The 55,584-nt window shown below is 64.2% G+C and carries 57 protein-coding genes, 1 tRNA gene and 1 riboswitch (1 of these 59 running past the window's edge); of the genes, 23 read left to right on the forward strand and 35 right to left on the reverse strand.

Going from position 1 to position 55,584, the window contains the following annotated elements:
* Positions 1-41 precede the first annotated feature (41 nt).
* Entirely contained in the window at positions 42-1,709 is a 1,668-nt protein-coding gene (recN, locus tag OKW29_RS38100) for a DNA repair protein RecN (protein WP_429294522.1), read from the reverse strand.
* 66 nt (positions 1,710-1,775) lie between these two features.
* A complete protein-coding gene (locus tag OKW29_RS38105) occupies positions 1,776-2,678 on the reverse strand; it encodes an NAD kinase (protein WP_184055543.1) in 903 nt (300 codons plus the stop codon).
* Between the two features lie 210 nt (positions 2,679-2,888).
* Between OKW29_RS38105 and hrcA the strand changes: the two genes are divergently transcribed.
* From hrcA to OKW29_RS38120, 3 genes are all read left to right on the forward strand, one after another.
* Positions 2,889-3,908: a heat-inducible transcriptional repressor HrcA gene (hrcA, locus tag OKW29_RS38110; protein WP_090803113.1), complete on the forward strand. Its 1,020-nt coding sequence runs from the start codon at positions 2,889-2,891 to the stop codon at positions 3,906-3,908.
* A gap of 181 nt (positions 3,909-4,089) precedes the next feature.
* Complete coding sequence (gene hemH / locus OKW29_RS38115) at positions 4,090-5,160, forward strand: ferrochelatase (RefSeq protein ID WP_429294523.1); 1,071 nt, start codon at positions 4,090-4,092, stop codon at positions 5,158-5,160.
* Between the two features lie 8 nt (positions 5,161-5,168).
* The gene (locus OKW29_RS38120) at positions 5,169-5,576 is read left to right on the forward strand and encodes an RNA-binding S4 domain-containing protein (RefSeq protein WP_018419480.1); all 408 of its coding nucleotides are present in this window, start codon (positions 5,169-5,171) and stop codon (positions 5,574-5,576) included.
* Here the strand turns inward: OKW29_RS38120 and OKW29_RS38125 are convergent.
* Positions 5,548-5,709: a hypothetical protein gene (locus OKW29_RS38125; protein WP_167368620.1), complete on the reverse strand. Its 162-nt coding sequence runs from the start codon at positions 5,707-5,709 to the stop codon at positions 5,548-5,550. The genes OKW29_RS38120 and OKW29_RS38125 overlap by 29 nt on opposite strands.
* A 365-nt stretch (positions 5,710-6,074) precedes the next feature.
* Between OKW29_RS38125 and grpE the strand changes: the two genes are divergently transcribed.
* The 4 genes from grpE to pabB all read left to right on the forward strand — a co-directional run bounded on the left by grpE (position 6,075) and on the right by pabB (position 12,258).
* Positions 6,075-6,662 carry a nucleotide exchange factor GrpE gene (grpE, locus tag OKW29_RS38130; protein WP_090803117.1) on the forward strand — a complete coding sequence of 196 codons (588 nt, stop codon included), beginning with the start codon at positions 6,075-6,077 and terminating at the stop codon, positions 6,660-6,662.
* 332 nt (positions 6,663-6,994) lie between these two features.
* Positions 6,995-8,944: a molecular chaperone DnaK gene (gene dnaK / locus OKW29_RS38135; protein ID WP_184067307.1), complete on the forward strand. Its 1,950-nt coding sequence runs from the start codon at positions 6,995-6,997 to the stop codon at positions 8,942-8,944.
* 269 nt (positions 8,945-9,213) lie between these two features.
* The gene (gene dnaJ / locus OKW29_RS38140; RefSeq protein ID WP_018419484.1) at positions 9,214-10,353 is read left to right on the forward strand and encodes a molecular chaperone DnaJ; all 1,140 of its coding nucleotides are present in this window, start codon (positions 9,214-9,216) and stop codon (positions 10,351-10,353) included.
* A gap of 18 nt (positions 10,354-10,371) precedes the next feature.
* Entirely contained in the window at positions 10,372-12,258 is a 1,887-nt protein-coding gene (pabB, locus tag OKW29_RS38145) for an aminodeoxychorismate synthase component I (RefSeq protein ID WP_429294524.1), read from the forward strand.
* Positions 12,259-12,306: 48 nt separating this feature from the next.
* On the opposite strand, the gene panB is transcribed toward pabB, so the two are convergent.
* The 7 genes from panB to OKW29_RS38180 form a co-directional block, all read right to left on the reverse strand.
* Complete coding sequence (gene panB / locus OKW29_RS38150) at positions 12,307-13,122, reverse strand: 3-methyl-2-oxobutanoate hydroxymethyltransferase (protein ID WP_184034424.1); 816 nt, start codon at positions 13,120-13,122, stop codon at positions 12,307-12,309.
* 37 nt (positions 13,123-13,159) lie between these two features.
* Entirely contained in the window at positions 13,160-13,840 is a 681-nt protein-coding gene (locus OKW29_RS38155; RefSeq protein WP_090803123.1) for a deoxynucleoside kinase, read from the reverse strand.
* On the reverse strand, positions 13,837-14,379 hold the full coding sequence (folK, locus tag OKW29_RS38160; RefSeq protein ID WP_090803125.1) for a 2-amino-4-hydroxy-6-hydroxymethyldihydropteridine diphosphokinase: 543 nt from the start codon (positions 14,377-14,379) through the stop codon (positions 13,837-13,839). Before folK ends, OKW29_RS38155 begins: the two co-directional genes overlap by 4 nt.
* A 51-nt stretch (positions 14,380-14,430) precedes the next feature.
* Positions 14,431-16,062: a polynucleotide adenylyltransferase PcnB gene (pcnB, locus tag OKW29_RS38165; protein WP_429294525.1), complete on the reverse strand. Its 1,632-nt coding sequence runs from the start codon at positions 16,060-16,062 to the stop codon at positions 14,431-14,433.
* Positions 16,059-16,745, reverse strand: coding sequence for an HAD family hydrolase (locus OKW29_RS38170; RefSeq protein WP_429294526.1), 687 nt, complete (start codon positions 16,743-16,745; stop codon positions 16,059-16,061). Before OKW29_RS38170 ends, pcnB begins: the two co-directional genes overlap by 4 nt.
* On the reverse strand, positions 16,738-17,490 hold the full coding sequence (gene hda, locus OKW29_RS38175) for a DnaA regulatory inactivator Hda (protein WP_090803130.1): 753 nt from the start codon (positions 17,488-17,490) through the stop codon (positions 16,738-16,740). The genes OKW29_RS38170 and hda overlap by 8 nt, the downstream gene beginning before the upstream one ends.
* Before the next feature lie 74 nt (positions 17,491-17,564).
* Entirely contained in the window at positions 17,565-17,726 is a 162-nt protein-coding gene (locus OKW29_RS38180) for a hypothetical protein (protein ID WP_429294527.1), read from the reverse strand.
* 40 nt (positions 17,727-17,766) lie between these two features.
* On the opposite strand from OKW29_RS38180, the gene purM reads away from it, so the two are divergent.
* Positions 17,767-18,834 (forward strand): phosphoribosylformylglycinamidine cyclo-ligase, encoded by a 1,068-nt coding sequence (purM, locus tag OKW29_RS38185; RefSeq protein ID WP_090803131.1) that lies wholly within the window; start codon positions 17,767-17,769, stop codon positions 18,832-18,834.
* 139 nt (positions 18,835-18,973) lie between these two features.
* Here the strand turns inward: purM and miaA are convergent, their stop codons facing one another.
* Positions 18,974-19,915: a tRNA (adenosine(37)-N6)-dimethylallyltransferase MiaA gene (gene miaA / locus OKW29_RS38190; protein ID WP_429294528.1), complete on the reverse strand. Its 942-nt coding sequence runs from the start codon at positions 19,913-19,915 to the stop codon at positions 18,974-18,976.
* A 47-nt stretch (positions 19,916-19,962) separates the two neighbouring features.
* The gene (mutL, locus tag OKW29_RS38195; RefSeq protein WP_429294529.1) at positions 19,963-22,068 is read right to left on the reverse strand and encodes a DNA mismatch repair endonuclease MutL; all 2,106 of its coding nucleotides are present in this window, start codon (positions 22,066-22,068) and stop codon (positions 19,963-19,965) included.
* 194 nt (positions 22,069-22,262) lie between these two features.
* Here mutL and OKW29_RS38200 point away from each other — a divergent pair, with 194 nt between their 5' ends.
* The gene (locus OKW29_RS38200; protein WP_176078921.1) at positions 22,263-22,934 is read left to right on the forward strand and encodes a VTT domain-containing protein; all 672 of its coding nucleotides are present in this window, start codon (positions 22,263-22,265) and stop codon (positions 22,932-22,934) included.
* A 123-nt stretch (positions 22,935-23,057) separates the two neighbouring features.
* Here the strand turns inward: OKW29_RS38200 and OKW29_RS38205 are convergent, their stop codons facing one another.
* The 3 genes from OKW29_RS38205 to OKW29_RS38215 all read right to left on the reverse strand — a co-directional run bounded on the left by OKW29_RS38205 (position 23,058) and on the right by OKW29_RS38215 (position 25,339).
* Positions 23,058-23,876: a mechanosensitive ion channel family protein gene (locus OKW29_RS38205; RefSeq protein WP_184067338.1), complete on the reverse strand. Its 819-nt coding sequence runs from the start codon at positions 23,874-23,876 to the stop codon at positions 23,058-23,060.
* A 193-nt stretch (positions 23,877-24,069) separates the two neighbouring features.
* Positions 24,070-24,444 carry a hypothetical protein gene (locus tag OKW29_RS38210; RefSeq protein ID WP_429294530.1) on the reverse strand — a complete coding sequence of 125 codons (375 nt, stop codon included), beginning with the start codon at positions 24,442-24,444 and terminating at the stop codon, positions 24,070-24,072.
* A 235-nt stretch (positions 24,445-24,679) separates the two neighbouring features.
* Positions 24,680-25,339 carry a hypothetical protein gene (locus OKW29_RS38215; RefSeq protein WP_429294531.1) on the reverse strand — a complete coding sequence of 220 codons (660 nt, stop codon included), beginning with the start codon at positions 25,337-25,339 and terminating at the stop codon, positions 24,680-24,682.
* Positions 25,340-26,069: 730 nt separating this feature from the next.
* On the opposite strand from OKW29_RS38215, the gene OKW29_RS38220 reads away from it, so the two are divergent.
* Positions 26,070-26,393: a hypothetical protein gene (locus OKW29_RS38220; protein ID WP_429294532.1), complete on the forward strand. Its 324-nt coding sequence runs from the start codon at positions 26,070-26,072 to the stop codon at positions 26,391-26,393.
* A gap of 60 nt (positions 26,394-26,453) precedes the next feature.
* On the opposite strand, the gene OKW29_RS38225 is transcribed toward OKW29_RS38220, so the two are convergent.
* From OKW29_RS38225 to OKW29_RS38245, 5 genes are all read right to left on the reverse strand, one after another.
* Positions 26,454-27,518: a hypothetical protein gene (locus tag OKW29_RS38225; RefSeq protein ID WP_429294533.1), complete on the reverse strand. Its 1,065-nt coding sequence runs from the start codon at positions 27,516-27,518 to the stop codon at positions 26,454-26,456.
* Positions 27,519-27,618: 100 nt separating this feature from the next.
* Positions 27,619-28,347 (reverse strand): TonB family protein, encoded by a 729-nt coding sequence (locus OKW29_RS38230; RefSeq protein WP_429294534.1) that lies wholly within the window; start codon positions 28,345-28,347, stop codon positions 27,619-27,621.
* A 1-nt stretch (position 28,348) separates the two neighbouring features.
* Positions 28,349-28,747, reverse strand: coding sequence for an ExbD/TolR family protein (locus OKW29_RS38235; RefSeq protein ID WP_090803146.1), 399 nt, complete (start codon positions 28,745-28,747; stop codon positions 28,349-28,351).
* Positions 28,748-28,749: 2 nt separating this feature from the next.
* A complete protein-coding gene (locus OKW29_RS38240; protein ID WP_184034384.1) occupies positions 28,750-29,439 on the reverse strand; it encodes a MotA/TolQ/ExbB proton channel family protein in 690 nt (229 codons plus the stop codon).
* Between the two features lie 14 nt (positions 29,440-29,453).
* Positions 29,454-31,625, reverse strand: a complete 2,172-nt coding sequence (locus OKW29_RS38245) for a TonB-dependent receptor (RefSeq protein ID WP_187627329.1) — start codon at positions 31,623-31,625, stop codon at positions 29,454-29,456.
* A gap of 318 nt (positions 31,626-31,943) precedes the next feature.
* Here OKW29_RS38245 and OKW29_RS38250 point away from each other — a divergent pair, with 318 nt between their 5' ends.
* The 3 genes from OKW29_RS38250 (at position 31,944) to OKW29_RS38260 (ending at position 34,884) form a co-directional block, all read left to right on the forward strand.
* Positions 31,944-32,651, forward strand: coding sequence for an acid phosphatase (locus tag OKW29_RS38250; protein WP_429294535.1), 708 nt, complete (start codon positions 31,944-31,946; stop codon positions 32,649-32,651).
* 150 nt (positions 32,652-32,801) lie between these two features.
* Positions 32,802-33,524, forward strand: coding sequence for a response regulator transcription factor (locus tag OKW29_RS38255; protein WP_429294536.1), 723 nt, complete (start codon positions 32,802-32,804; stop codon positions 33,522-33,524).
* On the forward strand, positions 33,502-34,884 hold the full coding sequence (locus OKW29_RS38260) for a sensor histidine kinase (RefSeq protein WP_429294537.1): 1,383 nt from the start codon (positions 33,502-33,504) through the stop codon (positions 34,882-34,884). The genes OKW29_RS38255 and OKW29_RS38260 overlap by 23 nt, the downstream gene beginning before the upstream one ends.
* A gap of 100 nt (positions 34,885-34,984) precedes the next feature.
* Here OKW29_RS38260 and OKW29_RS38265 read toward each other — a convergent pair whose 3' ends face one another.
* From OKW29_RS38265 to ydfG, 10 genes are all read right to left on the reverse strand, one after another.
* Entirely contained in the window at positions 34,985-36,706 is a 1,722-nt protein-coding gene (locus OKW29_RS38265; protein WP_429294538.1) for a hypothetical protein, read from the reverse strand.
* Positions 36,707-37,033: 327 nt separating this feature from the next.
* A tRNA-Lys gene (locus tag OKW29_RS38270) sits at positions 37,034-37,109 on the reverse strand.
* Positions 37,110-37,292: 183 nt separating this feature from the next.
* Complete coding sequence (gene ybgF / locus OKW29_RS38275; RefSeq protein WP_429294539.1) at positions 37,293-38,042, reverse strand: tol-pal system protein YbgF; 750 nt, start codon at positions 38,040-38,042, stop codon at positions 37,293-37,295.
* Positions 38,043-38,062: 20 nt separating this feature from the next.
* Positions 38,063-38,569 carry a peptidoglycan-associated lipoprotein Pal gene (gene pal / locus OKW29_RS38280; RefSeq protein ID WP_018419502.1) on the reverse strand — a complete coding sequence of 169 codons (507 nt, stop codon included), beginning with the start codon at positions 38,567-38,569 and terminating at the stop codon, positions 38,063-38,065.
* Between the two features lie 32 nt (positions 38,570-38,601).
* Positions 38,602-39,894: a Tol-Pal system beta propeller repeat protein TolB gene (gene tolB / locus OKW29_RS38285; RefSeq protein WP_184034369.1), complete on the reverse strand. Its 1,293-nt coding sequence runs from the start codon at positions 39,892-39,894 to the stop codon at positions 38,602-38,604.
* 139 nt (positions 39,895-40,033) lie between these two features.
* Positions 40,034-41,071 (reverse strand): cell envelope integrity protein TolA, encoded by a 1,038-nt coding sequence (tolA, locus tag OKW29_RS38290; protein WP_429294540.1) that lies wholly within the window; start codon positions 41,069-41,071, stop codon positions 40,034-40,036.
* Positions 41,068-41,514: a protein TolR gene (tolR, locus tag OKW29_RS38295; RefSeq protein WP_090803169.1), complete on the reverse strand. Its 447-nt coding sequence runs from the start codon at positions 41,512-41,514 to the stop codon at positions 41,068-41,070. Before tolR ends, tolA begins: the two co-directional genes overlap by 4 nt.
* 10 nt (positions 41,515-41,524) lie before the next feature.
* Complete coding sequence (tolQ, locus tag OKW29_RS38300; RefSeq protein ID WP_090803171.1) at positions 41,525-42,202, reverse strand: protein TolQ; 678 nt, start codon at positions 42,200-42,202, stop codon at positions 41,525-41,527.
* Positions 42,203-42,389: 187 nt separating this feature from the next.
* Complete coding sequence (gene ybgC / locus OKW29_RS38305; protein ID WP_184055415.1) at positions 42,390-42,854, reverse strand: tol-pal system-associated acyl-CoA thioesterase; 465 nt, start codon at positions 42,852-42,854, stop codon at positions 42,390-42,392.
* 199 nt (positions 42,855-43,053) lie between these two features.
* A complete protein-coding gene (ydfG, locus tag OKW29_RS38310; RefSeq protein WP_429294541.1) occupies positions 43,054-43,800 on the reverse strand; it encodes a bifunctional NADP-dependent 3-hydroxy acid dehydrogenase/3-hydroxypropionate dehydrogenase YdfG in 747 nt (248 codons plus the stop codon).
* A gap of 247 nt (positions 43,801-44,047) precedes the next feature.
* Positions 44,048-44,174: riboswitch (ZMP/ZTP riboswitch) on the forward strand.
* 178 nt (positions 44,175-44,352) lie between these two features.
* Between ydfG and glyA the strand changes: the two genes are divergently transcribed.
* The 7 genes from glyA (at position 44,353) to OKW29_RS38345 (ending at position 49,168) form a co-directional block, all read left to right on the forward strand.
* Positions 44,353-45,600, forward strand: coding sequence for a serine hydroxymethyltransferase (gene glyA, locus OKW29_RS38315; RefSeq protein WP_090803175.1), 1,248 nt, complete (start codon positions 44,353-44,355; stop codon positions 45,598-45,600).
* Between the two features lie 3 nt (positions 45,601-45,603).
* On the forward strand, positions 45,604-46,086 hold the full coding sequence (gene nrdR, locus OKW29_RS38320) for a transcriptional regulator NrdR (protein ID WP_008919734.1): 483 nt from the start codon (positions 45,604-45,606) through the stop codon (positions 46,084-46,086).
* A gap of 213 nt (positions 46,087-46,299) precedes the next feature.
* Positions 46,300-46,866 (forward strand): GspH/FimT family pseudopilin, encoded by a 567-nt coding sequence (locus OKW29_RS38325; protein WP_429294542.1) that lies wholly within the window; start codon positions 46,300-46,302, stop codon positions 46,864-46,866.
* Positions 46,863-47,312, forward strand: coding sequence for a type IV pilus modification PilV family protein (locus OKW29_RS38330; protein WP_429294543.1), 450 nt, complete (start codon positions 46,863-46,865; stop codon positions 47,310-47,312). Before OKW29_RS38325 ends, OKW29_RS38330 begins: the two co-directional genes overlap by 4 nt.
* On the forward strand, positions 47,309-48,115 hold the full coding sequence (locus OKW29_RS38335; RefSeq protein WP_429294544.1) for a PilW family protein: 807 nt from the start codon (positions 47,309-47,311) through the stop codon (positions 48,113-48,115). Before OKW29_RS38330 ends, OKW29_RS38335 begins: the two co-directional genes overlap by 4 nt.
* Positions 48,116-48,243: 128 nt before the next feature.
* Positions 48,244-48,714, forward strand: coding sequence for a pilus assembly PilX family protein (locus OKW29_RS38340; RefSeq protein ID WP_429294545.1), 471 nt, complete (start codon positions 48,244-48,246; stop codon positions 48,712-48,714).
* 22 nt (positions 48,715-48,736) lie between these two features.
* Positions 48,737-49,168 (forward strand): type IV pilin protein, encoded by a 432-nt coding sequence (locus OKW29_RS38345; RefSeq protein WP_184034346.1) that lies wholly within the window; start codon positions 48,737-48,739, stop codon positions 49,166-49,168.
* A gap of 79 nt (positions 49,169-49,247) precedes the next feature.
* Here the strand turns inward: OKW29_RS38345 and OKW29_RS38350 are convergent, their stop codons facing one another.
* From OKW29_RS38350 to OKW29_RS38360, 3 genes are all read right to left on the reverse strand, one after another.
* Positions 49,248-49,763, reverse strand: coding sequence for a DUF3318 domain-containing protein (locus OKW29_RS38350; protein ID WP_184067397.1), 516 nt, complete (start codon positions 49,761-49,763; stop codon positions 49,248-49,250).
* A 57-nt stretch (positions 49,764-49,820) separates the two neighbouring features.
* Positions 49,821-50,210: a phage holin family protein gene (locus tag OKW29_RS38355; RefSeq protein WP_018419515.1), complete on the reverse strand. Its 390-nt coding sequence runs from the start codon at positions 50,208-50,210 to the stop codon at positions 49,821-49,823.
* A 131-nt stretch (positions 50,211-50,341) separates the two neighbouring features.
* On the reverse strand, positions 50,342-50,644 hold the full coding sequence (locus tag OKW29_RS38360) for a DUF883 family protein (protein WP_026225611.1): 303 nt from the start codon (positions 50,642-50,644) through the stop codon (positions 50,342-50,344).
* A gap of 348 nt (positions 50,645-50,992) precedes the next feature.
* Here OKW29_RS38360 and OKW29_RS38365 point away from each other — a divergent pair, with 348 nt between their 5' ends.
* On the forward strand, positions 50,993-51,631 hold the full coding sequence (locus OKW29_RS38365) for a peroxiredoxin (protein ID WP_184055435.1): 639 nt from the start codon (positions 50,993-50,995) through the stop codon (positions 51,629-51,631).
* 74 nt (positions 51,632-51,705) lie between these two features.
* On the opposite strand, the gene OKW29_RS38370 is transcribed toward OKW29_RS38365, so the two are convergent.
* Positions 51,706-52,896 (reverse strand): acyl-CoA dehydrogenase, encoded by a 1,191-nt coding sequence (locus tag OKW29_RS38370; RefSeq protein WP_184055437.1) that lies wholly within the window; start codon positions 52,894-52,896, stop codon positions 51,706-51,708.
* Between the two features lie 94 nt (positions 52,897-52,990).
* On the opposite strand from OKW29_RS38370, the gene OKW29_RS38375 reads away from it, so the two are divergent.
* Positions 52,991-53,776, forward strand: a complete 786-nt coding sequence (locus OKW29_RS38375; protein WP_429294546.1) for an IclR family transcriptional regulator — start codon at positions 52,991-52,993, stop codon at positions 53,774-53,776.
* 41 nt (positions 53,777-53,817) lie between these two features.
* Here OKW29_RS38375 and OKW29_RS38380 read toward each other — a convergent pair whose 3' ends face one another.
* Positions 53,818-54,651, reverse strand: a complete 834-nt coding sequence (locus tag OKW29_RS38380) for an EAL domain-containing protein (RefSeq protein WP_429294547.1) — start codon at positions 54,649-54,651, stop codon at positions 53,818-53,820.
* A 271-nt stretch (positions 54,652-54,922) separates the two neighbouring features.
* Here OKW29_RS38380 and OKW29_RS38385 point away from each other — a divergent pair, with 271 nt between their 5' ends.
* On the forward strand, positions 54,923-55,584 hold the 5' portion of the coding sequence (locus tag OKW29_RS38385; protein ID WP_429294548.1) for an MFS transporter. The gene runs 445 nt beyond the window's last position; only the first 662 of its 1,107 coding nucleotides appear in the window; it begins with the start codon at positions 54,923-54,925; its stop codon lies off the right edge, out of view.

Consider the following 55,584-nt stretch of genomic DNA (forward strand, 5'->3'; position numbering starts at 1 on the left):
GCCGACTCAGCCGTGTGCGGCCGCCTATGCGCGGCGCAATTTCAGGCGGCCAGCATTTCCTTCGCGTGCTTGCGCGTGGTCGCCGTGATTTCGAGGCCGCCGAGCATGCGCGCGACTTCCTCGATGCGGCTCGCCTTGTCGAGCGAGTTCACGCTGCTGAGCGTGCCGCCGGTGCCGTTGCTCATCTTTGCGACCTGGAAATGATGATCGCCGCGCGCGGCGACCTGCGGCAGATGGGTCACGCACAGCACCTGGCGCGCCTCGCCGAGCTGATGCAATAGCCGTCCGACCACTTCGGCCACGCCGCCGCCGATGCCCGTATCCACTTCGTCGAAGATCAGGGTCGGTGTCGGGCTGGCCGCGCTCGCGATCACTGCGAGCGCGAGACTGATACGCGCGAGTTCGCCGCCTGACGCAACCTTCGCGAGCGGCCGCAGCGGCACGCCGGCATGACCGGCGACTCGAAACTCGATCTGCTCGAGCCCGTGCGCGCCGCCTTCGGGCAGCGGCACCAGCGCGACCTCGAAGCTGCCGCCTTTCATCGACAGTTCCTGCATGCCGGTCGTGACCGCCTCGCCGAGCGCCTTGCCTGCTTTCGCGCGTGCCTTCGAGAGCTTTTTCGCCTCGGCGACGAACACTTCCTTCGCTTGCGCTTCGGCGGCGCGCAGGCCGTCGAGGTCGGCGGCGGCGTCGAGCGCGGCCAGTTGCTTGCGCCGCTCGGCGTGTTCTTCCGGCAGCGTCTCAGGCCGCAGGCGGAACTTGCGCGCGGCCGAGTGCAGCGCGTCGAGGCGCTTTTCGACCTGCGCGAGCCGCTCCGGATCGAGCTCGAGCTTCTGCGCGTAGTGGCTCAGCGAATACGCGGCTTCCTGCAACTGGATTTCGGCCGGTTCGAGCGCGGCGAGCACGTCGTTCAGCGCGGGGTCGATCTCCGCGAGGTCGCGCACCTTCGACACGATCGAGCCGAGATGCGTGATCATCGCGTCGTCCGATTCGGACAGCGCGCCGAGCGCTCCCTGCACGCCGTCGATCAGATTCGCGGAATGCGACAGCCGCCGATGCTCGGTGCTGACTTCTTCCCATTCGCCCGGCTGTGGCGCGAGCTTGTCGAGTTCGGTGAGTTGCCACGCGAGTCGCTCGCGTTCGAGTTGCAGCTCGCGATCGCGCGTTTGCGCGTGCTCGACGACCTGCGCCTTGTCGCGCCACGTGCGCCACGCGCGCGTGACGGCGGCGGCCAGGTCGGACAGGCCCGCGTGCGTGTCGAACAGCTCGCGCTGCGCGTCCGGGCGCATCAGCAACTGGTGCGCGTGCTGGCCGTGAATATCGACGAGCATCTCGCCGACCTCGCGCAGCTGCGCGAGCGTGGCCGCCGTACCGTTGATGAACGCGCGCGAGCGGCCGTTCGCGTCGACCACCCGTCGCAGCATCACGGTGCCGCCGTGCTGGCCGTCGTCGGCCGCGCCGAGCGCCTGCGTGTCGAGCCATTGATCGACCTGTGCGTGCGTCTCGAACTCCGCGGTGATGTCGGCGCGGCTCTCGCCGGTGCGCACGACGCTCGCCTCGGCGCGCGCGCCTAGTGCCAGCGCGAGCGCGTCGATCAGGATCGATTTGCCGGCGCCGGTTTCGCCCGAGAAAACGGTAAAGCCGCTGTCGAATTCGAGGTCGAGCGCGGCGACGATGACGAAGTCGCGTATCGAGAGGTGGCGAAGCATGGAGGTGGTCGGGTGAGCTTGGGATTCGGGTGGCGGCCGCGGCGGCGTGCGAAATCAAAGTGCCGCTTACGGCCTCGGGTCTTCTTCGTGCGACGGGTACTCGTGCCAGTGCAGCTTCTTGCGTAGCGTCGCATAGTAGCTGTAGCCGACCGGATGCAGCATCGGCACCGTGTGACGCGAACGGCGCACCTCGATCGTGTCACCGAGCTCCAGCGACGTGAACGACTGCATGTCGAAATTGACGTTCACCTCGCGCCCGGAAACGATCTGGATGCTGACCTTCGATTCGTCCGGCAGCACGATCGGCCGGTTCGACAGCGCGTGCGGCGCGATCGGCACGAGCACGATGCCCTGTAGTTGCGGATGCAGGATCGGCCCCTGCGAGGACAGCGCGTACGCGGTCGAGCCGGTCGGCGTCGCGACGATCAGGCCGTCCGAGCGCTGGTTGTACATGAAGCGGCCGTCGACCGACACGCGCAACTCCGCCATGCCCGAGAAGCCGCTGCGGTTGACCACCACGTCGTTGAACGCGAGCGCGTGGTAGATCGGCGTGCCGTCGCGCACGATGCGCGCTTCGAGCAGCACGCGCTCCTCGCGCTCGAAATTGCCGGACAGCATCTGCGGCACGATCTCGCGCATGTCGGAGATCGGAATGTCCGTGATGAAGCCGAGCCGCCCGTGGTTGATGCCGATCAAGGGCGTGCGATACGGCGCGAGCTGGCGGCCGATGCCGAGCATCGTGCCGTCGCCGCCGAGCACCACGGCGACGTCGGCGCGCGCGCCGATCTCGGCGAGACGCAGCGCCGGATAGTCGGTCACGCCGATTTCGGCGGCGGTGTCGGCTTCGAACACGACTTCGAGGCCGAGCTTCGCGATGCAGGCGGCGAGCGCGGTCAGCGGCTCGCCGATGCCTGGCGTATTGCTGCGCCCGACGAGCGCGACGGTCTTGAACTGGCTGGTCACTTGCATGCCGGCATTACACCATAGGTAGGGCCTGAAAAGAACCGCAGACCAACCCGGTTGTGGGGCGGCGCACGCAGGGCGTCTGCGTATGTCGCGATTATCGTTAGAATGGTGAAGACCCGATGACATGCGAGCCCGCCGACGGCGGTGCATTCGCCGGGAGCGGGCGCCGCGGGCGCTCTCGGCTGCGATGCCAATGAGCTAAAATTTTTCGTCATGCTAGATCCTCGCGCACAAACCCTCCTCAAAACGCTGATTGAGCGCTACATCGCCGAAGGTCAGCCGGTCGGCTCGCGCACGCTGTCACGTTATTCGGGCCTCGAACTGAGTCCGGCCACGATCCGCAACGTGATGTCGGACCTCGAGGATCTGGGGCTCGTGATCAGTCCGCATACGTCGGCAGGGCGCATTCCGACGCCACGCGGCTACCGCCTGTTCGTCGACACGATGCTGACCGTCGAATCCGCCGCCGACGAGGAGGCGGTGACGCGCACCGTCAAGACCACGCTGCAGGTGGGCGAGCCGCAGAAGATCGTCGCCGCGGCGGCGAGCGTGCTCTCAAATCTGTCGCAGTTCGCCGGCGTCGTGCTCACGCCGCGTCGCAGCCACGTGTTCAAGCAGATCGAATTCATGCGCCTGTCCGACCAGCGCATTCTGCTGATCATCGTGACGCCCGAAGGCGACGTGCAAAACCGCATCCTCGCCACCCAGCGCGACTTTTCGCCTTCGCAGCTGGTGGAAGCCTCCAATTACATCAACGCGCACTTCGCGGGCCTCTCGTTCGACGAGGTGCGCCGCCGCCTGCGGGAGGAAATCGACGAGCTGCGTGGCGACATGACCTCGCTGATGCACGCGGCCGTCACCGCCAGCACCGACGAATCCGACACCGGCGAGACCGTGTTGATCTCGGGCGAGCGCAATCTGCTCGAAGTCGCCGATCTTTCGTCGGACATGGCGCGCCTGCGCAAGCTGTTCGATGTGTTCGACCAGAAGACCAGCCTCCTTCAGTTGCTCGACGTGTCGAGTCACGCGGCGGGCGTGCAAATATTCATTGGCGGCGAATCGAATCTGGTACCGATCGAGGAAATGAGCGTCGTCACCGCGCCGTACGAGGTGAACGGCAAGATCGTCGGCACGCTCGGTGTGATCGGACCGACCCGCATGGCCTACAACCGCGTGATTCCGATCGTGGACATCACCGCGCGGCTGTTGTCCATGACGCTCAGCCAGCAGTAGTCCTCGGGCTCCGCGGAACTGTCGTCATCGCAGTGCGTGGCGATCATGATGCGCGAACGCGCGGTGTCTGCCAATCGTCCGAATGGCCAGGGGTCTCTGGCGGCGCCGGGCAGAACCCGCGCCGCTATAATGAATCTCCATTGAATCGACTCGCCGCAAAATGCGGTGATTTCTGCTACCTATGCGCTTCGACCTCGAGCGGCCTTCACAGAACGCCACGTCGCATCGCGTCGCCGTGTTGCTGATCAATCTCGGCACGCCCGACGCGCCGACGCCGCGCGCGGTGCGCCGCTACCTTGCGCAGTTCCTGTCCGATCCTCGCGTGGTCGAAATTCCGGCGCTGCTGTGGCAGCTCATTCTGCGTCTGCTGATTCTGCCGTTTCGCGGCCGCAGCTCTGCGAAGAAGTATGCGGCGGTGTGGATGCCCGAGGGCTCACCGCTGCGCGTCCACACCGAAAAGCAGGTCGAGGGCCTGCGCCATCTGCTGCAACTGAACGACTACACGGTGCTGGTCGACTACGCGATGCGCTACGGCACGCCCGGCATTCCGGCAATGCTGAACCAGCTGAAGCTCGCGGGCGCCGAGCGCGTGTTGCTGATGCCGATGTATCCGCAGTATTCGGCGTCGACCACTGCGACCGCGTTCGACGAAGCCTTTTCCGCTCTCAAGCGCATGCGCAACCAGCCGGAAGTCCGCACCGTGCGCCAGTACGCCGATCACCCGGCGTACATCGCGGCGCTCGCCGCACAGGTGCACCACTACTGGCATCTGCACGGCCGCCCCGATTTCGCGGCGGGCGACAAGCTCGTGCTCAGTTTCCACGGCGTGCCCAAGCGCACGCTCGACCTCGGCGACCCGTACCACGAGCAATGCCAGCAGACCGGCGCGCTGCTGATGCAGGCGCTCGATTTGACGTCGGTCGAATGCCGCATCACATTCCAGTCGCGCTTCGGCAAGGCCGAATGGCTGCAGCCCTACACGGCGCCGACGTTGAAGGAACTCGGCGCGGCAGGCGTGCGGCGTGCTGACGTGTTTTGCCCGGGTTTCACCGCCGACTGCCTCGAAACGATCGAGGAAATCGGCATGGAAGTGCGCGGCGAATTTCTGCAGGCGGGTGGCAAGGAGTTTCACCGGATCGCCTGTCTGAACGCGTCGCAGCCGTGGGTTGCCGCGCTTGGCGAAATCGTTGCGCAGCATCTGCAGGGCTGGCCCGTGCAGGCGGTGCCGGTGCCGCACACGACAGGAGCTTGAATACGCAGATGAACTACCGCATTTCAACCGAACCGGGCGCGAAACTGCGCATCGACAAATGGCTGTGGGCCGCGCGCTTCTTCAAGACGCGTTCGCTGGCCGCGGAGGCGGTCGACAAGGGGCGGGTGCGTATCGGCGGCGTCGCCGTGAAGCCGGCGAAGGACGTGCGTGTTGGCGATCTGGTCGAAATCGAGATCGAGCGCTACGTGTGGCAGGTGGAGGTGCTGGGCGTATGCGACGTACGCGGTCCGGCGAGCGTCGCGCAGACGCTTTATGTGGAAACCGCGCAGAGCAAGGCGAAGCGGCAGGTCGAGCAGGAACGGCGCAAGGTCTACCACGAGCCGGCCGCCGCGCTGCACGGCCGACCGACCAAACGCGACCGGCGCACTATCGACAGATTTTCAGGTGGGGATTGAGAAACTGCTCCACGGTGGCGTGTGCGCCGCCGTACTCGGTGGTGTGGTCGTTGACCGCACCGGACATGCAGATGGTCGTGGTGCCCGCGATCAGTACCAGTGCGACCACCCCGATTGCAAAGGTCAGTTTCACGGTACTCCCCTTGATGGGCTGAAACAGGCTATCGGAACGACTGTCAGGTGTCGGTAACGCTTACGTCAGATTAGGGTTAACGTGGCGTTGCCGCTCCATGACTGGAGAATAGGTCAGTTGCGGGCTGCACTCAATCTCTATCTGATTGCGCCACGTTGAGGCTTGTTACGGCGCATTTCGCCTGCACGTCGGTGGTGCGAAAAAACCCTCGACCGGCTTGAAACGGCTTTTTCAGGCCCCATCTGGGGTCCGGTCTGGCGGATCGGCGCGAAGACGCGTGTCGCGATTTTGCAAAGCATGAATCGTACTGTGTCGGAACGGCTTGCACCGCCTTTGGCTTTTACTTTTTAACGACTTTCAGCGACATGGAAAACACGCAAGAGAACCCGACGAGCCAGAATCCCACGCCCGCCGACGAAGCCGCGCGCCAGGCCGCCGAGGCGGCCGGGGCCGCTGCTCAACAGCCGGACACCGGCGCCCCCGCGGAACCGGCCCAGGGTGCCGCCGAGCAGGCGCTGGCCGACGCTCAGGCGAAGATCGCCGAGTTGCAGGAAAGCTTCCTGCGCGCGAAGGCCGAAACCGAAAACGTGCGCCGTCGCGCTCAGGAAGACGTCGCCAAGGCGCACAAGTTTGCGATCGAGAGCTTCGCCGAGCATCTGCTGCCGGTGGTCGACAGTCTCGAGGCGGCCGTCGCCCATTCGTCCGACGACTTGCAGAAGGTCCGCGAAGGCGTCGAGCTCACGCTGCGGCAGTTGAGCGGCGCGCTCGAGAAGGGTCGCGTCGTGGCGATCAATCCGGTCGGCGAAAAGTTCGATCCGCATCGCCATCAGGCCATTTCGATGGTGCCGGCCGACCAGGAGCCGAACACCGTCGTCGCGGTGCTGCAAAAGGGCTTTGTGATCGCGGATCGCGTGCTGCGTCCCGCGCTCGTGACCGTCGCGGCGCCGAAGTAATCACGTCGACACTCGCTCCGGGCGTTTGCGCCGGTGGCGTCTGCTGCGTCGCTTCGCATCGCTACGTGCCGCAAAGGTCCCATCGATTCAGGCACTTCCGGCGAACCACGCCGGGGGCGCCGCACAGACTGACGGAGCGGGCTCGCGGCGAAGATTCAGGCGCCTCACCCCGTGATTGAAAAAAATTAAAGACCGCATAGCAAAAGAGGTCTTGAAAACGATGTGGCCGCACTTATTTTGAGTGCAGGTATGAATTGAGAGCGGATCGTCCCGCCGCCAGATGGGTCAACCGGGCGCTTTCCGCAGCGATCAAAGTCAGGAGATTTGTAAAAATGGGCAAAATCATCGGTATCGACCTCGGCACGACCAACTCGTGCGTGGCGATCATGGAAGGCAACTCGGTCAAGGTCATCGAGAATTCGGAAGGCGCGCGCACCACGCCGTCGATCATCGCTTACATGGATGACAGCGAGATCCTGGTCGGCGCGCCGGCCAAGCGTCAGTCGGTCACGAACCCGAAGAACACGCTGTTCGCGGTCAAGCGCCTGATCGGCCGCCGCTTCGAAGAGAAGGAAGTGCAGAAGGACATCGGCCTGATGCCCTACAAGATCATCAAGGCCGATAACGGTGACGCATGGGTCGAAGTGCGCGACCAGAAGCTCGCGCCGCCGCAAATCTCCGCCGAAGTCCTGCGCAAGATGAAGAAGACCGCTGAGGACTACCTTGGCGAGACCGTCACGGAAGCCGTGATCACGGTGCCGGCGTACTTCAACGACAGCCAGCGTCAGGCAACCAAGGACGCCGGCCGCATCGCCGGTCTGGAAGTCAAGCGGATCATCAACGAACCGACCGCCGCGGCTCTCGCGTTCGGTCTGGACAAGGCCGAAAAGGGCGATCGCAAGATCGCGGTGTACGACCTGGGCGGCGGTACGTTCGACGTGTCGATCATCGAAATCGCGGACGTCGACGGTGAAATGCAGTTCGAAGTGCTGTCCACGAACGGCGATACGTTCCTCGGCGGCGAAGACTTCGACCAGCGCATCATCGACTACATCATCGGCGAGTTCAAGAAGGAGCAGGGCGTCGATCTGTCGAAAGACGTGCTCGCGCTGCAGCGCCTGAAGGAATCGGCTGAAAAGGCGAAGATCGAACTGTCGTCGAGCCAGCAGACCGAAATCAACCTGCCGTACATCACGGCGGACGCATCGGGTCCGAAGCACCTGAACCTGAAGATCACGCGCGCCAAGCTGGAAGCGCTGGTCGAAGACCTGATCGAACGCACCATCGAGCCGTGCCGCGTCGCGATCAAGGATGCGGGCGTGAAGGTCGGCGAAGTCGACGACGTGATCCTGGTCGGCGGTATGACCCGTATGCCGAAGGTGCAGGAAAAGGTGAAGGAGTTCTTCGGCAAGGATCCGCGCCGTGACGTGAACCCGGACGAAGCCGTGGCCGTTGGTGCCGCGATCCAGGGCCAGGTTCTGTCGGGCGACCGCAAGGACGTGCTGCTGCTCGACGTGACCCCGTTGTCGCTCGGCATCGAAACGCTCGGCGGCGTGATGACGAAGATGATCAACAAGAACACGACGATCCCGACCAAGCACGCGCAGGTCTACTCGACGGCTGATGATAATCAAGGCGCCGTGACGATCAAGGTGTTCCAGGGCGAACGCGAAATGGCAGCGGGCAACAAGCTGCTCGGCGAGTTCAACCTCGAAGGCATTCCGCCGGCACCGCGCGGCGTGCCGCAGATCGAAGTGAGCTTCGACATCGACGCGAACGGCATTCTGCACGTCGGCGCGAAGGACAAGGCGACCGGCAAGGAGAACCGCATCACGATCAAGGCGAACTCGGGTCTGTCCGAAGCCGAAATCGAGAAGATGGTGAAGGACGCCGAAGCGAACGCGGAAGAAGATCACAAGCTGCGTGAGCTGGCCGACGCCCGCAACCAGGGTGACGCCCTCGTCCACAGCACGAAGAAGGCGCTGACCGAGTACGGCGACAAGCTCGAAGCTGGCGAGAAGGACAAGATCGAAGCCGCGTTGAAGGACCTCGAAGACGCGCTGAAGAGCAACTCGAGCGACAAAGCCGCGATCGAAGCGAAGATCGAAGCGGTGGCCACGGCCTCGCAGAAGATGGGCGAGAAGATGTACGCCGACATGCAGGCTGCGCAAGGTGCCGAAGCGGCGGCGGGCGCGGCGGGCGGTGCCGGTGCATCGGCGGGTGCGAGCCAGCAGGCCGACGATGTGGTCGACGCTGACTTCAAGGAAGTGAAGAAAGACTAAAGCCAGGTCGGCATCCGACCGTAAAGCCGTGCACAGCAATGTGCGCGGCCCGGCTGCACGAGAACGGCGCCCCCGGGGCGCCCAAAGTGCAAGAGCGGTTTTCGCGCCTGGCGAGCCTTTTTGGGGCTCTCCGGGCACGTTCGTTTTATGGAGGGCGTTGTTTTGAACCGTGCCCTGGCGCGGCGCAGACAGCGGCCGGACGAGTCGTGAGACTCCACAGCATTCACAAGGAGCTACCGCGTCGCTTTGCGCGGCGGCGTTGAACCGATATGGCGAAACGGGATTACTACGAGGTTCTGGGCGTCGCAAAGAACGCGAGCGACGACGAAATCAAGAAGGCTTATCGCAAGCTCGCGATGAAGCACCACCCCGACCGCAATCCGGGTCACAAGGATGCGGAAGAGCATTTCAAGGAAGTGAAGGAAGCCTATGAAATGCTGTCGGATTCGCAAAAGCGCGCCGCGTACGATCAGTACGGTCACGCGGGCGTCGATCCGAACATGGGTGGGGCCGGCGCGCAAGGTTTCGGCGGCTTTGCCGATGCATTCGGCGACATCTTCGGCGACATCTTCGGCCAGGCGGCCGGCGGCGGCGCACGCGGAGGCGGCCGCGCGGGCCCGCAGGTGTATCGCGGCGCCGATCTGCGCTACAGCATGGAAATCACGCTCGAGCAGGCCGCACACGGCTACGACACGCAGATTCGCGTGCCGAGCTGGGTTTCGTGCGAAGTCTGCCATGGCTCGGGCGCGAAGCCGGGCACCAAGCCGGAAACCTGCCCGACCTGTAGCGGCTCGGGTTCGGTGCGCATGTCGCAGGGCTTCTTCAGCATCCAGCAGACTTGCCCGAAGTGCCACGGCACCGGTACCTACATCCCCGAGCCGTGCAATCACTGCCACGGCGCGGGTAAGGTGAAGGAAACCAAGACGCTCGAAGTGAAGATCCCGGCCGGTATCGACGACGGCATGCGCATCCGCTCGGCCGGCAACGGCGAACCGGGCATCAACGGCGGTCCGTCGGGCGATCTGTACGTCGAGATTCATATCAAGCAGCACTCGGTGTTCGAGCGTGACGGCGACGATCTGCATTGCCAGATGCCGATCCCGTTCACTACCGCGGCGCTCGGCGGCGATATCGAGGTGCCGACGCTCGCCGGTCGCGCCAGCTTCACGGTGCCGGAAGGCACGCAGTCCGGCAAGACGTTCCGTTTGCGCGGCAAGGGCATCAAGGGGCTGCGTTCGAGCATCGCCGGCGATCTGTACGTACACGTGCAGGTTGAAACGCCGGTCAAGCTCACCGAAGCGCAGCGCGATCTGCTCAAGCAGTTCGAAAAGGCGCTCGTGGAAGGCGGTTCGCGGCATAGTCCGCAAAGCAAGAGCTGGTTCGATCGCGTAAAGAGCTTTTTCGATTGATTTGATTCGGCGGTCAGTATGACGGTGGTCAGTCGCGGCGCGGCGTTCGCGCTGCTCGACGATTGCGGTGCAACGGCGGCGCTTCCGTCGAGCCGCTTGTACACGGGTTTCGTGCGCGAGCGGGTCTGCACGGAGGCGGCGCAGCTCGAAGCCGTGTGCGACAGCGTCGCGGCGGATACCCGGAGCGGTTTGCACGCTGTTGTGCTCGCCGATTATGAATTTGGCCGCGCGCTGATGGGTTTCGATGCGCGCCGGTCTTCTGGAACGCAGCGTGGCAATGCCACGCTGCGTTTTTTATTGTTCGAACGTTGTGCGAAGCTTTCGCGCGACGAGGTCGACGCGTGGCTGACGGCGCGGGACAACGGCGCTCTCGAGCCGTCGGTCGCGGGCACCGCGAACGTGCGCGAGAGCGTCGATCGCGCCGAGTTCGACGCGGCGATCGACGCGATTCACGCCGCCCTGCGCGCGGGCGATTCCTATCAGGTCAACTACACGTACCGCCTCGGCTTCGACGTGTTCGGCTCGCCGCTCGCGTTCTATCGGCGGTTGCGCGCGCGCCAGCCCGTGTCGTTCGGCGCGCTGATCGCGTTGCCGGACGATGCGTGGGTGCTGTCGTGTTCGCCCGAACTATTCGTCGAAAAGCACGGCCCGACGTTGCGCGCGCGGCCGATGAAGGGCACGGCGCCGCGCTCGCAAGATCCTGCCGTCGACCGGGGTAACGCCGAGTTCCTCGCGACCGATCCGAAGAACCGCGCCGAGAACGTCATGATCGTCGATCTGTTGCGCAACGATCTGTCGCGAGTCGCGCGGATCGGCTCGGTCAGCGTGCCGGCGTTGTTTTCGGTCGAGCCGTATGCGTCGGTGTGGCAGATGACGTCGACTGTCGAGGCGACGTTGCTCGATGGCACCTCGTTCGCGACGATCCTGCGCGCGCTGTTTCCCTGCGGCTCGATTACCGGTGCGCCGAAGCATCGCACGATGCAGTTGATCGACGAACTGGAAAGCACGCCGCGCGGGCTCTATACCGGCGCGATCGGCTGGCTCGATGCGCCGGGCGATGATCACGATTGCGGCGACTTTTGCATGTCGGTCGCGATTCGCACGTTGACGTTGACTGCGTCATCGGCGTCAGACGGTGGCACGAACGGTCTGCGCGGCAGCATGGGCATCGGCGCGGGCATCGTGCTCGACAGCGTGGCCGCCGACGAGCACGAGGAGTGTCGATTGAAAGCACGTTTTCTGATGGGCGCCGAGCCGGGTTTCGAACTGTTCGAAACGATGTACGCGACGCGGGAAGACGGCGTGCGGCACGTCGAGCGGCATCTGCGGCGCTTGTCGTCGAGCGCCGCGACGCTTGGCTTCGGGTTCGACGAAGCGCGCATTCGTGGGGAGATTTCAGCGCGGTGCGCCACGCTCCCGGCGCAGATGCCGCATCGAATGCGGCTTGCTTTGAGCAAGAGCGGGGTGACCCAGATCTCGGCCGCGATACTTGCGCCGTTGGCGGATGCGATCGTTGGTGTTCTGCTCGGCCCCGAAGCTCAGTTCGCGCCGACCCACGCCGCCGATCCGCTGCTGCGCCACAAGACCACGCGCCGGGCAGACTACGACCGCGGCTGGCGCGAAGCCGAAGCGAAGGGCGCCTTCGATACGCTGTTTTTCAACGAACGGGGCGAACTGACCGAAGGCGGCAGGTCGAACGTGTTCGTGAAGCTCGCGGGACAATGGTGGACGCCGCCGCTCGCGTCAGGCGTGCTGCCGGGTGTATTGCGAAGCGTGTTGCTCGACGACGCGTCGGGCTTGCGGGCAGGTGAAAAAGTGCTGACGCGGGCGGATGTGCTGAACGCCGAAGCGCTGCTCGTGTGCAACGCGTTGCGCGGCGCGGTGCCGGCACGGCTTGTTGGTTAAAGCACTGAAAAATACGGGAATGCCGCGCGCTCGCGCGGCAATGAAGCATCAGAACGTGTGCTCGGCGCCGGGAAACGTGCCGTCCTTTACCGCCCGCACATACGCCTCGACGGCCGCCTGAATATTTGGCTGCCCCTGCATGAAATCCTTCACGAAGCGCGGTCGCTTGCCAGGAAAAATCCCGAGCATGTCGTGCAGCACCAGCACCTGACCCGAGCAGCCGAGGCCCGCGCCGATACCAATCGTCGGAATGCGCAGCTGCTGCGTGACCTCGCCCGCGAGTTGCGACGGGATCGCTTCCATCACGATCAATTGCGCGCCGGCTTCCTGCACGGCGAGCGAATCGCGCAGCAGCTGGCTCGCGCCCGCTTCGGTCTTGGCCTGCACCTTGAAGCCGCCGAACGCATGCACCGACTGCGGCGTGAGACCCACATGCGCGCACACCGGAATCGAGCGCTCGACCAGAAACCGCACCGTGTCGGCGAGCCATTCGCCACCTTCGAGCTTGACCATCTGCGCGCCCGCGCGCATCAGTTCGACCGAGCTCCTGAATGCGTCTTCGCGCGTGCCGTAGGTGCCGAACGGCAGGTCCGCGACGATCAGCGCCGACGGCCGCGCGCGCGCGACGCTCGCCGTGTGATACGCGATGTCGGCAAGCGACACCGGCAGCGTGGTCGCCTGGCCTTGCAGGACGTTGCCGAGCGAGTCGCCGATCAGCAGCACGTCGACGCCCGCGCGATCGAGCAGCGCGGCGAAGCTCGCGTCGTAACAGGTGAGCATGGCGATCTTTTCGCCAGCGTCGCGCATTGCCTGCAGTTTCGGCACGGTGATCGCGCTCCGGCTCGCTTCCTGCAAATAAGTCATGGTCAATCCAGTGAAAAAAATGAACTAGCCGCGCCGCTTACAGCGACGTGGCTTTGACAAAGAATTCCTTGCGGCCGCGCATCGTCTCGATGCGTTCGGCGAGCAGCGCAAGGTCCGCGTCGGAGTCGAGCGGATTCAGGTGTTCGGCGTTGACCGTCAGCACGGGCGTGCGGTCGTAGTGGTAGAAGAATTCGTTGTACGCGTCGCACAGCGCGCGCAGATAGGCATCGGAAATCTGCAGCTCCATCGGCACCGCGCGCTTCTGGATGCGCGCGAACAGCACCTCTGGGCTCGCCTGCAGATAAACGACGAAGTCCGGCTCCGGCGCGCTGACGTCGAGCCGCACGGCAAGCGCGCGGTACAACTGCCACTCGTCTTCCTGCAAGGTCAGACGCGCGAAGATGTCGTTTCGCTGCGTGATGAAGTCGGCGATCAACGGCGTGCCGCTCGCCTGCGCGGCGCTGACTTCCTGCGCCTGCTGCGCGCGTTGCAGTGCGAAGTGCAACTGCACCGGTAGCGCATAGCGCGTGGTGTCGCGATAGAAGCGTTCAAGAAACGGATTGTCTTGCGAGCGTTCGAACAGTTCGTGCATGGACCAGCGTTGCGCGAGGCGCCGCGCGAGTGAGGTTTTGCCGACGCCGATCGGCCCTTCGATCGCGATATAGCCGAACGGCGGGCGCAGCTGCGGCGCGGTGACCGTGAGCGGCGGCGAACTCATTCGCAACGGCCTTTTTCGGCGGAATTGCCGGTCAGCGCATTGAGCATCGGGCACTGGCAGGGCGACTTTACTTTCTCGATGCGCTGATCGCTCACGCTGTCGAGCAGCGCGGCGGCCCGGCCATGCAGCGGAATGACGATCGCCGCGTCGATCTCGACGAGCGGCACCAGCGCAAACGCGCGCTCGACGAGGCGTGGGTGCGGCACGATCAGATCGGCTTCGTCGATCGATTGATCGCCATACAGCAGGATGTCGAGATCGAGCGTGCGCGGCGCATTGCGGAACGGCCGCTCACGGCCGAACTGATGCTCGATCTTGTGGCACAGCGCGAGCAGATGCCGCACGGGGAGCGTCGTTTCCAGCTTCACGACGCAGTTGAAATAGTCGTCGCCGCCCGCGTCGATCGGGGCAGTACGATACAGGCTCGATTTGGCGAGCACGGTGATGGTGTGCTGTTGTGCGAGGCACACCACCGCGTCTTTCAGGGTCTGGCGCGCGTCCCCGAGATTCGCGCCGAGGCCGAGATAAGCAACCGTCATGGCATAACTTCCTGCAGCTATCGTTTTGACGGCTTTTCCGCGAACGCCGCGTCAGTCTTCGTGCGAGCCTTCGAGGCCCGCGTCGTTGTCCGTGCGTTCGGCGGACGAGCCGCCCTCCACTCCGTCACCTGATTTGCGGCTTCTGGCGCCACCGCGCCGCCGTCGTTTTCTTGGGCTCCGGTCCTTCCCGCCTTGCGTGAGCAATGTCTCGCGCGCGGCGACGTCTCCTTCGATGAACTCCGTCCACCACGCGCCGACCGACTCGTCGAGTTCGCCCGATGCGCAGCGCAACAGGAGGAAATCATACCCCGCTCTAAATCTTTGGTGTTCGAGCAGCTTCAGCGCGCTGCGCCCCGAGCGTTTTTCGAGGCGCAGCTGCAGGCCCCAGATCTCGCGCATGTCGGCCGAGAAGCGCTTGTGGATCGCGAGCTTTTCGGTCTGCATGTCGAGCACTTCGTCCATCGCGCGATGCAGCGCAGGCACCGGATACTCGTCTTCGGCCTCGAACTTCTGCCAGCGCTGCTGCACGTCGTGCCACAACAGCGTCGCGAACAGGAAGCCCGGCGACACCGGCTTGCCGGCGAGCACGCGTGCATCTGTGTTAGAGAGTGCCAGAGAAATGAATTTCTCGCCGGTCGGCTGCTCGAGCACGACGTCGAGCAGCGGCAACAGCCCGTGATGCAGGCCTTCCTGGCGCAGCCGCGTCAGGCACGCGAGCGCGTGACCCGACAGCATCAGCTTCAGCATTTCGTCGAACAGACGCGCGGCGGGCACGTTGTTGATCAGATCGGCCATCTTCTCGATCGGCGCGCGTGTGGCGTCGTCGATGTCGAAGTCGAGCTTGGCGGCGAAGCGCACGACGCGCAGCATGCGCACCGGATCCTCGCGATAGCGCGTGGCCGGGTCGCCGATCATGCGCAACAGGCGCGCGCGCATATCGGCCATGCCGTTGTGGTAGTCCAGTACGGTTTGTGTGGCCGGATCGTAGTACATCGCGTTGATCGTGAAGTCGCGGCGCGTGGCGTCCTCGTGCTGCTCGCCCCACACGTTGTCGCGCAGCACGCGGCCGCTCGCATCGACCGCGTGGGTGCGGCGGTCGAGCTCGTCGCGCTTCAGACGCTTCGGCGGCGGCGCGTCGGCCGCGGGCGGATCGACCAGCGCGCGGAACGTCGAGGTTTCGATGATTTCCTGGCCGAACTGCACGTGCACGATCTGGAAGCGCCGGCCGATGATGCGCGCGCGGCGGAACAGCTTCTGCACCTGTTCGGGAGTCGCGTCGGTCGCGACGTCGAAGTCTTTCGGCTTGACGCCGAGCAGCAGGTCGCGCACCGCGCCGCCGACGATGAACGCACGGAAGCCCGCCTGTTGCAGGCCCTCGGTCACGCGGATCGCATTGCGCGAGATCAGCGTGGGGTCGATGCCGTGCACGTCGTGCGGAATGATGACGGGTACGTCCGGCTCGCGCGGCGCTTGCGCGGCAGCAGCGGCACCTGCGGACTTGCGGCGCGGCCGCGCGGCCGTGCCGGAAGCGGTCGTGCCGGATACGGTCGTGCCGGATACGGACTTGCCGCGCGCCGGCGGCTTGCCATTGGCATTGCCGTCGACGCTGGCGGCGGCGGAGAGCGTGTCGTCAGCGGTCGCCGTGTCCTGGCCGAATAGCTTGCGGATGAGTTTCTTGATCACGAGGGTTGGAAGAGTTCGAGGACGCGCCAGCCTTTGGCCTGCGCATGGGCGCGCAACGTGTCGTCCGGATTGGTCGCGATGGGATCGGTGACTTTTTCGAGCAGCGGGATGTCGTTGTGCGAATCGCTATAGAAATAGCTGTGCTCGAAGTCGCTCCAGCTCTTGCCGAGCGACGCGAGCCACATTTCGGTGCGCACGATCTTGCCTTCCTTGTAGCTCGGCGTGCCGGTGGGGCGACCGGTGTAGGCGCCGTGCGGCTCCCCGCCGACGGTCTCCGCCTCGCACGCGATCAGCGTGTCGACGCCGAACGCCTGCGCGATCGGCCGCGTGATGAACTCGTTGGTCGCGGTGACGACGCAGCACAGGTCGCCCGCTTCACGATGCTGTTTCACGAGTTCGAGCGCCACCGGCTGGATGGCCGGCGTGATGACCTCGTGCATGTACTGCGCGTGAAAGTCAGCGAGCTGCGCGCGCGTGTACTTCGCGAGCGGCGTCAGCATGGCGATCAGATAAGCGTGAATGTCGAGCTTGCCGGCCTTGTAGTCGGCGTAAAAGCGATCGTTTTCACGGGCGAAATTTTCGGCGTCGACCATGCCTTTTTTCACCATGAAGCGGCCCCATTCGTGGTCGCTGTCGGTGGGAATGAGCGTGTGGTCGAGATCGAAGAGTGCAAGGTTAGCCATGGGCGCCTATTTTACTTGAAGCGGGAAGAGCGGCGTGTGAACCCGGCGCGGCGGCGGGGTCGGGCGACGCGAGCATCGTGCGCAACAGCGGCAGCGTGACCGCGCGTTTCTGTTCGAGCGAGAAGCGGTCGAGTGCGTCGAGCAGCGCCATCAGGCTCGGCATGTCGCGGCGAAAGTGCGTGAGCAGGTAGGCCGGCACGTCGTCGGCGAGCATGATGCCGCGCTCGCGCGCCGCGCGTTTCAACACCGCGGCCTTCGCGTCGTCGGGCAACGGCGCAAGGTGAAACACCAGTCCCCAGCCGAGGCGCGTGCGCAAATCTTCGCGCACCGTCATGCCGATCGGCGCCGCGTTGCCCGCGGCGACGAGCGCGCTGGTCGGATGAGCGCGCACTTCGTTGAACAGGTTGAACACGGCGATCTGCTGCGCGGCCGACAGCGCGTCGCAGTCGTCGATTGCATAGAGCGCGACGCGCGGATCGAAGCCGAAGGCGGCGAGGCTGCTTTGCGGCCCGGCGAAGCGCGCATGCCCCGGCGGCGCTTCGTGCACGAGCGCCTGCAGCAGGTGCGTGCGGCCGCTGCCGGCTTCGCCCCAGATGTAGAAGGTGCGATCGGCGACCGGTCCGGAGGCGAGCGCGTCGTCGAGCTCACGCAGGCGCGTGACCAGCTCGGCGTTCGCGCCGGCGAAGAAATTGTCGAATGTCGATGGCGGCGGGGTGCCGAGATCGAGCGTCAGTTGACGAAGCACAGTAGGTTAATGCCGAAAATGAGGCTCAGGCCGCGAGTGACCCGGACCTCGGGGCCTGGAAGGTTGCCAGGCGCTCAGTTGTCGTGAAGCGTGCTCGCCGGGTCGTGAGGCCGCGCGTCGCGAAGCACGGCTGGCGCAATTGCGCGGGTCGGCTGCGCCGGAATCGGGGTGTCGTGTTGCAATGTCGTTTCCAGGATATCGTCGGAACGCGTGAATTCCAGCCAGGCGACCAGCATCGGGTAAAATCGCATTTTACCGACCTTCGAGCTTTTCCCCATGAATCAACCGAAATCCGCCGAGCATTCAACCGATTCGGCCCAAGGTTTGTCGTATCGCGACGCCGGCGTGGACATCGATGCGGGTGACGCCCTCGTCGACGCCATCAAGCCCTTTGCCAAGAAGACCCTGCGCGACGGCGTGCTGGGCGGCATCGGTGGATTCGGCGCGTTGTTCGAAGTGCCGAAGAAGTACAAGGAACCGGTGCTCGTGTCCGGTACCGACGGCGTCGGCACCAAGCTGCGTCTCGCGTTCCAGCTGAACAAGCACGACACGGTCGGCCAGGATCTGGTCGCAATGAGCGTCAACGACATCCTCGTGCAGGGCGCCGAGCCGCTCTTCTTCCTCGACTATTTCGCCTGCGGCAAGCTCGACGTCGGCACGGCGGCGACCGTCGTGAAGGGCATTGCGCACGGCTGCGAGCTGTCGGGCTGCGCGTTGATCGGCGGCGAAACCGCGGAAATGCCGGGCATGTACCCGGACGGCGAATACGACCTGGCTGGTTTCGCGGTCGGCGCGGTGGAAAAGAGCAAGATCATCGACGGCAGCAAGATCGCGTCGGGCGACGTGGTGCTCGGGCTCGCGTCGAGCGGCATCCATTCGAACGGCTTTTCGCTCGTGCGCAAGATCATCGAGCGTGCCAATCCCGATCTGAACGCGGACTTCGACGGCCGCACGCTCGCCGACGCGCTGATGGCGCCGACGCGCATCTACGTGAAGCCGCTGCTCGCGCTGATGCAGCAGATCGAGGTCAAGGGTATGGCGCACATCACGGGCGGCGGCCTGGTCGAGAACATTCCGCGCGTGCTGCGCGAAGGCCTGACGGCCGAGCTCGACCATCGCGCGTGGCCGCTGCCGCCGCTGTTCTCGTGGCTGCAGAAGCACGGCGGCGTCGCCGATGCGGAAATGCACCGCGTGTTCAACTGCGGTATCGGTATGGCGGTGATCGTGTCGGCCGCGGATGCCGAAGCGGCGATCGGTCTGCTGTCCGCGGCGGGCGAGCAGGTCTGGAAGATCGGCACGGTCCGTGAAAGCGCAGCGGGTGAAGCGCAGACGGTCGTGGTCTAAAGATTGACGCGGGCTCGCGTGGCGTGCCGCAATGGTGCGCCGCGCGGGCTTCGAATCCTTCTTCACATTTCCCGCTTCAAATTCCCGCTTCAAATTCCCGCTTTACGTCCCTCCGATTCCCCCAACGCTGATCGGCGCCTCAAACCAGCGTTTCGATCAACTCCACCACCCGCGCCGTCGCGTGCGGATCGCAGCAATCCACCACCTGTCTTTCCGGCATGCTGCGCAGCCACGTGAGCTGCCGCTTGCAGAGTTGCCGCGTCGCGAAGACGCCCTTGTCGCGCATGGTCCGATAGTCGACCGCGCCATCGAGGTATTCCCACACCTGCCGATACCCGACGCAGCGCATCGACGGCATCTCGGGCAGCAGGTCGCCGCGCGCGCGCAGCTTCACCACTTCATCGACGAAACCGTGCGCGAGCATCGAATCGAAGCGCTGCTCGATGCGCGCGTGCAGCACGCCACGCTCGGACGGCTCCAGCGCGACCGGCACGAAGCTTGCCGATGCGGCGTGGTCGGTGCGCGCGGGCGCGGCGAGCAGCGTCGACATGGGCTGGCCGGTCAGCATGAACACTTCCAGCGCGCGCTGGATGCGCTGCGAATCGTTCGGCGCGAGACGCGCGGCCGTGACCGGATCGAGCGCGGCGAGCCGCGCGTGAAGCGCCGGCCAGCCGTCGCGGGCGGCGTCGGCGTCGAGCCTCGCGCGTACTTCGGCATCGGCGGCGGGCAGGTCGTTGAGGCCCTGCGTGAGCGCCTTGTAGTAAAGCATCGTGCCGCCGACCAGCAGCGGCAGCCGCCCGCGCGCATGAATTTCTCCGACGAGCCGCAGCGTATCGGCGCGAAACTGCGCGGCCGAGTACGAGTCGGCCGGATCGACGATATCGATCAGATGATGCGGCGCGACCGCGCGTTCTTCCGCGGTCGGCTTCGCGGTGCCGATGTCCATCTCGCGATAGACGAGCGCCGAGTCGACGCTGATGATTTCGACCGGCCGCCGCGCGGCGAGCGCGAGCGCGGCGGCGGTCTTGCCGGACGCGGTCGGGCCGAGCAGGCACGGGATGGGGGTAGGGTGTGACGTCATGGGCAAGCGGGCGCGCGGCGCAACGGTGTGATCGAAACGCAGCGTCGTTACTGCCCGCGCATGAACAGCCGATCGAGATCGGCCAGCGTCAGCTGATACCAGGTCGGACGCCCGTGGTTGCACTGATCGGCGCGCTCGGTCGCTTCCATCTGGCGCAACAGCGCGTTCATTTCGTCGAGCGTCAGACGCCGGTTCGCGCGCACCGCGTGATGGCACGCGAGCGTGCCGAGCAGTTCGTGCTGACGCTCGGTCAGCACGCGCGAGCCGCCGAATGCATGCAGGTCGGACAGCACCGCGCGCGCAAGCGCTTGCAGGTCGGCGTCCTTCAGCAAAGCGGGGACCGCGCGGATCGCGAGCGTGGTCGGCGACAGCACCGCGAGGTCGAAGCCGAGCGCATCGAGCGTATCGCGCTCTTCCTCGACCGTGCCGATTTCGACCGGATCGGCGTGCATCGTCTGCGGGATCAGCAGCGGCTGCACGGCGATCGCGCGGTCGGCGAGCGCGCTCTTGAACTGCTCGTACAGGATGCGCTCGTGTGCCGCATGCATGTCGACGATTACGAGCCCTTGGCGGTTCTGCGCGAGCACGTAGATGCCGTGGATCTGGCCTAGCGCGAAGCCGAGCGGCTGGTCGTCGGTGGCGTCGAATGCGGGGGAAGCCGGGCGCGGCGCGAACGGCGCTGCGTCGTATGGCGACGTCGTGTCGGTTGCGGAGTCGCGCGCTTCGAACAGCGACGCGCCTTCGACCCGGCCGGCAAGCGGATCCTTGCGGCCGAACAGCGCGTCGTAACCGGCGAGCGGTTGCGCGACCGGCAGCGTGCCTTGCGTCATGCGTGCCTGGCGCATCCACGTATTGCCAGGCTGCGAGGCGCCCGGGGCGCCGAAGCTGCTGAAGCCGCTGCCGCCGCCAAGGCCGCCGCGGCTTCCCGCGCCGAAGCCCGCGCCGCTCGAAAGACCGGCGCCCGCGCCAATGCCGTCGGCTACGCCGCTCGTGACACCCGGCGGCGTCGAGCCAGATGAAGCCGGTGCACCGGCCGACGGTTCCAGGTGCGCCGCATGCCCGCCCGCCGTCGTTTCAGGCGACGCGCCCGCGTGCCGAGCGAGCGCGCGCTGCACCGCATGGAACACGAACTGGTGGATCGAGCGCGAATCGCGGAAACGCACCTCGATTTTCGACGGATGTACGTTCACGTCGACGCCTTCGGGCGGCAGATCGAGGAACAGCACGTACGACGGATAACGCTCACCGTGCAGCACGTCTTCATACGCGGCGCGCACCGCGTGCGTGAGCAGCTTGTCACGCACGAAGCGGCCGTTGACGAAGAAATACTGTTGATCGGCGCGACCGCGGCTCGCGGTCGGCAGACCGGCGCAGCCGTAGATCGCAAGCGGACCGGCGGATTCGCCGAGCGGCAGATGGGCGGTCGCGAACGTCTCGCCGAGAATCTTCGCAACCCGCGCGGGCGGCTCGCTCGCGTTCCAGTGCTCGACGGCCTTGCCGTTGTGCAGCACCGAGATCGCGACGTCCGGCCGCGCGAGCGCGGCGCGGCGGATCTGTTCAAGACAGTGGCCGAGTTCGGTCTGTTCGCTTTTCAGGAATTTGCGGCGTGCCGGGGTGTTGAAGTACAGCTCGCGGACTTCGATCGTCGTGCCCTGGGTGCCGGCGGCGGGACTCAGCACGCCGGTTTCCGCGTCGATGCGCACCGCGTGCGGCACATCTGCGGTGCGGCTCGTGATGCTCATCTGCGCGACCGACGCAATCGACGCCAGCGCTTCGCCTCGGAACCCGAGCGTCGCGACCGCTTCGAGCTCGGCAAGCGAGCGGATCTTGCTGGTCGCATGGCGCGTCAGGGCGAGCACGAGTTCGTTCTCGGGGATGCCGCAGCCGTCGTCGGTGATCGAGATGCGTTTGACGCCGCCTTCGTCGAGCAGGATGCGCAGCGTCTGCGCGCCCGCGTCGAGCGCATTCTCGAGCAGCTCCTTGACTACCGACGCCGGCCGCTCGACCACTTCGCCTGCGGCGATCTGGCTGATCAATTGATCGGGGAGCGGCTGGATGGCGCGCAACGGACGCGGCACGGGCGCCGCGCGGGAGGCGTCGGAAGGTGCGGCCGCGGCCGCGGTGCCCGCAGGCGTTTCGGAGAATTCGGACATGGCGAAATTATAGCGACTCGGCGCACGCCGCCCGCGCAGACGCCCAACCAGCAGATTTTCATTCGACCCGAGGCACTTTCGGTATCATGTCGCGGTCAATTCGCAGCGGTCGGCCCGCCGCTTGCTGCCCCTGTTGCTGGGTCGCGCGGTGGCCGTTTTCCCTCTACGCATACACTGGTTTAAAAGGACGTCCCTTGGATACGTTGCTACATTTCGCCAATCTTGTCCTGCACATCGACAAGTTTCTCGGAGACTTCATTCAGGTCTACGGCGCTTGGGTCTACGCGGTGCTGTTCGCGATCGTGTTCGCTGAAACGGGGCTCGTGGTGCTGCCGTTTCTGCCGGGCGATTCGCTGCTGTTCATCGGCGGCGCGTTCTGCGCGACCGGGCAGATGCATCTCGGACTGCTGATCCTGTTGCTGCTGGTGGCGGCGGTCTCGGGCAATACGACCAACTATCTGATCGGCCGCGCGATCGGACCGCGCGTGTTCAATACGCACATTCCGGTGCTCGAGCGCTTTCTCGATCGCGCCGCGCTGCAGAAGACGCACAACTTCTATGAGAAACACGGCGGCAAGACGATCGTGCTCGCGCGTTTCATCCCTGTCGTGCGGACGTTTGCGCCGTTCGTCGCGGGCGCGTCGTCGATGACGTGGAGCCGCTTCCAGATGTTCAACGTCGTCGGCGCGCTGTTGTGGGTGCTGCTGCTGACACTGCTCGGTTATTTCTTCGGCAACATCCCGTTCATCCGTCAGTATCTGAACGTGATCGTGCTGGTCGGTATCGGCGCGGCGATCGTACCGATCGTGCTCGGCGCGCTGTGGAAGATGCTGCGCAAGAATGGCGCGAACGCGAGTACGCGTTGATGACGAGTTGTTTGCGGTATTTCGGGCCTTGAAAACACGAAAGGCGTCGCGAATCTCGCGACGCCTTTTTTCATGCCGCCATGCCGACGACCCTTGTCGGGTGCGCGCGGAGGTTCGATCAGATCAATCGCGCGTGATCGCTCGCGGTGCGAGTGGCGTTTCCGGCGTCGGATAGCCGGCTTCCTTGAAGGTCTGAACGATCGCGCGATTGGTGTCGAAGTAGACCTGCCAGTAGTTCTGGTTGGACGAGTAAGGGCGCACGCACAGCAGCGGTCCTTCCGGCGTGAAGCTCAAGACCTCGATATCCGGCGCGGGGTTCTCGGCCACGTTCGGAATCTTCGCGACGGCGGCTTTCAAACGCGCGATCGCATCGGTCGGATCGACGCCATTGGCGATCTTCGCGGTCAGCTCGACGCGCCGGAACGGCAGCACGCTGTAGTTCGAGATCGTGTCGGAGAAGATCTTGTTGTTGCCGATGATGGTCGTCACGTTGTCCGGCGTCACGATCGTGGTGCCGAACAGGCCCAACTCCGTGACGGTGCCGGTGACGCCCGCGGCCATGACGAAATCGCCGACCTTGAACGGCCGCAGCACCTGCATGAACACGCCGGCCGCGAAATGCGCGAGCAGGCCGCCCCACGCAGTACCGATCGCGAGGCCGAGGCCGGCGAGCAACGCGGCGAACGACGTCGTCTGCACACCGAAGATTTCCAGGATCGCGAGGACGAGCAGCAGGTTCAGCAACCCGGCGAGAATCGACGCGAGGTAGTGGGCGAGTGTCGGGTCGACCCGGCCGTTGCGTGCGAGCAGCTTGCGCGACAGGTTGGAGATCAGCCCGATGATCCAGCGGCCGACGAGCCACAGCACGATTGCGCCGATGACCTTGGTGCCGATGTCGATGCCACGGGTCATGATGAATGCACGTACGGTTTCGATATCCAAGATGTTTCCTCGTTATAGGTTGCCATCAACGGATTGAACGACGGTGGTGCCATGACCCACAACGCGCGGTCTTCGGGAGTTATAGCCGACGGCGCCCGCATGCGCAAGGACCGTTCCTGCCCTGCTCGCGGCGGCAATATAGCGATGAAACATGGCGGGGCGTACGTGAAAAGCCGGTCGGGGCGTGCCGGGCTCACATGCGCAGCCGCGATTCGGAGTACGGTGACGTCTGGATGACAACCGCGTTGTCCGGGTCGCTTTTCACGCCGCGCCGGCGCCTCGATATCCGATGCCACGTGAACGCGATCACGATCGCGAGCGCATACGCGCCAGCACGCTGAAGAAACGACGTCGGCAGGGCGAATTGTCCATAGCGGTTCTGCGCGTCGGCGAACACGACAAACGTCAACAAGCCGTCGAGCACGCACGCGGCCAGCGCGATCACGATGAAAATCGCAGGGCCGCTCAGCGCGGCACCCGACCCGAACCGGTTATACAGTCGACAGGCCATCGATACGATGGCGAACAAGGCGAGGTTCGACAGCAGATCGAACAGAAAGGTGGTCATTATCGGTTCAATGAAAAAGCAATGGGCCGTGGGGTTGCCGGAACGTATGCTCGCGCAAGGTTCAGACATGCTCCGCTGATTCGGCGGCGATCATTGCATATCTTTTCATCTCGATAAATAACCAGACAAAGCGAAGGTCGTATCGCTCTTTCTTTCGTTTGTTTTTTTATGCAATCGGAATGTGAAAAGTCCTTCGCAAATTTATAGTACTGCGACGGTTTCCGTGCGCTGCGCCTCAGAAGCGATAAGAAATGCCGAGCTGCAACGTCGGATACCATCGATAAGGCGAGGCCTTATCGCGCAGTTGCTGCAATCCGGTGTTGATGATCTGCTGACTCATCTCCGGTCCCGCGGCCTGCGACAGCGCCGGCGACAGTGTGTACGAGGATTTCGGAATGCCGTAGGCGACACCGAGATCCACCACGAGCCCCCAGCCATTGGCTCTCGGGTGCAAGCCATAGCCGATGCCAAGGTAGGGCATCGCGGTTGGGTATCGGGCGGTCGCCGTCGCGTACTCGCCAGGAAAGGCCGGTGAGGCTTTGCCCTCGAATACGTACATGCCGTTGGTCGGAACCGAGTTGCCGCTGACTTCGTTGTCGGTCAGACGCAGGCCCGCTGTCACGCGAAAGCCGGTGCCGGCCCACGGAAAGAAATCGCCGTATAGACCGCCCTGACGCAGCCGTATGCCGTCTTCGTAGCGATTGCCGCCAACCTCGAAGTTGTGCGACAAATTGATCGCGTTGAAGTCCGCGTGCACGCCGAACCACGACGTGACGCTCCACGCCGCGCCAACCCCGATGCCCAGCGTGCCGCCTTGCAGATAGACCTCCTGCGCATGCGACGTTTCGATCAGACACGGCAAGGCCACTACCCAGATTACCTTTCCAGCTTTCATGGGTGCCCCTGAGCGGCGGGCAGCCCGATCGTTGCGGGACGCGCTCGCCGTTTTGTCGTTTCTTCTTTGTTGCTCTCTTTGTCGCGAACGCTCTAAGGCGTCGTGAAGCGATCATGCGAGCAGAGGGCGTAGACGGTCTGTGAGGTGGCGAACCATACGGTCAAATGAATGGGGTCGGAGTGCGCGACGATGTCGCCGCGTCGCGATTCAGTTCGAGCGACGGCAGATGTCAATCGCGGGGCCTTGGCGAGGAGCGCCGCCTCGCTTTGGGTGTGGCCGGTCGGTAAGGAAGCTTAGGGAACTGCGCATCGCCGATGACGCTTGCCCACGCCTTCATCCAGCAGGTGGCGAGTGTCTTTTCAGCTTCTGACTGAGCGCGCATAAGGCGGCTCGTGGCAAGACGCAAACGAGCCAACGCATATTCCTTGCGTGTGGATTCCCGCCGCAAAAGCGAATGATTCTTCTGCATGCCGGCCACCGAAAAGTCAGCGAGAAGCGTGGCAAATTAAATCGGGCCGCATTGCATCGTACCCGACGAACGACCGCGCGGCGCAAGCGACGGACTGCTGTCGAGTAAGGATTCGCTGGGGCGTCGCGTCGCAACACCTGCCACTGTGGTGAAAACGACAAATCAACCTTGTTTAATTTTGACAAGTCGCGCCGTGCGTTTATCCGTGCGACGATGAAATCGTCAATGTTCCTGACATGAAGATCCAGTTACGGGGGCTCCATGAGTAGCATTCCGCTTATCTGGGCAGCGGTGCCGCACAACAGCGACGGTGTTGTCTTTCAGATCCGGCTTGGCCGCGGACTTCAGCGTTTTCATGTGTCGCGGCGCGTGCTCGAGGATGTGTTCGAGCTCCAACGAAAAGCGTCCGACGCGCGCCAACTCGAATTCTTCTATGTGCACGAGCAACGCATCCTCGCGCGCGCCAGCGCAAAGCGTGCGACGGCCTGCTCGGCCACCGTTTCACTACGGGCCGCCGATTTCGGCGTGTCGAACGACAGCGAGCGCTGGGCGGCGCCGAGCGGCGTCGCGCACGGCCTCATCTAGGCGAACCAATGTTTGACGCGCCGCCGCGATCAACGGGCGGCCGTGCGTCGATGCCGCGCGTCAGCGTGCCTTGAGCTGCGCCTCGAGCACTTCGAACGTACCGGGGATGACCGTCGCGCGCGGATGAGAATTGGCAGCCGTGGCCGGGTCGGCCGCGCCGAACTTCGACGACACCAGATAGATCCGGTGCTGCTGTTCATCGAGCGCCATCGTTTTCGCGCCTTCCAGCGTTGGCATGTTCTGCGCGACCGTGTAATGGTCCGCATCGTCTTCATGCACGATCGTCAGCGTGCCGTCCGCGCCGTTCGAACTGAACGCGAGCTTCAAGGCCGGATCGAAAGCCGCCGCGTCGGGGTGACCCCCTATCAGCACCTCGGCCACGCGACGGCCCGACGTCGTATCGACGATCATCATGCGGTGATTGGCGCAAACCGAAAACAGGCGCTCGCTCGCCGGATCGATCGCGAGTCCGGTCGGCGACTCGCACCGTGCGAGTGGCCAATGCGCCAGCACCGTCGCGGACCGACCGTCCATCTCGACGATCTCGGCGCGATCTTCCACATTGACGAACACGTGCCCGTGGCTGTCCGCCGCGAGCGCCTCCGGCTTGCCGCCCACGCTCATCGTGGCGACCACCTTGCGCGTCGCGACGTCGATTGCGCTGACGCTGCCGTCGTGGCCATTGCTCACGAAGACGCGCCGCAAGGCCGGCACGTAGAGGATGCCGTCCGGGTCGGGGCCCGCGGCCTTGATGCTGTCGACGACCTTGAGTGTGTCGAGATCGACGACGCTCACCGTATTGGCGCGGCCGTTGGTGACGAAGCCGAGCTTGAGGTCCTCCACGAACGCGAAGCCGTGCACGCCGTCGGTGTTGGCGATCTCGCCGACCGGTTTGCCGGTGCGCGTATCGATCACCTGCACGTGCGTGTCGCGGCTGATGAAGAGGTGCTGGCGAACAGCGTCGTACGCCACGTAATCCCAACGCTCGCCGCCTTCGAGGCCATAGCGTTTCGCGATTTCGAATTGATCGGCGTTGGCGCCCGTCGCCGCATGGACGTTCGACAGCGCGAGCAGGGAAGCGACGCCGCCGGCGATCAAGGCGGACAGGATATTTTTCAGTTTCACGTTGAGTAGATTCTTACTGGTACTGCGGATGGATTGGGAAGGGGGACGCCATTCCGGTGGGCGGATGACGTCCCTCGTGCGGTTGGGCGTTAGCGGATCATCATTCGTGGTCGTCGAGTTTGAAGTCGACCCACAATTGCTCCGAGAGCGTTTTGCCCACGAATGCGGACTCGGGTTTCGGATAAGCGGCGTCGCGCACGGCTGCGAGCGCTGCGCGGTCCAACAGTCCGATACCGCTCGACACCACGACGCTGAGGTCGGACACGACGCCGTCGCGATACCGGAACGCGACGCGTGTGCGGCCCGTCATGCCAGCCATGCGGGCCGACTCGGGATAGCGCAGCGCGGCCTGAATCGCCGCGCGCAGCGCACCCTCGAAGCTTGCCGTAGGCGCGGCTGCAACCGGCGCCGCAGCGGGTGCGGGCGGTTGCCGCGCGGGCTGAGCTGGCGGTTGCGGCGCGGGCGCGGATGGCGGCTCGGTCGGTGTCGCCGCGGGCTGCACCGGCACCGGAGTCGGCACGCGCTTCGGCACCGCGGCCGTCACGGGCTTCGCGGGCGTGTGCGCAGCATGGCGCACGGGTACGACCGGCCGCGCGGGAGGCGGCACGGGCTTCGCAGGCGGCTGCGGCGGCTGCGGCGCGGGAGCCGGTGCCGCCAGCGTCAGCAGCGTTGGCGGCGCTTCATGCGATACGGAAGACACCCGGGTCGTATGCGTGAGCAGCGCAATCGTCGCGCCGACCACCAGCGCTTCCGCGACGAGCGCGATGGCGGCGGCCGGCAATAGGCGCGTTCGTTCCTGCACGATCCCGGAGGCGGGTACGGTTGCCATATCAGTTCGCCACGGGCTGCGCGGCGAGCGCGATTTGCGATACACCCGCGGCGCGGCACGCGTCCATCACCGAGACGAGGTGCTGGATCTGCGCCTGCTTCGAGCCGGCAATCGTCACGACCGTATGCGCGACGTCCGTGCGGGCGGCGAGCAGGGTGGTCAATTGCGCAAGGCTCAGCGTGCGGCCGTCGACCGACAGACTGCCGTCGGTCGCGAGCGTTACCGTGACCTGCGGCGGCGGCAGCGCTTGCGCCGTGGCGCTCGACGGCAGCTGCGAGCGCAGCCCCGCGTTCGGGATCATGTGCAGCGTGATCATGATGAAGAACACCAGTAGAAAGAACATGATGTCGATCATCGGGATGATCTCGATGCGCGCCTTTCGCGCCTCGAAATACTTCATCGTCAGACTCCCTGCGAGGCGAATTTGCCGACCACCGGGCGCGGCACTTCATGCACCGGCTTGAGCGACTCATGCGTTCTGGCCGCAAGCCGGTTCACGAGCGCCGCCTTCAGGGTTTCGAGCTGATGGACGACGCCTCTTACGCGGTTGTGCAGGCCGTTGAAGAACACGAGGCCGATCATCGCGACGAACAGACCCGACGCCGTCGCGATCAGTGCCTCGGCCACGCCGCCCGTGACCTGGGTCGGTGCGTTGCCCGGATTCGACAGCACCTGGAACGCGTTGAACATACCGACGATCGTGCCGAACAGACCGAGCAACGGCGCGAGCGTGACGATCGTGTCGAGCACCCACAGGAAGCGGTCGATATTCGGTGCTTCGCGCATGATCGCTTCGTCGAGACACGCATCGAGCTCATCGCGCGACGTCTGACCGGCAAGCCGGCCGGCGACCTTCAGCAGGCTCGCCATCGGCAGCGCCTGAAACTGTTCGGCGCATGCCGTCAGCGAGGCGGCGTTCAGTTGTTCGAGGCGGTCGACCTGGTCGAGCACCGCGCGGCTGCCGCTCGATGCGCGCTGCAGGAACCACGAGCGCTCGATGATGATCGTCAGGGCAACGAACAGCATGGCGGCAATCACATACAACACGCCACCGGAATTGTTCGCGAGGTGCAGCAGGTTATCGACAGTCATGAAAGAAGCTCCGTTCAGAAATCGGTGGACAGCGTCGCGACGAACGCGCGGCCCGGGATGGTCCAGTAAAGCGGTGTGTTGTCCGCGACGGTGTAGCCGGCCAGCGCATTGATGCTGGTGCGGTTGAAAAGGTTGTCGATCTGGAAGCCGAGGCGCGTGTCATGCGTCCACGGTGCGAGTCGGGCAAACGTGTACGAGCTGGCGAAGTTGGTGATCGCATAGCCGCCGATCGGCTGGGTGTTGCCGGTATCGCCATACTGATGGCCGACGAACTTCATCAGCAACGAACCGTTGAGCGGCCCACGTTCGTAGAGCACGCCGGCGGCGGCCGTCGATTGCGGCGCGTTCGGCATCCACGTATTGGTGCTCTTCTGTTTGGCCGAATTGAAGGTCAGATTGCCGTACAGGCTGAAGCCGTCGCCGACCGACAAGGTCGCTTCGGTTTCGACGCCCTTGTAGGTCGCACCACCCGCATTCGAGAAGATCACGTTGTTGCCGACCGTGCGGCTCGTCACCGCGTTGCGGAAGTTGATGTAGTACAGATCGGCGGCGACGGTCAGACGCCCCGTTTTGTACGTCGTGCCGATCTGGTAGTTGTCGGTCTGTTCCGGATCGGGTTGTCCCGAGACGGTCGGATCGTTGACATAGAACACGTTCAGGTTCGGCGCGAGAAAGCCCTGCGCGTACTGCGCATACGCGCTCCATTGCGGTGTGATCTGCTGGTGCAGCGTCAACGACGGCAGCACCTTGTCCCACGTGTGGCTGAAATCGAGCGGCTCACCGGTCTTCTGGTTCATCGGCGTATCGATGCTGCGGTTGAACGACACGTACTTGAGTCCCGGCGTAATCGTCAAACCGTTCTGCAGTTGCCAGGCGTATTGCAGATACGGCTGAAACGTCAGCATCGTGTCGTTCATCGTGAAGTTCTGCGAGATGAACGCGAAGTTCAGCGACGAATCGACATTGAAGTTGTCGCGGAAGTTGGACTGGTGTGCGATCCACATGCCGGTCTGCAGCTTGCCGGGACCGAGCTGCCGCTCGAGCGCGAGGACGTCGCCAAACGCGCGGTAGTTGTTGTTCATTTCCTGGCCCGGCACGTTGTTCGGGCCGAAGATCGTGCCGTTTGGCGTTTCACCGTTCGGGTCGAGTCCGTTGAAGCCGTTGTGGTAGTAACCGTACGTATAGAGCTTGTTGTCGATCACCCACTCGGCGACCTTCGTTTTCACGCCGATGTATTCGAAGTCCGTGTTGATCTTGTCGAAGTTGTAGCCGGCATAGGCCTGACTCGTCGGGTCGGCGCTAAGACCGAAGTTGGGACCGAACTGCTGGATCTGCGCGGCCGTCGCGCCGAGCGGCACGTTCTGGTGGATGTTGTTGTAAGTCGCGAACAGCGTGAGCAGCGTGTTGTCGCCGATCGGCTTGTCGAGCTTGAAGTAGACGTTCTGACGGCGCTGGTCCGCGTTGGTCAGATAACCGTCGCTGCTGCTCTGCGCATAGCCGACCATTGCGCGCGCATCGCCCCATTGCTGCAGATAGCCGGTATTGAACTCGGCGCCGGCCTGCCATGTGTCGAAGCTGCCGTACGAGCCGAGCACCGAGAATGCCGGCGATGCCGACGGATCCCTCGACTGCAGGCTGATCGTTCCGCCGAAGGTGGCGAAGCCGATCTGCGAAGCGTCGCCGGGACCGCGGTCGACGACGATATTGCCGAGCACCCGGTTCGAGAAAAACGACGTCGAATGATGGGTGAAGTCGTTGGTATCGCCAAACGGGATGCCGTCGAATGTCACGTTGTACTGACCGTCCTGAAAGCCGCGAATGGACAGGCTCTGCGATTCCATCAGACCGGAGCCGTTCGGAGAAACATTCGACACGCTCGGCGCGATCTGCACGATCTCGCTGTAGTTCGCGGTCGGAGCGGTACTGTTTTCGATGTAGTGCCGGCTGATCACCGACTGCGGTTGGGTTGCGGTGAGCGAGCCTTGCGACGGCGCCTGTGCCGGTGCCGACTGCACGTTGGTGCTGGTGGCCGTGCCGCTGTTCGATGACGAGACGGCCGTGCTTTGCACGGAGCCGAGATCGCCCGAGGTCTGGGCATGCGAGATCTGTGCGCCGGTCGCGCACAGTGTGGCAAGAACGAATTGCGTCAGCGGCTTCTTTCTAAGGGGAAAACTAACCCGTTGCATGGTGCAGCATCCTTTCGCGAGTGGGGCGATGAACTGGGAGTCGAACGAGGCGGGATGCTATCAACCGTCCGTTAATGCGAAGTGATCGGTATCTTACGAATCTAAAGTTGCTATTACGGATGCCCCACAACGGCGCGATCCGCACTGACGCTACGCGACGCGCTCAGGTTTGTAAGTTTGTGGACACCGCGCATTCATACGTGCGCACTAGCATCGGCAGCACCGTTCAGGCGGTGAATCACGCCTTTTCTCCTGGCGGCGATAGCGCCGTGCCACTTCGCTGCAATCTCTCTTCATTTCTCGCACACGATGAAACGCTTGACCTACTTGCCGCTCGCGGCTTCCCTCTTCGTCGCTGCAAGTGCGGCGAGTTACGCCGCACCGTCCGCGCAGGCGAGCTATCTCGACGCCCGTCAAATTCCGCTTGGCGTGCTGCTCGCGCCACCTGCCGCCGATGGTTCCGAGCGTCAGCAAGCCGATCTCGATGCCGTGCTGAACGCGCAGCGCAGCCGCACGCCGGAGCAGGTGGCGCGCGCGAAGGCGGACGCCACCAAGTCCGTGTTCCGTTTCGCGGATGTGCTCGGACCGGACTTCAACGAAGCCGGTCTGCCGAAAACCGCTGCGCTGTTCGAAGCCGTCGATCACGATGCCGAGCGGGTCGCAAAAGGCGGCAAGCATTTCTTTAGCCGCGCGCGGCCCTTCGTCGCGAGCCGCGACGTGCAACCGATCGTGCCGAAGCGGCCCGGCGACGACTACAACTCGTACCCGAGCGGTCATGCGACCTTCGGCTATCTGTGCGCGATCCTGCTCGCGCAGATGGTCCCCGAGAAGCGCGATGCGCTATTCGCGCGTGGGCGCGAATTCGGCATGAACCGCGTCGTCGACGGCGTCCACTATCCGAGCGATGTCGAAGCGGGTCGCATCGACGGAACGCTCGTCGCAGCGGCGCTGATGGCCAATCCGGATTTTCAGCGCGACTTTGCCGATGCGAAGGCGGAGGTGCGCGCGGCACTGAAGCTCGACTAGTTGCACGTGTGAACGGCTTTCGGCTCCGCCCGGGACGCGTCATGAAGCAGCAACATGGCCGTGTCATACTCCGCGCCCGCATAGGCGGCCCCCGCTCTATTGACGTCGCCGTTCATGCGGCGACGCACGACCACAGGAAACGACGTCCTCTTGAAAAACAGAGCAGCGATCAACTACCCCGCGGGGCGCAGACCCCGCATTCTCGTCGTCGAAGATGACGAGCGTGTGAGGCTCGAAGTCTCCACCGCGCTCGAGGACTACGAATTCGCCGTGGAAAGCGTGCCGAGCGGCCATGCCGGCCTGCTGCGCGCGCTCAACGGCGATTTCGACGCCGTCGTGCTCGACCGGATGCTGCCCGACGTGGATGGCTTGTCGATTCTGTCCACGTTGCGCAACGTCGGCAAAGAGACGCCGGTGCTGATATTGAGCGCGCTGTCAGCGGTCGACGAACGCGTGCGCGGCCTGCGCACCGGCGGCGACGATTACCTGACCAAACCGTTCGACAGTCTGGAATTGACCGCGCGCCTCAATGCGCTGCTGCGCCGCCGCTCTTCCTCGGAGCAGCCGCTCATGCTGAGCGTCGGCGATCTCGTGCTCGATATTGGCACGCGCCAGGTCAGCCGGGCGGGCGAGTCGATCGAGTTGAAGCCCCGCGAGTACCAGTTGCTCAGATACCTGATGCTGCATACGGAGCAGCCTGTGACGCGCGCGATGCTGTTCGAGTCGGTCTGGAATTACCGCTTCAATGCGCAGACCAACGTGATCGACATGCATATCGGTCAGCTGCGCCGCAAGCTCAGTCTGAACGGACGGTTTTCGCTGATGATCCACACGGTTCGAAATGTCGGCTATGTCCTCCGTGCCGGCGAATAGGCGCTGGCTGCGCCTGCCGGCGAACAACGTCACCTGGCTGCTGATGGTATTCATCAGTTGCGCGGTCGTGCTGTTCGCGATGCTCTACTGGATGATGCACACGTATTTGCTGCACGAGGTCGATGAACGGCTGCGCGGAGAAGTGGCCGAGTTCAGCTCGATCGGCCGCGCCGAGGCGATCGCCAATATCGCGGCGCTGAGCCGGCGCGACATCGCGAGCAGCCGGCCCTATGGCGTGTTCGACGAAGAAGGCCGCTGGCTCGCCGGCAATATCCATGCGTTGCCGGCCGAGCGCGAGCGCCGGCCGTTCTACTACACGCAAGCAATGGACGACGGGCCGCCGTCGCTGGCCAGTCATTTTCGCGGCATCATCGTGCCGACGCGTAGCGGTCTGCGGGTGGTCGTCGGTCACTCGATCGACGAGATCATTCATTTCGACCATACGCTCGTGAAGATCCTGTGCCTCGGGCTCATGCTGACGATTCTGCTTGCCGTCGGCTGCGGCGCCGCGCTTCACGCGATGTCGAACCGGCGTATCCGCTCGATGAGTCTGACGGCGCGCGAGATCATGGCGGGTCAGTTGAGTCGGCGGCTGTCGAATCGCGGCACGCATCACGATCTCGATCGTCTCGCGGAAATCGTCAACCTGATGCTCGATGAAATCGAGCGGCTGGTGGCCGAAGTGCGCGGCGTGTGCGCGGGTATCGCGCACGATCTGCGCACGCCGATGACGCATCTGCGCGCGGGCCTCGAACGCGCGCGGCGGCGCTCGCATACCGTCGACGACTACACGAGCGCCGTCGACACCGCGATCGCGCAATCGGACGTCGTGCTGAACCGTTTCACCGCGCTATTGAGGATCGCGGAGGTCGAAGCGGATGTCAGACGCGCGAGCTTCTGCGACGTGTCGCTGGACACCATCCTGCGCGACGTCGCGGAGTTGTACGAGCCGGTCGCGGAGAGCCGTCGTTTGTCGGTCGCGGTGCTTGCGTCCGAACCGGTTTTCGCGCGCGGCGACGTGGATCTGCTGTTCGGCGCTATCGAGAATCTGCTCGATAACGCGCTGAAGTTTACGCCCGGTGGCGGCGCGGTGACGCTGCAAGCAACGCTTGAAGCGGGAAGGCCCGTCGTGCAGGTCGCGGATACTGGACCCGGTATCGAGGCAGGTGAGCGCGATGCTGTCCTGCGTCCGTTCTATCGCAGCAGAAACGGGCAGGAGGCGGCGACTTCGGGGCATGGCGTCGGCTTGAGTCTCGTGGCCGCGATCGCGCGGGTGCACGAGGCCGTCGTGGAGATTCACGACAACACGCCAGGCTGCAGGATCGTGTTGCGGTTCAATGCGGGATTGCCGGCGCGTTGAGGCGAGACGGCGATTGCTCGCGACGGATTTTGCGTTGGAGCGTGCAAGAAAAAACGACCTGCCGGATGGCAGGTCGTTTCTTTTGAATCTACTAACCCGCTCAGGACTTCGGCACGAGTGCGACGCCGCGCAGCGCCTGGCCATACGGCGCGGTCTGCATCACGGTGAAGCCCTTCGCCGAGCTCACCGTCGAACCGTTGATGCTCACGGTGATCTTGACGAGCTGGTTCGAGTCGGCGCCCGCATCGAACGCGGTGCCGAGGCTGTTGCCGATCGTCGAGGTCACCGCGTAGATCGTGAACGAACCGTCGCTGTTGACCTGGCCCGTGATGTTGCGCAAGCCGTCAGGCGTCGTCGTATAGCTCGCGCCCTTCGTACCGTACGCGCCGGTCGTGTCCGTCACCGTGTAGGCCGTGCCGAGGTTCAGGCCGGTCGTCAGGTTGGCGAGCGGCTTCCACGTGCCGTTCTGGTTCTGATAGACCCACAGGCCGCCGCTGCCGCTCACCTGGTCGCCCGGCGTGCCGTCGCCTTCGTCGGCGACGAACATGATCGACGGATTCGACGCGGGGATCCACATCCCGAACGGATAGACCGTGCCGGTCACCTGGCTAGGCGACGTGAGCGCCGTCAGGTTGGTCGCGAGGGCCGTCGTGAAGCCCGGCACGATCGTCGTCGCGGCGTTTTGCGGCAACTGGCCGCCATTGGCGAGCGCACCGGTCGCGCCCACCTGGTACACGGTGTTCACGCCATTGCTGCCGCTGCCCTTGGAGACATACATCGTGCCGTCCGGGCCGACGAACAGGCCGCGGTAGTTGGCGTCCTTGCCGGTTTTGTCGGCGGCCGTCGCGGGCGTCGTCGGCAGACTGGTGATCGAGAAGCCGAACTGGTCGCCCGTCGAGCTACCGCCCGTGATCGAACCCATCGACGCCAGCGAGCACGCCGTTCCAGCCGGTGCGACCGCGTACGTGCCGGTGCCCGTGCCGGACTGGAATGCGCCGATCACTTGCGTGAACGCGCATTGGCTGCCCGGAGCGATGCTTTGCACGCCGGTGTTCATCGTCAGCATGTCGAGTTGGGCCGTCGTCGGCTTCGGATTCTTGCCCGAATTGCCGGCATTGCCGACGATGTAGTACATGCCGTTGGCGAGCACGGCCGCGCGGCTGTTGTTGCCGGCGTATGCGTTGGTGTTGGTGAACGACAGGCTGTTATCGGCGAAATTCAGCTGCGCGACGGTACGGTAGGTCGGCGTTGCGACGTCGGTATTCGTCGTGTCGACCACGCCCGGCGTATTCGAGTTCGAGATATCGGCCTGGTCGATCGACGTGTTGTAGCCGGTGAAGGTCAGCGATTTCTGATCCACCGACACGTTCAGCGCGAGCTCCGACTTCGAGGCGAAGCTGGTGGCGAAATTCACGTTGCTTTTCGCGGCCTGCGCGGTGATGTCCAGCGTTTGCGACGGGCTCGTCGCGTTCGGTGCCCACTGATCCAGATACGCTTCCGACGTCACGCCGAAGTTGGCGTCGTTCGCGTCGTTGGTGAACACATTCGGAAAGGTGCCCGGCGTGACTGCGGTCACGGGGGCTGCATTGGTGGTCGTGGGCGTCGCGTTATAAGGCAGCGTGCCGCTCAGAGCGAACGCCGGGTCATAGGCTGTGCGCGAGACCAGCAGGTTGCCAGCCGTGTAGTTGCTGGCGGAAGTCGAGGGCGTCGTCGTCGTGGCCGGGGTGCTGCTCGTGGTGCTCGTGTTTTGGGTGCTGCCGCCGCAGCCGTAGATGGCGGAGATCAGAACCGCGATCGGAAGCGCCTTCAGGGTGGTTTGCATTCTGTGTGTTTGAGTAGGGTGAGTGAAATTTTTTGAAAGTTGCAGCCGGTATTGCAAGTCGCGAGGCTACAAACCACCCGTGGCACAAACATGAATCGAAAATTACTAAAAAGATAAGAATGCGCTGGCGCGTTGGCGCGATGTCGTTGCGGGATGCCTGGTTTTTTTGGGCGGCGTTGGAGGGCGGAGGGCAGTGCCTGAACGGGGAAGGCTACGTTGAGGCGGGGAAGAGGCGGCTCGTTTGCCGCGCGCGTACCTGTTTGCACACGCGGGCAAAGGAAAAAGAAAAGGGCCGACATGCTTTCGCATGTCAGCCCTCGAATCTTTTGGTAGGCCGTACGGGATTCGAACCTGTGACCAACGGATTAAAAGTCCGCTGCTCTACCAGCTGAGCTAACGACCCAAAAGAGAAGCGAAATTATATCGGCGCACCAATGCCCTGTCAACTCGGCAAGACCGTCGCCCAAAATGAAAAGCCCGGGCATCACTACCCGGGCTTTCCAGCGAGAGGCGCGCGTGGCTATCACTTCGGACACTGCGCGTTACTGCCAACTACATCAAAACGTGATCAATCCAACACCACGATCTACTTGATCTGCGACAGCTTGTTCTGGGCCGACTGCGCGACGTCCGAGCCGGCGTATTGCGCGACGATCTGCTCGAGCGTCTTTTTCGCCGCGGCCTTCTGGCCTTGTTCGAGCTGATTGTTCGCGATCGCGAGCAGCGCTTCCGGTGCACGCGGATGCTGCGGATAGTTCTTCACGATACCTTGCCAGACAGTCGTCGAACCCTTGTAGTCGCGCAGTGCATACAGCGCGTTGCCGAGCCAGTATTGCGCGGTCGGCTGATAGGGGCTGTTCGGATATTTGGAGATGAAGCTGCGGAACGATGCCGCCGCGTTCTTGAAGTCGCCGCTGCGGAATTGCTGTGAAGCCGCGTTGAACGCATCGGTTTCACCCGGCTGCACCTCGCCCTGGACGCCGTCCACCGTCTGTTGCTGCGGCTCGAATTTCTTCAGGCGCGTGTCGAGATCGGTGTAGTAGTCCTTCTGCTGCTTTTGCAGCGTCGTGAGCTGGTTCGCCATGTCCTCGTTCTGTCCGCGCAGCGTCGCGACCTGCTGGTTGAGCTGGTCGAGACGGTTGGACTGATCGAGGATCGTGCGTTGCGCCGCCGATAGCTGGCTCGACAGACTATCGGTCTTCGAGCGCAGATCGAGAATGGCCTGGCGGGCCTGATCGTCGTCGAACATGCCCGCATGGGCGGGCACGGCCGTGAGGGCCGTGCCTGCGACGCAGGCCGCTGCGGCAAACCGCAGCCAGGAGAAACGATGCGTCATTCGGCTCACCACCCGTTGACTTACTGTTGATACGCGAGGTCGGCGCGGCGGTTCTGTGCCCACGACGCTTCGTCATGACCCGTTGCCAGCGGCTTTTCCTTGCCGAGGCTCACGGCCTCCATTTGCGAATCCGACACGCCCATCAGCGACAGCGAACGACGCACGGCTTCAGCACGCTTCTGGCCGAGTGCGAGGTTGTATTCGCTGGTGCCGCGCTCGTCGGTGTTGCCCTGGATCAGCACGTGACGCTGCGGGTGGCTCTTCAGATATTGCGCGTGTTGTTGCAGTAGCGGTTGATAGTCATCCTTCACCGAGTAGCTGTCGAAGTCGAAGTAGATGCTGCGCTTCGCGAGCGGGCTGTTCGGATCGTTCAGCGGGTCGACGTTGACCGTCGCGACGTCGTTCGGGTTCGGTTGGGCCGAGCCTGCACCCTTGTTGGCGTTTTCGTCGAGCTTGACGCCCGAGTGACATGCGGCCAGTGCACCGACCATCACGACGGCGAATGCGAAACGAAGTTTGGACATCATTTGATTACTCTCCTTGTGTTATTGCATCAACGTTATTGCATAAACGGGCCCCAGGACGGCTCGCGTACGCTGCCCCCCTGAACGGACAGGACCTGCCGAGTGCGACCGTCGGTCGATACTGCGGCCAACACGCCACGGCCGTTCACCTGAGTGGCGTAAAGAATGTACTGACCGTTCGCCGCGAAGCTCGGCGATTCGTCATGTGTCGTGTCCGTCAGGCCCGTGGCGGATCCGCCTTGCAGGTCCTGGATGTACAGCTTGAATGCACCGCCGACGCGCGAGATGTAGGCAAGCTCCTTGCCGTCAGGACTCACACGCGGGCTGGTGTTGTAGCTGCCCGTAAACGTGACGCGTTGCGCGCCGCCCGCGCTTTCACCTTGCGCCGGCATCTTGTAGATCTGCGGTGCGCCGCCGCGGTCGCTCGTGAAATAGATCCACTGACCGTCAGGAGAGTAGGTCGGCTCGGTGTCGATCGAGCTGCCTTGCGTCAGACGACGCAGACCGCTGCCGTCCGCGTTGACCGCGAAAATCTGCGTATTGCCGGTACGCGACAGCGCGACGGCGAGCGTGCGGCCATCCGGCGACCACGCCGGCGCACTGTTGTTGCCCTTCTGGTCCGATACGACGATGCGCCGGCCCGTGGGCAGGTCGTGGATATAGACGATCGGCTTCTTCTTCTCGAACGACACGTAAGCGACCTTGGTGCCGTCGGGCGACCAGGCCGGCGAGATGATCGGCTCGGGGCTCGACAGCGCGATGTGCGCGTCCTGACCGTCCGAATCCGAGATCTGCAGCTGGTAGCGGTTGCCCGACTTGATCACATACGACAGGCGCGTGGCGAACACGCCGCGATTGCCCATCAGCTTGGCGTAAATGTAGTCCGCGACCTTGTGCGCGCTCATGCGCAGACCGCTTTCCGGGCTCACCAGCACGAGGCCGCCGAGGCTTTCGCCCTTGACCGTGTCGTACAGCTTGAAGCGCACTTCGTACTGGCCGTTCGGCAGGCGGTTCACGCTGCCCGCGACGAACGCGTTGGCGCCCTTCGCCTTCCATGCGCCGAGGTCGACGGAATCGGTCTCGGACACCGGCGTCGAGCCTGCGTCGATATTCGTGAATTTGCCGCTGCGTTGCAGATCCTGACGCACGATCGTGCTGACCTGCTGCGGGGAGTTCGCTTCGTTGGCGAAATTCGCCGTTGCGATCGGAAACTGAGTGGATCCGACGCCCGTCACGAGGACGTTGAGTTGTGCGTTGGCGGCGCCGCCGACGGCGATCAGGCACGTTGCCACGAGGGTTCGCAGGCCTAGCTTGGTCATCAAACTCATGCTGTATGGGTTCCTCAAAAACGGTTTTACTTAATACTCGAAGACAGCAGACAGACCGGAAAACGGCTATTTCGTTCCCGCGCAACGCCGCGCCGGGTGGGGCGCGGCGTTGGCCGCCGGTCGGCTGTCAGCCTGCACATCAAGCCGCCGGACGCAGCGTGATAGTGAAGTAGTCCGGCGTCTTGCCATTGACGTCCCGAGGCATCGGATCGGAGGCTTTCACCGCCCGCAACGCGGCGGCGTCCCACGCGGCGTTGCCGCTGCTGCGGGTAATGTTTGCGCTCAGCTGATTGCCGTCCGGCGAACAACGCACGGCGATCACGGTCTCGAGACCTTCCGTTTCGCCGCCCCAGTTCACATGCTGAAGCACCAGCCGTCGTACCTTGTCCGCGTAACCCGGCGATGCCGCCGTGCCGCCCGAGCCGCTACCCGTTCCGCTCTTGCCCAGTCCGTTGCTGCTCGAACTGCTGCCGCCCACGCCGCCAGCCAGACCCTGCATCTGCGCAAGCCGCGCGCGACGTTCGTTGTCGAGCTGCTTTTTCGTCTGCGCGGCCGCATCGGCTTGCGCCTTGGCCTTCGCCGCTTTCTCCGCCTCAGCCTTCTTCTGCGCTTCTGCCTGAGCCTGCTTTTGCTGCTGCTCCTGCTGTTCTTTCAGTTGCTGTTGCTTCTGCTGCTCGGCGAGCTGCTGTTGCTTGAGCTTCTCGGCCTGCTGCTGTTGCTGCTGCGCCTGCTGCTGCTGCTTGAGCTTCGCGGCCTTCTGCGCCGCGAGCTGGGCCGCCTGTTCGGCCGCCAGCTGTTGCTGCCGCTTCGCTTCCGCTTCCTGCTGCTCTTTCAGCTTCAACTGGCGCTGCTGTTCGGCCAGTTGGGCCGCGCGAGCCGCTTCCTGCTGCTGGCGCTTCTTTTCCTGCAGCGCGATGTCGGCCTGTTCGTCGCGCACGGGTGGAGCAGGGGCGACCGGCGTGGGCGGCGGCGTGACGACGGGACGCGGAATCGCCGAATCCGGCACCTCTGTCCACAGTTCCGCCTGCTCGCCCTCGGGCGTGCTGTTCTGCCATTGGATGCCGCGATACAGGAAGAATCCGAGCAGCGCATGCATCACCAGCGCGAACAGAAAAGCTCGCCCGGTGCCGCGTTCACGCGGCGGCTGAAGCGGGTATTCGGAGTTCTTGCGGATCATTGCGATTTGACGAGCAATCCAACGCGCTTGACGCCCCGAGCCTTCAGCTCGGACATCACGTTCATCACGACTTCGTATTTCACGGTTTTGTCGGCGGCGATCACGACGGGCTGATCGGGGTGCGATTGTGCCCGATCGGCGATGAAACCGTTGAGGCCAGCCTTCGTCATGTCTTCCTGCTGCTGCGCGCCGGAGTCGTCCTTGTACTTGACGCTCATATTGCCGTCCGCGCGGATGTTGACGATGACGGGCGGCGTCTGCTGTTGGGGCGCCGCGCCGCCGACGGTCGGCAGATTGACGATCGACGGCGCGACGAGCGGCGCCGTGACCATGAAGATCACTAGCAGCACGAGCATCACGTCGATGTACGGCACGACGTTGATGTCGGCCATTGCGCGACGCGAGCGCGAGCCGCGCATGCTGGAGGAACGGGAGCCTGCCATCATGGCCTCCTCAGTGTGCCTGGCGCTGCAGGATGTTCGAGAACTCTTCGATGAAGGTTTCGAAACGGATCGCCAGACGGTCGATGTCGTGCGCGTAGCGGTTGTAGGCGACCACGGCCGGAATTGCGGCGAACAGGCCGATCGCGGTGGCGGTCAGGGCCTCGGCGATGCCCGGCGCGACGTTCGCGAGCGTGGCCTGCTGCACGTTGGCGAGACCGCGGAACGCATTCATGATCCCCCACACCGTGCCGAACAGACCGATATACGGGCTGACCGAACCGACCGACGCGAGGAACGCCAGATTCGCTTCGAGAACGTCCATTTCGCGTTGGAACGCCGCGCGCATCGCGCGCCGGGCGCCGTCGAGAATCGCGCCCGAATCGTTCAGGCGCTTCTCTTTGCCCTTCAGGAATTCCCGCATGCCGGACTCGAAAATCCGCTCGAGCGCGCCGATCCTGTGACGGTTGTTCGCGGCGCTCTGATACAGCGCCTGCAGGTCGCCGCCTGACCAGAAATCACGCTCGAAGCGTTCAGTTTGCGCGCGCGCCCGGCGAATCGCAAACCACTTGCGGAAGATGAAAGTCCAGGAGAGTAGCGACAGCAACAGCAGCAGAGCCATGACGGCCTGGGCCAGCAGGCTCGCGTTGAGTACGAGTGAAACGATCGACAGATCTTGTGTAGTGTTCATAAAGGTTCGTTTTAACGTCCCGGAAAGGGGGCGTCCGGCTGCAAGGCCGCTTCAAGCTTGCCGTGGGCAAAACGGAAGCTTCGGCGATATCGAAGCCGAACCATGCTTTGTGTTACCTGACCGGTATGAGTTCACTGGCCCCGTAACAACGAGGCTCAGGGATCGTCCGTTGACATGCCGCCGTCGTTCAGTCAGCGCTCTCGCTAGTGCCCGGCCCGTGCCGCAGCGCGGCGAGAACCGACGGCGGGATCGCGGCTGGCCGCAGCGTCGCGCGGTCCACACAGCCAATCCGGACCGAACCGGTGGCAAGCAGCGTGCCTTCGCGCCATGCTTCCTGCACGAAGTCTACCGAAGCTCGGCCAAGACGCTCGATCCGGCTGATAATTTTCACGATGTCGTCGAGTCGGGCCGGAGCCCGGTAATCGACCGCGGTACTGCGCACGATGAAAATCGCGTCGTTTTCTTCCGCAAGCCGGTGCTGGTCGACGCCGCACGCGCGCAGCCATTCGGTGCGAGCGCGTTCGAAAAACTTCAGGTAATTGGCGTAAAACACGATGCCGCCGGCGTCGGTATCTTCGTAGTACACGCGGATGGGCCACGTATAGCCGATTTCCGTGCCTGGCTGGCTGGTCGACATATTCATGCGGCGCATTCTACCGGAACGCACAACCCGGGGTCTGTTTCGAAGTGTGAGCTGCTTGCGGCGGGCGTCGGCGGCGATGGGAGCCGGCTTTGCCGGCCGGGCCGGGACTGGCGGAGCGGGCTATCGACGTGCCGCAGGAAAAGCCGGCACGATGATGGGCGGCGGCGCGACCAATGGTAGCGGCGTCCGCGGCCGCCCGCCTTCAAACTCAGCCGCGATGCACTGACAGACCGGCGAACGACTGCGCGACCGGCATCAGCTCGATCGTGTTGATGTTGACGTGGGCTGGGCGCGTGGCGATCCAGTAGATGGAATCGGCGATGTCTTCGGCCGTCAGCGGTTGCACGTTTTCGTAGACCTTGGCGGCCTTGTCGTCGTCGCCGCGATAACGCACGTTCGAGAATTCGGTGCCGCCGCACAGACCCGGCTCGATGTCGGTCACGCGCAGCGCGGTGCCGGCGAGGTCGGCGCGCAGGTTCAGGCTGAACTGGCGCACGAACGCCTTGGTCGCGCCGTACACGTTGCCGCCCGCGTACGGCCAGCGGCCCGCCACCGAACCCAGATTGAAGATATGCCCGCGGTTGCGCTCGACCATGCCGGGCAACAGCGCATGCGTGACCTGTGCGAGGCCCGTGCAATTGGTCTCGATCATGGTGTTCCATTCATCGAGACTTGCCTTGTGAGCCGGCTCGGTGCCGAGCGCGAGGCCGGCGTTGTTGACGAGCACGTCGATCGCGGCGAAGTCCGCCGGCAGCGAGGCGGGCACGGCTTCGACGGCGGCGCGATCGCGCACGTCGAGCTCGTACGGCAGCAGCGCGTCGCCGAGCTCGTCGGCGAGTGCTTGCAGACGGTCCTTGCGGCGTGCAGTGGCGACGACACGATGGCCGCCCTTGATGAACGAGCGGGCGATGGCGGCGCCGAATCCGGCCGACGCTCCTGTGACAAACACGATCATGGCAGTTCCCTGGTCGGTAAGAGACAAAGGCCCAAAGCCTACTTCCAATGGCGCGCTGCGGCAAGGATGCACGAGCCGGATCGGCGGCTGCCGCGGCGGCGCGCAACGGGTGCGCGGCGCGACCGGCGCGCTTTCCTCAGATGGTTGCGCAGCGGGGCCGCCAAACCGTCCGGAGGCCCCGCCAGCGGCCGCCGGAGCACCCGCAAGTCGGTTGCCTATTCGGGCCTCTTCCAATACACTAACGCGCTCGACCCTGCGTGACTGGCGATAGAACCGAGTCGTCCGACTCAGCCGATTCAACCAATCGGGTTCAAGGTGGAACAACCCACCGTGAAGCGCAGGGTGCCGTTTTGCCGTTCGCCTGGGCAGCCGTGAACCGCGCGCATTAATCTGCGCTGACGGTGGCTGGCTCGCCTCGCGTGTGCGGCGACTCTCCACTCGCCACGTCAGGGCAAGCCTCGCCGCCCAAAGCGCTGCGTACTCCGCTGTGTACCCTCTACGCAGGATTCGGCGCACGATCCGGTCAACCTGAAAACACTCAACGGAACCCGTATGTTTGACAGAGCCCAAAGCACCATCGCCAACGTCGATCCTGAACTCTGGAAGGTCATCGAGCAGGAAAACCGCCGTCAGGAAGAGCACATCGAACTGATCGCGTCGGAAAACTACACGAGCCCGGCCGTGATGGCCGCGCAAGGCTCGCAACTCACGAACAAGTACGCCGAAGGGTATCCGGGCAAGCGCTATTACGGCGGCTGTGAATACGTCGACGTTGCCGAGCAGCTGGCGATCGACCGCGTGAAGCAGCTGTTCGGCGCCGAAGCCGCGAACGTGCAGCCGAACTCGGGCTCGCAGGCGAACCAGGGCGTGTTCTTCGCGATGCTCAAGCCGGGCGACACGATCATGGGCATGAGCCTCGCGCACGGCGGCCACCTCACGCACGGCTCGCCGGTCAACATGTCGGGCAAGTGGTTCAACGTGGTCAGCTACGGCTTGAACGAAGCCGAAGACATCGACTACGACGCCGCCGAGAAGCTCGCGCAAGAACACAAGCCGAAGCTGATCGTAGCGGGCGCGTCCGCGTTCGCGCTGCGCATCGATTTCGAACGCATGTCGAAGATCGCGAAGTCGGTCGGCGCGTACTTCATGGTCGACATGGCGCACTACGCCGGTCTCGTCGCCGCGGGCGTTTATCCGAACCCGGTGCCGCACGCCGATTTCGTCACCACCACCACGCACAAGAGCCTGCGCGGCCCGCGCGGCGGCGTGATCCTGATGAAGGCCGAGTTCGAGAAGCCGATCAACTCGGCGATTTTCCCGGGCATCCAGGGCGGTCCGTTGATGCACGTGATCGCCGCGAAGGCCGTCGCGTTCAAGGAAGCGCTTTCGCCGGAATTCAAGGCGTATCAGCAGCAGGTCGTCGAGAACGCGCGTGTGCTTGCTGAAACGCTGGTCAAGCGCGGTCTGCGCATCGTGTCGGGTCGCACCGAAAGCCACGTGATGCTGGTCGACCTGCGCGCGAAGAAGATCACCGGCAAGGCTGCGGAAGCGGCACTCGGCGCGGCACACATCACGGTCAACAAGAACGCGATCCCGAACGATCCGGAAAAGCCGTTCGTGACCTCGGGTATCCGCCTCGGTTCTCCGGCCATGACCACGCGCGGCTTCGGCGTGAAGGAAGCCGAGCAGGTCGGCAACCTGATCGCCGACGTGCTGGACAACCCGGAAGATGCCGCGACGATCGAGCGCGTGAAGGTTCAGGTCGCCGATCTGACCAAGCGCTTTCCGGTTTACGGCTAAACCATGCATTGCCCCTTCTGCCGCCATGCCGATACGCAAGTCGTCGACTCGCGCGTATCCGAAGACGGCGCGACGATCCGCCGGCGCCGCCGCTGCCCGGCCTGCGACAAGCGTTTCACGACGTATGAGCGGGTCGAGCTGGCGTTGCCGTCGGTCGTCAAGAAGGACGGCACGCGCACGGAATTCGATCGCCGCAAGATCGTCGCGAGCATGCAACTGGCGCTGCGCAAGCGCCCGGTTGCGGTGGACGCGATCGAAGCGGCTGTCGCCCGTATCGAGTATCAGCTGCTCGGCAGCGGCGAGCGCGAGGTGCGTAGCGAGCGCCTCGGCGAACTCGTGATGAACGAGTTGCGCGCGCTCGACACGATCGCTTACGTCCGTTTCGCTTCCGTGTACCGGCGCTTCGAAGACGTCTCCGAATTCGAGGACGTGATCGAGGAATTCCGCCGCGCCTCTTCCCCGCCCAAGCCTTCCCGCAAGCGCTGAGCGCACGCGTGTCGCAGCTGAACTGCGGTCATTCGCGTCCATCGCCTCGCGCATTTCGCGCTTTTTTTCACGCATCGCTTCTCCCGCCTCCGTGATCGATCGTCACGTGCATTGTTGCGCGCGCTAACGTCTGAATGCCACCTGGCCATTCGGACGATGGTCGGCGCGCTCGCAAATCGCTAGATTGGCTGCATCCGTTCGTAACGCTCAGGGATGCAGATGAAATTCAAGGGGATTTACCGGCCATCGCCCGCCGGTTTCACACTCGTCGAAACGCTGGCGGTGATAGCGCTCGTGATGCTGATGGCCGTGATGGCGGTGCCGTCGTTCGCCGCATGGCATATGCGCGATCAGGTCGACGCGCGCTCGAAGGCGCTGCTGTCCACGTTCGCCTACGCGCGCAGCGAGGCGCTGCGGCGCGGTGCGCGCATCACGGTGTGCCGCGTCGATGCAGCGCGCGTCTGTCTCGCGTCGGGCCAAGCCTGCGCCGGCGGCATCGCCGACTGGGCCTGCGGCTGGGCCGTATTCGCCGAACGTGGCGGCAAGCCGTCGTTGTTGCGCGCGCAGCCGGCGCTCGCGGCGGTGAGCATCACCGGCGTGCAGACGGATATGACGTTCACGCCGCCGGCTGGGCAACTGATCGGCGCGTTTCGAAGTTTTGATATCGCGCCGCGAAGCCCATCGAAATCGATGCAGGGGAACTCGTGGCGGCGCTGCATCAGTGTCGCGGCAGGAGGTCGCGCGCGGATCTCGGAGGGCGCGTGCGGAGCGACGTCATGAGACAGCCCGCATTCAACACCGGTTTGCGTGTGCACGCATCGACATGTAATGGCAGCTCGTTGATCGAGGTGATGCTGGCGGTCGCGTTGGTCGCGGTGAGCGCGCTGGGTTTGATCGCGGTTCAGGTGTGGACCGCACGCGAAGCGCGCGCGATGACGCTGCGCGAGAGCGCCGCGTGGATAGCCGACTCGATTGCCGAAGCGACGCGCACGCCTTCCACGGGCGATGTCGCGCTCAATCAATGGCGCACCTGGGCGAGCGTTCTGCTGCCGCACGGCGACGCATCGATTGGCGAGAGCGGCGCGGTCGCGGCGGCGCGCGTGACGTGGGCGTCCGTGCGGGACCGGCCCGCTTTGGGCGATGCGAGCGCCGAGCCGGCGGAGCCTTGCGGCGACGTCGATGCACCGGCTGGATCGTCGTGTGTCGCGTTGGCGTTCGCGAAATGAAGCGGCCGCATTGCCCACTCGGTCATACGCTAATCGAATTCCTGATCGCGATGGCGCTCGGGTTGCTCGTGATCGCGGGCGCCGTGTCCCTTTACACGGCGCAGCGCAACGCGTTCGTGCAGGCGAGCAACGCGACCCGAATCCGCGAAGCGGGCTTGACCGCGCTAATGCTGATCGGCCAGCAATTGCAGATGGCCGGCTTCGTCCCTGCCAATGTCATTGGCTACAACGCGGCGCCTGCGCTATTCGGCTGCTCGGGCGGTCGTCCGACCGGCGCCGACGACAGCCTCGCTTGCACCACCTTGAGCACCGGCTCGGATGGCGTCGCGATCCGTTACGTCGCAGACGTCGTATCGACATGGCCATCGTCGAGCGGTCAGGTCACCGACTGTGTCGGACAGGCCGTCAAAAGCAGCGACGCGGTCCTTGGCGATGAGGGCGCGCCGGTGGTGAATCGCTACTTCACCAACGTCAGCGGCTCGACCGGCGAGCCGGAGCTTTACTGCGTGGGCAGCGGCAACGCGGGGTCCGCGCAGCCGCTGATCGAAGGCGTCGAGCGCGTGCGGTTGCGCTACTGGCTGGACGGCGCGGCGGATGCGGTGAATGCGTCGGCCGTGGCGGCGGATCAATGGGCGAACGTCGTTGCGGTCGATGTCTGCGTGCTGGTGCGCGGCGCGCCGCAAGGACAGCGTTCGAAGTACATCGACTGCGATGGCGTGAGTACACTCGGTACCGACCTGCGGCCTCGACAGGTGTTTTCCCGCCGCGTTGCGCTGCGGAATCGCGCGGAGGTGTCGTCGTGATGGATCGCGGCACAGCAACGCAACGCGGCCGTGCGTACGACATATGCGGCGGGCCAGGCGGAAGAGCGAAACACTTAGGTAGGCGAAATTGTCAGGACGGTGCCCGACGGGCACATCAACGCGGCGTCGTGCTAGCCATCGTGCTGTTGATCTCGGCCATGATGCTCGCCACGTCCGCGATATGGTTCGAAACATCGCTCGCGGCCGCTCGCGCGGCGACCAATGTGCGCGACTATCTGCAGGCTTTCCACGCGGCGGATTCGGCGCTGAGCTGGTGCGAGCGCAACGTGCTATCGGCAAGTGGCGATGCGCCCGATGCACCGCTCACATCCGGCGAACCGACTCAATGGAGGCTTGAAACCGCGTTCGTCGCAGGCGCCATCACGCCCGTGGCGCAATGGCCGGGATCATCGCGCGCGCCGCAATGCCTGATCGAGCCTTGGCGTCTCGCGAGTCGACCCAACGCCAGCGCTTATCTGCTGACCGCGCGCGGCTTCGGGCGGAGCAGCGAGTCGCAGGTCTGGTTGCAGATGGAGGTCGTGACAGAAGATGGCGCGATCGAACGTCATTGGCGGCGCGTTGCAGCAAGACCATTCTGAGGAACGCACCGACTGGACACGTATGAAAAGGCCGAACACATCCGCATTCACGCTGCTCGAACTCGTGATCGCGCTCGCGATTGCCGCCACGCTCGCCGCGTTTGCGATCCCTTCGTATCGCAGCCACATTGCGCGCACGCATCGCATCGATGCGGCGTCGGCGTTATATCGGGCTGCGCAATTCGTCGAGGCCGCGGCGAGCGATGGCGTGCCGGCCTTGCCAGCGGGTATCGATCAGGCGCCGCAGTTCGGCGCCCCGGTGTATCGAGTGCGCGTGCTGCCCGCGGACGACACGAACGGCGGCTATTCGATCGAAGCGGCGCCCGCGGAAGCGGGCCCGATGCGCGACGACCCGTGCGGCACGTTCACGCTAGATGCGACGGGTCAGCGAGGCAATAGAAACGATGCGAGCGGCGCAACGCCCACGAGCAGCGAATGCTGGAATACCAGTTAGCGGGTGATTGAAGTCCGACACACGCAACCTTGCGAGCGGGAGGTCCGATAGATTGCTGCCACTCGCAGCGGCCACGACCTCAATAGCCGCTTCGCAACGAATCGTCCTGCGCAGCCGGCGACTGCGCCGTAGCGGAAGCCGCCGCGGCCGCCCGCGCCGCCGCCGACTCGTTCTTCATCTGTTGCCAGATCCGGAACGCTTCCCACGCGCCGAGCGCAAGGCTGCCCCACTTGAGCACGGGCTTCGCGCTCGCGACGACCCTCGCGCGCAGCGGTTTGGCGAGCAACAGCGAAGCGATCGAGCTGATGAACGGGTACTGCTTGAGCAACGCGCCGATCGTGCCCGCGTTGAGCACGCTCGCCTTTGGCCCTTTACCGACGCGCACGCCGCCAAAGCCGGGGATCACGAACCTGAGCCAGCTGAAATGCGTGACGGCCTGGCGCAGTTCGAAGGTGGCCTGTGCAAGCTCGACGCGCTCGACGTCCGCGCGCACGAGCAGCAATTCCTTGCGCAGCGCCCGCAGATGCGGCGCGCTCAGATCCTTCGACGGATGGCGCTTGTTACGAAAGGCGGTATCAGGACGGGAAGGGCTCATGGCGTGTCGGCGGCAGTGAGGGTGAGGCGATGGATCGGATGCAGACGAACTTTCCCATCAGTCGCGGCTGCGAAACGCTTCGCGATCCTTTTCGAACTCCGCGATGGTCGCTTCGAATACCATCGGCGCGTTGCGCAAACCGCTGCGCGCCTTCAGCGCACAGGCGAGCCCGGCAATCGCGTAGACCGCGGTGATGCCGGCAAGCGCCTGCCATCGGTAGGTGTCCCAGAAGGCAATGGCGACGAGTGCGGTCAACGCGATCAAGGCCATCGTGGCGAGCATCATCGCGGCAAGACCGAGAAACAGCACGCCGAGCAGGCGGTCTTTTTCCTCAGCGAGTTCGATGCCCACCAGTTCGAGCCGCGTCTGCAGGATCGCAAACACGGAACTGAGAATACGGCGCAACGGGCTGCGTTCTGCGCGCTGCGAGTGTGTTTCGGTCGTCATGGCTGTGGGCGTTGCGCGTGAGGGCCTGGCCGGCGCGCGCGCGCCAGCAGAAGGGGACCGGCGAGGCTCGCGCCGGTCCGCCCGTGTCGCCGGTGCGCCGGACCTGCCTGCTCCGGCGGCCTCACCGGCCTTTACTTGCGATTGATCAGCAGACCGACCACCACGCCGATGCCCGCGGCGATGCCGATCGACGCCCACGGATGCTCGTGCACGTAGTCGTCGGTGGCGCGGGCGGCTTTCTTGCCTTTTTCGACGACCACGACCTGAACGTCGGCTGCCTTTTCTTTCGCCTGCTTCAGGCGCGTCAGCGCGGTTTCGCGCAGTTCCGACGCGCGTTCGCCGGTAGCGCTCGCGGCCTGTTTCAGCAGGTCTTCAGCGTCCGCGAGGACGGTTTTGATATCCGACATCAATCTCTCCTTGTTGACTTCCGACATTGACAGCTCCCTTTGTCTCACGCTACGCGTAAATCGTAACCAAAGAAACGGTCGCTGGCGAGCATAGTGCCGGTTGCATACCGCCGCTGCACGATTCGTTCCCGCCAGCGCGTGGCGTCAAGACACCCGTTTGAGGGCACTCTGCTCCAGACCGGTATCTGGATTGAGTTGATCTGTCCCGCAAAGTTTCCGTCAAACGGGAGAAAATTACAAAAACACATAAAGTACTGACGCGATGTTGGTTCGCCATGTACCACCGCGGCCTTATGCTTTATCGTGACTGGCCGCCGCGGGCACACGCCCGCGACCTTATCCGGATACCTTCCGAAGACCTACAGGAGATGCACTATGAGTCTACGTCTTGGCGACATTGCGCCGGATTTCGAACAGGAGTCGAGCATTGGCCGCATCAGGTTTCACGAGTGGCTCGGCAATAGCTGGGGCGTGCTGTTCTCGCATCCGGCCGACTTCACGCCGGTCTGCACGACCGAGCTGGGCCTGACCGCGAAGCTCGCGGGCGAGTTCGAAAAGCGCAACGTGAAGACGATCGCGTTGTCGGTCGACAGCGCGGAGTCGCACAAGGAGTGGATCAAGGACATCAACGAGACGCAGGCCGCCAACGTCGGTTTTCCGATTCTCGCGGACGGCGATCGCAAGGTCTCCGGGCTGTACGACATGATTCACCCGAACGCGAACGAAACGTTCACGGTGCGCTCGCTGTTCGTCATCGATCCGAACCGGAAGGTGCGTCTGATCATCACGTACCCGGCGAGCACCGGCCGCAACTTCGACGAAGTGCTGCGCGTGATCGATTCGCTGCAACTGACCGACAGTCACTCGGTCGCGACGCCGGGCAACTGGAAGCAGGGCGATGACGTCGTGATCGTGCCGTCGCTGAAGGACGAGGAAGTCATCAAGCAGAAATTCCCGAAGGGCTACAAGGCGTTGCGTCCGTACCTGCGCCTGACGCCGCAGCCGAACCGGTAAGCGGCGCGGCATGAACCAAAAAGCCGGTTCGAAGGAACCGGCTTTTTTGCATTATCGATACACCAGCATCGGAATCAGAAGAACGCCTGAATACCGGTCTGCGCACGGCCGAGGATCAGTGCGTGAACGTCGTGGGTGCCTTCGTAGGTGTTGACGACCTCGAGGTTCACCAGATGACGCGCGACGCCGAACTCGTCCGAAATGCCGTTGCCGCCGAGCATGTCGCGCGCGAGGCGGGCGATGTCGAGCGCTTTGCCGCACGAATTGCGCTTCATGATCGAGGTGATTTCGACCGCGGCCGTGCCTTCGTCCTTCATGCGGCCGAGGCGCAATACGCCTTGCAGCCCGAGCGTGATTTCGGTCTGCATGTCGGCGAGCTTCTTCTGGATCAGCTGGTTCGCGGCGAGCGGCCGGCCAAATTGCTTGCGATCGAGCACGTACTGACGCGCGATGTGCCAGCACGCTTCGGCCGCGCCGAGCGCGCCCCAGGCGATGCCGTAGCGCGCCGAGTTCAGACACGTGAACGGACCGCGCAGGCCGCTGACACCCGGCATGATGTTCTCTTCCGGCACGAACGCTTCGTCGAGCACGATTTCGCCGGTGATCGACGCGCGCAGACCCACCTTGCCGTGGATCGCCGGTGCCGACAGACCCTTCCAGCCCTTCTCGAGAATGAAGCCGCGGATGTTGTCCTTGCCGTCTTCCTCGAGCTTCGCCCACACGACGAACACGTCGGCGATCGGCGAATTGGTGATCCACATCTTCGAGCCCGACAACGAGTAGCCGCCATCGACCTTCTTCGCGCGCGTGACCATGCCGCCCGGATCGGAGCCGTGGTTCGGCTCGGTCAGGCCGAAGCAGCCGATCCACTCGCCGCGCGCGAGCTTCGGCAGATATTTTTCCTTCTGCGCGTCCGAGCCGAATTCGTAGATCGGCACCATCACCAGTGACGACTGCACCGACATCATCGAGCGATAGCCGGAGTCGACGCGTTCCACTTCACGCGCGATCAGCCCGTACGCGACATAGTTCAGACCGGGGCCCCCGTACTGTTCGGGAATCGTCGGACCGAGCAGGCCAAGCTCGCCCATTTCGCGAAAGATCCCGATATCGGTCTTTTCGTGGCGGAACGCCTCCAGCACGCGTGGCAGCAGCTTGTCCTGCGAGTAAGCCGCAGCGGCATCGCGCACCATACGTTCGTCTTCGGTGAGCTGCTGATCCAGCAGCAACGGGTCTTCCCAGTGAAACTGCGCGGCTACGGCCATGACGTATCTCCTGATTTCTCGCTCAGAACCAGCTTGACTAGAGTTCCGCTTTGCGAAACAATGTTTTGCAAATGACGCCCGAGTGTATCACCCTATGACGCCGCCATCCGCTTTCTCCGCTTCGCTCGACGAACGCAAATTCGTCGTCGCCCTTGCTCGCGGGCTGGACTTGTTGCGCGCTTTCCGGCCAGGCGAGACGATGCTCGGCAATCGAGATTTCGTCGAACGCACGGGTCTGCCGAAGGCAACCGTGAACCGGCTCGCCTACACGCTGACCGTGCTCGGCTATCTGCGGCTGGACGAAAGACACGGCAAATATGCGCTCGACGCGGGCGTGCTGTCGCTCGGTTTCGCGCTGCTGTCGGGCACCGACATGCTCGAACTGGCACGCCCGCACCTGCGCAGCCTGGCGCGCGAGGTCGGCGCGGCGGTCTCGCTCGGGTGCCGGGACGGGCTCGACATGGTGTATCTGGAGACGATTCGCAGCGAAACCGCATTGACGCTCGGCCTGGCATCCGGCTCGAAACTGTCGATGCTGACGAGCTCGATGGGCCGCGCCTATCTCGCCGTGCAGCCGCCCGACGCGCGTACCGCGTTACTCGCGGAACTGAAAAAAGCGGCTGGCAGTGTGGGGGCGATGCTCGTCGCCGTAGCCGAACAGGAGATCGCCGCGTTCGCGACCGAGCGATGCTGCTACTCGTTTCGTGCGTGGCATGACGACGTGAACGCAGTCGCGGTGCCGTTTCGCGAGCCGCGCGAAAAGCGCTGGCTCGTGCTCAGCTGCAGCGGGCCGGCGTCGTCGATGGGGGAGGAAGTGTTTCGCGAGAATGTCGCGCCGCGCCTGAAGGCGCTCGCGGCGCGGCTGGGGGAGCCGGGCTGAGGTAATGCCGGCGCGCCCCGGCTGACCGGGCCCACACCGTGTCACGCCGCCCGGTCGTGATAATGCGCGTTGAATAATGGCCCTTGCACGAACCGCACGTCGTACTGCTGTAGCGCGGAGAATTGCGCCTCATCCATCACGCGATTGAAAATCAGCGGCACCCGCAGCCGGCCCGCGTAGCCGACGAGCGGCTTCACGGTCGCGTCGCGCAATGCGGCCGCCGCATCCATCTTGATGAAGTCGAGTCGCGCGGTTTCGGATACCGACAGGATCTGCCCCGCGTTCGACAGATTGCCCGCCACCTTGAACCCGTAGTGCTGATAGCTGCGCGTCAGATAGCCCAGGAACGTCTTGTGTGCGACCGCCGCCGCCGGCAACTCGATCACGATGCGCGCCGGACTCAAATTGAACGAGGTCAGCACGCTCGAAAAATGCCGGCCGTGGTCGTACTTCACGCTCTTCAACAGCCTCTCGTGCACCCGCAGAAACAGCAATCCATGCCGCTGCGGGCCGAAGAAGTTGATTGCGTGCAGCGCGCGCGACATGCGGTCTAGCGCGACCAGCCGTTGATCGTCGGCGATGTTGTCGAACGGATCGAACACCTCGAATGGCGGCGCGTCGAGCCGGTGCGTGACCGCCTGAAAGCCGAGTTCATCACCGAAGCGGTCGACCCCTTCCGCGCCGCATGACAGCGACTGCGCAAGCCCGTGCACGCTGATGTCGAAGATCGGCTCGTAGGCACTCGTGAGCTCGATGCCGTCGAAATGTGCGAGCGCGATGCCGGCGTGCCCGCCTTGTCCCATTGCCAGATGCTCGCCGAGAAACGGGTGATGAGCGGCGCGGGCGATCAGATCGGGGATGGTCGGCGAAATCATGAAGGCAAATGGAAGGCGACGATGAACGCGCACCGGGCGCGTGGCAGCGCGACACGATGGCCGCATTCATTGATGGTAGCAGTACGCGCCCTGCGCAGATTAACAAAATGCTCATATCGTTATTGGCCTCACGCTTATCGGCCGGGGCTGAGCGCGGAATGACGAGGTTCGCGGGCGTGTTTCCAAGGGTATACGTTAGTTTCACTATTCGTAATTAGTTTTACTATTCGTAAAAGGCGATTTTAGCCAGCCTGAGGGGACGACCCAATCAATGAGTGACCAACCCGCAGCCAATGTGATCGAAGTCGAGCGCGTGCTCGCCGAAACCGATCGCCCGACTTTTCAGGCGATGCTGCTTGCGCTGTGCGGGCTGTGTCTGCTGATCGACGGTTTCGACGCGCAGGCGATGGGCTATGTCGCGCCCAGCGTGATCGCCGAATGGCACGTCGCGAAAACCGCGCTTGGCCCGGTCTTCAGCGCGAGCCTGTTCGGCATGCTGCTGGGCGCGCTCGGGCTGTCGGTGCTGGCCGACCGCATCGGTCGCCGGCCGGTGCTGGTCGGCGCGACGTTCTTCTTCTCGCTGTCGATGCTCGCCACGCCGTTCGTAGCGACGATTCCCGCGCTGATCACGCTGCGTTTCATCACGGGTCTCGGGCTCGGCTGCATCATGCCGAACGCGATGGCGCTGGTCGGCGAATTCTCGACGCCCGCGCATCGCGTCAAGCGCATGATGATGGTGTCGTGCGGCTTCATGCTCGGCGCGCCGGTCGCCGAGTTGTTCCGGGCGGGCCGCGGTCCGGTCACGCTGATTGTGTGGGCGATCAGCTTCATGAACCTGATCGTGCTGTACTTCCTGTCGAACTGGCTGCCCACCGTAATGCGCGACGCCGGCTACACGCCGGGCACGGCCGTGATCGTCGGCACGGTGCTGCA

Source organism: Paraburkholderia sp. CI3, assembly GCF_050436505.1.
Lineage (GTDB): Bacteria > Pseudomonadota > Gammaproteobacteria > Burkholderiales > Burkholderiaceae > Paraburkholderia > Paraburkholderia tuberum.

Coding starts and splice junctions, on each gene's coding strand:
- recN (WP_429294522.1), bottom strand. CDS start 1,709: ATGCTTCGCCACCTCTCGATACGCGACTTCGTCATCGTCGCCGCGCTC.
- OKW29_RS38105 (WP_184055543.1), bottom strand. CDS start 2,678: ATGCAAGTGACCAGCCAGTTCAAGACCGTCGCGCTCGTCGGGCGCAGC.
- hrcA (WP_090803113.1), top strand. CDS start 2,889: ATGCTAGATCCTCGCGCACAAACCCTCCTCAAAACGCTGATTGAGCGC.
- hemH (WP_429294523.1), top strand. CDS start 4,090: ATGCGCTTCGACCTCGAGCGGCCTTCACAGAACGCCACGTCGCATCGC.
- OKW29_RS38120 (WP_018419480.1), top strand. CDS start 5,169: ATGAACTACCGCATTTCAACCGAACCGGGCGCGAAACTGCGCATCGAC.
- grpE (WP_090803117.1), top strand. CDS start 6,075: ATGGAAAACACGCAAGAGAACCCGACGAGCCAGAATCCCACGCCCGCC.
- dnaK (WP_184067307.1), top strand. CDS start 6,995: ATGGGCAAAATCATCGGTATCGACCTCGGCACGACCAACTCGTGCGTG.
- dnaJ (WP_018419484.1), top strand. CDS start 9,214: ATGGCGAAACGGGATTACTACGAGGTTCTGGGCGTCGCAAAGAACGCG.
- pabB (WP_429294524.1), top strand. CDS start 10,372: ATGACGGTGGTCAGTCGCGGCGCGGCGTTCGCGCTGCTCGACGATTGC.
- panB (WP_184034424.1), bottom strand. CDS start 13,122: ATGACTTATTTGCAGGAAGCGAGCCGGAGCGCGATCACCGTGCCGAAA.
- OKW29_RS38155 (WP_090803123.1), bottom strand. CDS start 13,840: ATGAGTTCGCCGCCGCTCACGGTCACCGCGCCGCAGCTGCGCCCGCCG.
- folK (WP_090803125.1), bottom strand. CDS start 14,379: ATGACGGTTGCTTATCTCGGCCTCGGCGCGAATCTCGGGGACGCGCGC.
- OKW29_RS38170 (WP_429294526.1), bottom strand. CDS start 16,745: ATGGCTAACCTTGCACTCTTCGATCTCGACCACACGCTCATTCCCACC.
- OKW29_RS38180 (WP_429294527.1), bottom strand. CDS start 17,726: ATGCTGGTCGCCTGGCTGGAATTCACGCGTTCCGACGATATCCTGGAA.
- purM (WP_090803131.1), top strand. CDS start 17,767: ATGAATCAACCGAAATCCGCCGAGCATTCAACCGATTCGGCCCAAGGT.
- miaA (WP_429294528.1), bottom strand. CDS start 19,915: ATGACGTCACACCCTACCCCCATCCCGTGCCTGCTCGGCCCGACCGCG.
- mutL (WP_429294529.1), bottom strand. CDS start 22,068: ATGTCCGAATTCTCCGAAACGCCTGCGGGCACCGCGGCCGCGGCCGCA.
- OKW29_RS38210 (WP_429294530.1), bottom strand. CDS start 24,444: ATGACCACCTTTCTGTTCGATCTGCTGTCGAACCTCGCCTTGTTCGCC.
- OKW29_RS38215 (WP_429294531.1), bottom strand. CDS start 25,339: ATGAAAGCTGGAAAGGTAATCTGGGTAGTGGCCTTGCCGTGTCTGATC.
- OKW29_RS38220 (WP_429294532.1), top strand. CDS start 26,070: ATGAGTAGCATTCCGCTTATCTGGGCAGCGGTGCCGCACAACAGCGAC.
- OKW29_RS38230 (WP_429294534.1), bottom strand. CDS start 28,347: ATGGCAACCGTACCCGCCTCCGGGATCGTGCAGGAACGAACGCGCCTA.
- OKW29_RS38235 (WP_090803146.1), bottom strand. CDS start 28,747: ATGAAGTATTTCGAGGCGCGAAAGGCGCGCATCGAGATCATCCCGATG.
- OKW29_RS38240 (WP_184034384.1), bottom strand. CDS start 29,439: ATGACTGTCGATAACCTGCTGCACCTCGCGAACAATTCCGGTGGCGTG.
- OKW29_RS38245 (WP_187627329.1), bottom strand. CDS start 31,625: ATGCAACGGGTTAGTTTTCCCCTTAGAAAGAAGCCGCTGACGCAATTC.
- OKW29_RS38260 (WP_429294537.1), top strand. CDS start 33,502: ATGTCCTCCGTGCCGGCGAATAGGCGCTGGCTGCGCCTGCCGGCGAAC.
- OKW29_RS38265 (WP_429294538.1), bottom strand. CDS start 36,706: ATGCAAACCACCCTGAAGGCGCTTCCGATCGCGGTTCTGATCTCCGCC.
- ybgF (WP_429294539.1), bottom strand. CDS start 38,042: ATGACGCATCGTTTCTCCTGGCTGCGGTTTGCCGCAGCGGCCTGCGTC.
- pal (WP_018419502.1), bottom strand. CDS start 38,569: ATGATGTCCAAACTTCGTTTCGCATTCGCCGTCGTGATGGTCGGTGCA.
- tolB (WP_184034369.1), bottom strand. CDS start 39,894: ATGAGTTTGATGACCAAGCTAGGCCTGCGAACCCTCGTGGCAACGTGC.
- tolA (WP_429294540.1), bottom strand. CDS start 41,071: ATGATCCGCAAGAACTCCGAATACCCGCTTCAGCCGCCGCGTGAACGC.
- tolR (WP_090803169.1), bottom strand. CDS start 41,514: ATGGCAGGCTCCCGTTCCTCCAGCATGCGCGGCTCGCGCTCGCGTCGC.
- tolQ (WP_090803171.1), bottom strand. CDS start 42,202: ATGAACACTACACAAGATCTGTCGATCGTTTCACTCGTACTCAACGCG.
- ybgC (WP_184055415.1), bottom strand. CDS start 42,854: ATGCGCCGCATGAATATGTCGACCAGCCAGCCAGGCACGGAAATCGGC.
- ydfG (WP_429294541.1), bottom strand. CDS start 43,800: ATGATCGTGTTTGTCACAGGAGCGTCGGCCGGATTCGGCGCCGCCATC.
- glyA (WP_090803175.1), top strand. CDS start 44,353: ATGTTTGACAGAGCCCAAAGCACCATCGCCAACGTCGATCCTGAACTC.
- nrdR (WP_008919734.1), top strand. CDS start 45,604: ATGCATTGCCCCTTCTGCCGCCATGCCGATACGCAAGTCGTCGACTCG.
- OKW29_RS38325 (WP_429294542.1), top strand. CDS start 46,300: ATGCAGATGAAATTCAAGGGGATTTACCGGCCATCGCCCGCCGGTTTC.
- OKW29_RS38330 (WP_429294543.1), top strand. CDS start 46,863: ATGAGACAGCCCGCATTCAACACCGGTTTGCGTGTGCACGCATCGACA.
- OKW29_RS38335 (WP_429294544.1), top strand. CDS start 47,309: ATGAAGCGGCCGCATTGCCCACTCGGTCATACGCTAATCGAATTCCTG.
- OKW29_RS38345 (WP_184034346.1), top strand. CDS start 48,737: ATGAAAAGGCCGAACACATCCGCATTCACGCTGCTCGAACTCGTGATC.
- OKW29_RS38350 (WP_184067397.1), bottom strand. CDS start 49,763: ATGAGCCCTTCCCGTCCTGATACCGCCTTTCGTAACAAGCGCCATCCG.
- OKW29_RS38355 (WP_018419515.1), bottom strand. CDS start 50,210: ATGACGACCGAAACACACTCGCAGCGCGCAGAACGCAGCCCGTTGCGC.
- OKW29_RS38360 (WP_026225611.1), bottom strand. CDS start 50,644: ATGTCGGAAGTCAACAAGGAGAGATTGATGTCGGATATCAAAACCGTC.
- OKW29_RS38365 (WP_184055435.1), top strand. CDS start 50,993: ATGAGTCTACGTCTTGGCGACATTGCGCCGGATTTCGAACAGGAGTCG.
- OKW29_RS38370 (WP_184055437.1), bottom strand. CDS start 52,896: ATGGCCGTAGCCGCGCAGTTTCACTGGGAAGACCCGTTGCTGCTGGAT.
- OKW29_RS38375 (WP_429294546.1), top strand. CDS start 52,991: ATGACGCCGCCATCCGCTTTCTCCGCTTCGCTCGACGAACGCAAATTC.
- OKW29_RS38380 (WP_429294547.1), bottom strand. CDS start 54,651: ATGATTTCGCCGACCATCCCCGATCTGATCGCCCGCGCCGCTCATCAC.